The organism is Thermomonospora echinospora (assembly GCF_900108175.1).
Classification (GTDB): domain Bacteria; phylum Actinomycetota; class Actinomycetes; order Streptosporangiales; family Streptosporangiaceae; genus Thermomonospora; species Thermomonospora echinospora.
The window spans coordinates 1-57,671 of the sequence record NZ_FNVO01000030.1; the positions used below are offsets into that span (position 1 = coordinate 1).

Genomic DNA, 57,671 nt, shown 5'->3' on the forward strand with positions numbered 1-57,671 from the left:
CTGGATCTGCACCGGCCCGACCTCGGTCGACACCGTCTTGGCCGAGCTGCCGTTGCGGTGATTGCCGGTCGGCGCGGCCGGGTGTTCACCGCGCTCATAGCCCAGATGCTCGGTCATCTCGGCCTCCAGCGCGGCCTGCAGCACGGTCTTGGTGATCCCGGCCAAGAGCCCGTCCGGGCCGACCAGCGACACCCCCTCGGCCTTGGCCTTGGCGACCAGCTCGGCGGCGAGCTGGACATCCAGCCCGCCCTGCGGCTCGTCCTCGTCGTGGTTGGTCACGTGTGATCCTTCCCGGCCGGGGCATCGGCCCCAGCCTTCCGGATCACCACCCCACCCACACGATCTTTAGGACAGTCCCTTACAGGCTCCGTTCAGGGGCCGGGCCGGGTCCAGGGGGCGAGGCGGGTGCGGAGGTCTGCTTCGTCGAGAGCGAAGTCGGCGGCGGCGTAGTGGTGGGTGCCTTGGGCATTGCGGGGATGGGCGGCGTGGTAGCGGTCGATCATGCTGGTGGAGTCACCGGGGGTGAGGCCTGCGGCGGTGTAGATGCGGTGGAGGACGGCGGGGGTGTCGTGGACGAGGTCGTCGTAGGCGATGTCGAGGATGGTGATGGCGCCGGCTTGGGGGGTGCGGCGGAAGGCGTGGGCGCGGCGAAGCCATAGTTCGGTCTGGTCGGTTTGGAAGCGGCCGACGTCGGCGGGGTCGACGTGGTCGCTGTAGGTGGAGCGGAAGACGCAGAAGAGGCTGGCGCCGGAGGCGATGGTCTGCACGATGTCGCGGTGAAGGAAGATCACGCAGGCGCCGGGGAAGGCGGCGGCGAGGCTGGGGGGCTCGGCGGTGTGGGCGGGGGCTTTGAGGAGCCAGCGGCGGCTGTCGGCGGCGAGGGTGGCCAGGACGTGGCGGTAGCTCAGGTAGGTGCCGGTGAGGTCTTGGTCGGCGAGCCAGTGGCTGTAGCAGTCGAGGCGGACGGTGGCGCTGAATCCCCAGTTACGGAAACCGGAGTTCATCGCGACAACGCACTCCTCGGGCAGGCGCGGGCTGTGGTCGTGGACGGTGGCCAGGGCGGGGTTCAGCAGGTTCAGCAGGTCGTTGGCCGCCGAGCCGACCCGGATGAGTTCTTCGCGCCGCTGTGGGGAGGCTCCGGCGAATTTCCAGGGGACGGCCAGTTCGGCGGGGAGCGGCGCACGCAGGCGGGGGTCGGTCGCCAGGAGTCGGTACAGGAAGGTCGTTCCGGTGCGCCATCCTCCGGTGATGATGATGGGCGGTTGGCCGAGCGGCCGATTGGTGTGCGCGAGGCGGTTCATCGCCAGGCGGGCGCGCAGGGCGGCGACGGCGGAGTCGCGGACCATTCTGGTGCCGACGGCGTTGAGGCGGCCGTCGTCGTGTGCGGAGGCGAGGTAGCGCTCGAGTCCTTCGCGCCAATGCACGGGGTCGCCGAGCTCGGCGGGGTCGGTGTCGCGCAGTGCCCTGGCGATGATGGGGCCGGGGTCGAGGGCGTAGGCGTGGGGGCGGGTGGCGCGGTCGGCTTCGGCTGCGGCGTAGATCGCCTCGGCCTGCGGGGTGCGTTGGGGAGGGCGCCAGAGCGTCATGAGCCAGGTTCACCTCGAGCTTGACGCGGTGCCCAGCGAGCTGGGCGTCGCCGTCCCGGCCGACGGTCCAGTCGATCTCGATCGCCGTCATGGTGGGCAGGTGACTGCGTGGGACCGCCGAGGGCGCGGGCTCGGGGCCGGCGGGCCAGGCCCCGTGCAGCCGGAGCTGGGCCAGCCCCAGCTGATCTCCGAAAGTACGCGACCGATCTCGGAGCGTACAACGAGGAAAGGGTGCCCTTATTCGGGTTGGGCGGTCGGAAACGGGGAACCGGCGCCATGACCTTGCGCGGCGGCTCATTCGATCGAGATCGAGCGGGCCGGTTTCTGTGTACGGAGGAAACCAGCCCGCCTCTGCGGGTGCGGCCGGATTCGGCCAGAGAAAACCCTAGGACGAATTCCCCGGACCGCCTGTCCGTAGATCGAGAGATTCTCGTGTTGAGACGATCGCTGTACGTCAAATTGCGGCCGGGCGCCACGAGTCGATGCCTTCGACGAAGGGTCGCACGGATGAGCGCTCCGCAAGCTTTGACGCCGGTTCCCAGCCGCTACCGATCCGTGGGAAGCGTACCGTCCCATGGATTCGGGTGAAGCGGAGGATCCGATCGGTCCCGGCCCGGCTTCCGCGCGTCGCGCCCCTGACAAAGGCGGGCCGCCACGTTTTCGGTCCAAGCGGACGAACGGCCGTCGCGGTCGGATGATGCCCGCTGAACTGGAAGAACGCCCAGCGTGCGGCGTCTAGTGCCGTGTTACAGGGATATTTCATGGTCCGGCCCTGGGGATCATGATTTTGGTGCGCAAATAATACTCGCCTGAGTTTTGTGCCCTTCGAGTAAGTATCTGGATTCGCCGCCGCTCGGCGAACATGAGGCGCCGTTTCTGGATCGCGAAGTGGGGATGTCGTCGTGGCTGAGAACTCGTTGCCCGAGTACGCCGAGCTGTTCGGGGAGTCGCGGTTCGTGGAGGGGCAGGACGCGAGGGCGGTGACTTCTCCGGCGGCGTACTTCGTTGAGCTGCTGGGCCTGCTGGAAGGCACATTCGACCGTCCGGGCCTGCTGGAACGCAGGCCGGATCTCAAACGGATCGTCCTGGACGAGAAGAACACCTTCGGCGAGACCGCCTACCTGGACATCGTCAATGAAGTGCTCGAACGCCTCGTCGGCCCCGATCCCTACGAGACGCTCCGTACCCGGGTCCACCCGTTCGGGCTGCCGTTCTCGGTCCGGAACGAACGGCTCCGCGCGCATCTCGACGAACTGAAAGTCACCCCGGAGGAGCTCTACCGGCTGTTCGCCGCGCGCGTCGATCACGACCTCGCCGCCCGCGAGTACCTGGGCCTGTCGGCCGAGGACGTCACGGTGCTGACCACCGAGGCGGTCCCCGAGGCCGAGCTGGCCAAACGCTACGGGCTGATCGCCGGCGAGAACTTCGACGCCCTCCTGGACGCCCGCCGCTTCCTCGAGGCGACCGGCCTGGACGAGGCGGCCCTGCGCGAGCTGGTGAAGCTCCGCACCGAGGTCCAGCTGAACCCCGAGGAGACCCGCCTGGCGGCCCCGGCCGGGCCGGTCTCGCTGATCGCGTGGCTCGACCGCACCCACCGGCTGATCCGGCTGACCCGCAAGACCGGCCTGACCCTCACCGACGCCGACACGGTCCTGACCACCTTCGCCGCCGGACGCCTCGACCTCCCCGCCCTGCGGGCCGTCGCCGGTGCGGTCCGCCTGGTCCGGCTGCACGGCATGACCATCCCGGACGTCTGCGGCCTGATCCTGCCGTGGAAACCGGCCGAGGGCGTGGTCGTCGAGACGGCCACCGGCAACATCCTGACACCCGCGAACCGCGACTACCGGTTCCGCCTGGCCGCGCTGGTCGACGTCGCCGAACCCGACATCGTGGAGATCGTCCGCCGCTACCGGCAGCGCTACTCCGCCAACGAACCCGGACCGTTCGACGGCGGCCGGGTGGAGCTCCCCGAGATCACCCTGATCCGGCGGTGCGGCCTGCTGGCGCGGGCCCTGGGCATCTCCGCCGGGGAGCTGTTCGACCTGCTGGTCGCGATCGAGGGCGACCCGTCGCTCCAGCGGTACTCGACCTTCGCGGTGCTGGGCGAGCCGGGCCCGCAGACCCGCGACCTGCACGCGGTGCTGCGCGGCGGCCCGCCGCAGACGGTGCTCTGGCTGGCGCAGGTGCTGTTCGCGATCGCCGGCTGGATGGGGCGCGCCGGGTTCGACGGCGCGGAGCTTGCCAAGATCCTCGGCGGACGTCCCGAGACCGACGATTCCGGACGGATCGCGCTGTTCAAGCGGCTCGGCGAGGAGCTCGACCAGGTGGCGCTGGAGCCGTCCGCGCTGGTGTCGGACCGGTTCGGCGAGCGTGCGGCGCAGGTCGTCCATGACGTGCTGGTCGCCTGCCACCCCGGCGTCGTCCCGTCCGTCGGCAGCCGCGCCCTCGAACTGGACGCCGAAGCCGCACGCGGCGCCGCCTACCGGGCCGTCACCGACCTGGGCGTGATCTTCGCTTCGGACCTCAAGGGGCTGGGCCTCGGCGAGCGCCTCCAGAACAAGATCTTCCGCAATCTCGTGTTCCGCGGGGTTCTGCACGCCGACGGTGCCCTCGCGGCCGAGACCACCGCCCTCAGCCCGGCGGAGCTGGCCGGGGACTTCTCCGCGCACCGCGAGGCCGTCTTCAAGGCGATCGGCGCGACCATCAACGGGGCGGCGGTGTTCCGGCCGTCCGACCTCGCCGCGTTCGGCGAGCTGAGCGACGCCGCCCGCGCCGAGCTGTACGACAACCTGTGGTACATCGGCTACATCGAGGAGCACGGCGCCCTCGTGGAGCCGGACTTCTTCCTGGACGTCGAGAACATCGCCCACTTCGAGGTCAACGCCGATCTCGCCGACGCGGCCGGTCCGCTCGGCGCGCTGTTCGCCGAGCGCTTGGCCGACTTCCGCGACGACGCGCTGCGCCTGGAGCCCGCCGCCCTCGCCGAGCTGTGGCTGACCCCCGCGCAGACGACCCGGCTGCTGGAGAGTCTGAACTTCAACGGCCACCTCGACGCCGAGGGCCGCTTCACCGACCAGGCCGCGCTGCTGACCCTGCCGCTCGCCGACTTCGGGCTGGCGGCCGAGTTCGCGCCGATCCGCGCCGAGCTGCTCGGGATCCTCCAAGCCAAGATCGCCGCGCACCGCGCCAAGCTGACGACCTTCAGCTCGGACGACTTCGCCGACCTCGCCGACGGGCTCGCCGCCCGCCGCGCGTTCACCGCGATGGACGGCGTCCACCTGTCCGGTGGCCGGGTCCTGGACGCCGACGAGTTCGCCGACCCCGAGGGCACCGTCTGGCTCGGCCCGGGCTTCCTCGCCCCCGACCAGGACGCGGTTTTCGCCCGGATCGTCCGGGTGCTGCGCGATGAGGCCCCCTACTGCGTCGCCCCCTCCGCCCTGGACGCCCTGGGCCTGGACGAGGCGGGCCGCGACCAGGTGATCGCGCACCTGATCAAGGAAGGCGACCTCACCCCGCGCCTGGCCGTCACCCGCGACCGCCTCGGCTACTTCGCCAACCCCGACAACTCCCTGGCGTTCACCCTGCCCGGCGCCCCCGACCACGCCCGCAAGGTGTTCTTCCTGCTGCACACGGTCGCCCGCGCGCTGACGGCGGCCGTCACCGAGCTCACCGACCGGCTCACCGCCCTGGCCGGCCGCCAGGACACCACCCTGTACTCCTGCCTCGCCGACGTGCTGGGCGTGCCCGCCGCCGTCGCCGAGGCCATCGCGCAGTGTGTCACCGGCGGCCCCGCGCAGGCCCGCGCGCTGCTGTCCGTCCCGGCCCTGGACCTGGTGGAGCCGCCCGCGGACGCCTGGGTGCGCCTGGCGGTCCGGCGGATCCGCCGGTTCGCGGCGCTGGCCGCCAAGCTCGGCCTGACCCCGGACGAGGTCCGCGCGGTCTTCGCCGACCAGGACCTGACCGGCAAGTTCCCCGAGCCGCTGACCCTGCCGCAGGGCGTGGACCGCTTCGACGCCCTGCTGGAAGGCGGCGACGGCCTGCTGTACCTGTTCGTGGGCAACGGCTACTGGACGTACTCGGCCGCCACCCACGAGCCCACCGGGACCGGACGCCGCCCGCTCACCGACCTGTCGTCCCGGTTCGCCGCGCTGACCTCGATCGACGCGGCGTTCGTCCGTCCCGGCGGCGTCGAATGGCTGGTTGGCCGCGACGCCGCGGGTACCTCCTCCGTCTTCACCCGCGACAAGGCGGGCACCGCGTGGGTGCCGCGCACCCAGACCTTCGGCAAGGTCAAGAGCGCTTTCACCGATCCGGCCCGGATCGACAGTGCCTACACCGACGCCGACGGGCACACCTACTTGTTCGCCGGCGACCAGTACGTCCGCTACTCCAGCGGTCTGGCCACCGCCGACGAGGGCTACCCGCGCCCGGTCGCCGACTGGTGGCAGCACGAGGGCCTGCCCGGCCCGGTGCCGACCACCCCCCTGGACGCCTGCTTCCAGGACCGTGACGGCCTCATTCATGTGTTCACCGGCGGCGTCGAGCACACCACCGCCGGGACGGCGCCCACCGCCCAGGGCTGGGGGACGGCGCCCGCCCCGGCCGGCCTGACCGGCGTCGACGCCGCCTACATCGAGGGCGCCGCGGCCCGGCTCCTGGCGGGCGGCAGGTGGCTCAGCTACTCCGACAGCATCGAGAACCCGGGCGTCCTGGCCGACGAGGGCACCGTCCGTCCCGCCGGGGTCCCGCCGCAGTTCGAGACGGGCGTCGAGGCCGCGTTCACCGCCCCGGACGGCGTCGTGCACCTGTTCAAGGACGGCCGGACCGTCGCGCTGACCGGCCCGGGCGCGACCTCCGTCGCGGTCGCCGACCGCTGGGGCGTGCTGCCCGCGCCGCTGTCCGGCGGGATCGTGGACGCCGCGTTCACTGGCCTCGACGGCAAGACGTACCTGTTCAGCGGCTCCACCTACCTGCGGTACTCCACCGGCGACTACTCGGTCGCCGACCCGGGCCACCCGCGCTCCATCGCCGGCGACTGGGGCGGCCTGACCAAGGTCGAGGCGTCGTTCGTGCTGGACGGCCACACCTACCTGTTCGGTATCGGCGGCCACCTGTTCGACCTGCCCGCCGACAGCCGCGCCGACCTGGACGCGGGCCGCGTCACCCCGCGGCTGCGCAACCTGCTCGCCGAGCACGACCTCACCTTGCGCGAGGTCCGCCGCAACGCCGGCGACTGGGTCCTGGCCACCGAGGAGGGCATCACCCTCACGGTCCGGCTGGAGGGCCTGCGGCTGAAGGCGTCCGGCGACGGTTCGCGCTTCTACGTCCGGTACTCCACCCGCGACTACCGCACCCCCGACGCCGGGTTCCCCAAGCCGCTGTCGGACAACTGGTGGAACATGCCGGCCCACATGGAGCTGGGCCCGGTCGACGCGGTGTTCACCGGCCGCGACGGACGCACCTACCTGTTCTCCGGCGACCGGTTCGTCCGCTTCGATGCCCGGCACCGCTGGTGGTCGGAGCCGATGGCGCTGCGCGAGCGGTGGGACAGCATCCCCTTCGCCCGGATCGACGCGGCGTTCGTCGGCGTCGACGGCCGCACCTACGTCTTCTCCGGCGACCGGTACGTGCGGTACTCCACCGACGACTACACCCAGGTCGACGACGGCTACCCGGAGAAGATCTCCAGCCTGTGGGGGCGGGTGTCCAACACCCTGGCCCGCACCGGGAAGGTCGACGCGGCGTTCGTGCTGGACGCCGTCGAGAGGATCGACGGGATGGACAGGCCCCGGACCAGCGCTTACCTGTTCTCCGGCGACCAGTACGTCCGCTACACCTACACCGGCACCGCGACGCCCGCGACGGTGGACCCCGGCTACCCGCGTTCGCTGTCCGCCCTGCGCACCGAGCCGGGCCTGGCCGGACTGCCCGCCGGGTTCGGGCGGATCGACGCCGCCTACTCCGACCGGCGCACCGCCTACCTGTTCTCCGGCGGACGCTGCCACGCGGTGTCCGGCACCACCTACCGCCGCTACGACGACCTCCCGATCCGCGATCTGACCTGCGCGTTCATCCAGGACGGCACGCTGGTGGCGGCGACCGCGGCGGGCTGGGTGCGGCTGTCGGCGCTGGAAGGCCGCACCGTCACCGCGACCCCGTTCCGGCCCCGCGCGCTGCGCGGCGTCCCGGACCGGTTCCGCACCGGCCTGGACTCGGTCCTGACCGGCGCCGACGGCAACACCTACCTGTTCCAGGGCGCGACCTGCTTCAACACCCAGCTCGGCCGCCCCTACCCGGCCGAGCAGGAATGGGGACGGCTCCGCAACAACCTGTACGAGACCGGCGCGGTCGACGCGGCGTTCGTGGGCCGCGACGGTCGCACCTACCTGTTCTCCGGCGACCAGTACGTGGTGTACGCCGCCGACGGCGGGACGGCCATCGACGGCGACCCGCGGCCGATCGCCGACAGCTGGGCGGGCCTGACCAGCGTCGCCCTCGCCTACGTGCACGGCGACCGCACCTATCTGTTCGAGCGCCCCGACGCGGCCGGACGCCGCCGCTACCTGGTCTACTCCGGCACCACCTACGACGCCCCCGACCCCGGCCACCCCGGGCTCGCGGACGCCGCCTTCCATCAGGCGCCCGAGGGCTTCCCGTTCCCGTCCGCGGTGCTGTCCAGCGGCGACACCCTGACCTTGCTGGCGGGCGAGTCGTGCGTGTCCCGCAGCGGCTCCGGCAGCTGGTCGCGGGTCCGTCCGATCGAGCGGCTGTACCCCGGTTTCGGCCACGACCTGGACGCCCCCGACGGCCTGCGCTCGGCGTTCCGCGCCGCCGACGGCACGATCCACTTCTTCTTCGACGACACCTTCGCCTCCCTGACCGGCGAGGTGTTCGGCGCCCGCACGCCCGTCCGTGACCGGTGGGGCCGCTCGGCCAACCCGTTCCTGCCGCCGGGCGCCGCGGTCGACGCCGCGTTCGTCTGGAAGGGCCAGTACACCTACCTGTTCTCCGGCACCCGGTACGTCCGCTACACCGGCACCACCTACCGGCACATCGACCCCGGCTACCCCAAGACGATCATCGGTGAGCTGCGCAAGGAGCCGCCGTTCACCCACCTGCCGGACACCTTCGACGCGGCGCTGGCCGCCCCGCTCGACGCGGTCGTCGGCAACGACCGCACCATCCACCTGATCAGCGGCGGGGTCTGCCACACCGTGTCGCCCGAGCCGACCGGCACGATCGATCTCGCCGGGCTCGGCCGGACCCGCGACAACCTCGCGACGTCCGGCCGGGTCGACGCGACCCTCGTCGCCGGCGGCCGCACCTACCTGTTCTCCGGCGACCAGTACGTCCGCTACTCCGGCACCGACCGCAGCCGCGCCGACGACGGCTACCCGCGCCCCCTGTCGGCGCTCGCCGCCGAACTCGGCCTGCCGCCGCTGCCGCCGGAGTTCCAGGACGGCCTGGACGCCGCGTTCGCCGCGACCGATGGCACCATCCACCTGTTCAAGGGCCGCGCCCACCTGGCCGGGGGAGTGGTCACGCCGCTCGCGGGCGTGTGGGGCAAGAACGGCAACGCGTTCGAGTCGGGCGCCCTGGACGCCGCGTTCACCGGACCCGGCGGCGAACTGTACGCCTTCCGCGGCGGCCAGTACGTCCGCTACCCCGCGACCGGCGCGCTGGACACCGCCGAACTCGGCTACCCGCGCACCATCACCGACGACTGGGGCGACCTGCCGCCGGACTTCGAGGCCGGGATCGACGGCGCGTTCACCCTGGACGGCCGCGTCTACCTGACCAAGGGCGACCGGTACGTCCGGTACTCGGGGTCCGGCCGGGTCGTGGACCGGACCTTCCCGCAGGCGTTCGCGCACCGCTGGACGGGCGGTGCCGACTACCGGCTCGGCGACGTGCACGTCATCGCGGGCTTCGCCGAGCTGTGCCGCACCCGCCCCGACGGGCTCGCGGCGTTCCTGCTGACCGGCGCCGAGGACCCGTACGCGCACCTCGCCGACCGGTTCGGCTGGCCGCTGGAGGAGGTCCGCTGGGCCCGCCGCAACATCGCGCTGCTGCGGCCCGACACCCGCGAGGAGGACCTGTTCGAGATCGAGTTCCTGCTGTCCCTCGCGAGCCTGTTCAAGGTCACCGGGCGGATCGGCAGCGGCCCGGCCGAGCTCTACGAGAAGGTCTGGGCCAAGCTCTACGGCCCCGTCCGCGACCAGGACGCCGCCGCGACCGCGCTCAACGACATCCTGCGCCGCCGCTCAGCCCCGGCCGAATGGAAGATCGTGTCGGCCCGGCTCCGGGACCGGCTCAACACCCGCCGCCGCGACGCCCTCGTCGCCGCGCTCACCCCGGTCCACGGCAAGTCCCGCGACCTGTACGAGAAGTACCTCATCGACGTCGACATGGGCCCCGCGGGCATCACCTCGCGGGTCCGCGAGGCGATCGCCGCGACCCAGCTGTACGTCCAGCGCTACCTGCTGGACCTGGAACGCGCCGACCTGCCCGCCGGGGTCGACCCCGTCCAGGTCAAGGCGCGGCTGCGCACCTGGTGGAAGTGGATGCGCACCTACCGGGTCTGGGAGGCCAACCGGAAGGTCTTCCTGTACCCGGAGAACTACCTGCGGCCCGAGCTGCGCGACCGCAAGACCCCGGCGTTCCAGGCCCTGCAGGACGACCTGCTCCAGCGCGAGATCACCGCGGTGACCGTCCAGGGCGCCTACAAGCGCTACCTGGACGAGTACACCGAGGTGTCCCGGCTCACCATCGCGGGCGGCTACGTCTACCCGGCCGAGGGCGCCGCGACCGGCGTGCGCCGCCTGGTGCTGTTCGGCCGGACCAGGACCGACCCGCGCCGCTACTACTACCGGACCGCCGAGTTCCGCGAGGGCGACAAACTGTCGGCGACGTGGCGGCCGTGGCTGAAGGTCGACACCCAGATCACCGCGGACCGGGTGGACCCGGTGCACGCCTTCGGCCGGGTCTTCGTGTTCTGGCCGGTCGTGTCCGCGGTGCCCAAGGAGGACCAGAGCAAGACCACCATCACCACCAAGGAGTCCGGCGGCAAGCAGGAGGTCACCGCCGAACCGCCGAGCTACAAGGTCAGCGTCTACTACTCGTACCTGAACCTGAACGGCGACTGGCTCCCGGCGCAGCTCCTGGCCTCCGACGTGGAGCGCGACGGGCCGATCAGCGGGGTGAGCCTGTACGTGCAGGCGTCGCGGACGGTGCCCGGCGGCGACGTGCACGACTCGATCGTGGTGCGCTGCGACTACACCGTCGGCACCGGCACCGCCGCAGTCCCGGTCACCGCCGCGTTCAGCCTGACCCCGGAGCTGACCTCGCGGCCCGCGACCAAGACGATCGCGCCGCCGCGCCCGGTCGACCTGTCGCGCGTGTTCGCCGAGCCGACGCCCATCGACCCGGCCGGGGTGGTCCGCTTCAACGCGCCCGCCGACAGCCAGGACGGCCCGTGGTGCAGCGTCGACCACAAGGGCGGCAGCTTCCTGGTCCGGCCCGTCGACGCGCCGTCCGACGCGCCGCAGGTGCTGCCCTACAAGGGCAACGTCGACCGGCTGCCCACCACCTGGAGCCAGGTCGACGCCGGATTCCAGCTCCCCGACGGCACCCTGTACGTCTTCGACTCCGCCTCGGGCCTGTACGCCCAGGCCGGTCCGGGACGGCCGACGTCCGGGCAGGTCCGGCAGAAGACCTACGACCGGTTCGGGTACGCCGCCAACAACCTGGGGACCTCGGCCGCCGTCGACGCCGTCCTGATCCGCGGCGACAAGGTGTTCCTCTTCTGCGGCGACGAGTACTACCGCTACCAGGACTACCTGTTCGGCGGGAGCCAGCTGGAAGCCGGCTACCCCAAGAAGCTGGCGACCAACACCGAGAACCTGCCCCGCTGGGACAAGGTCGACGTGGCCTTCGTCGCGCCCAACGGCACCGAGGTCTTCTACTCCCGCGCCCTCGACGGGTACGTGACATCCGGGTCGCTGACCAATGTCAAGCCGGTCGACGCCAACTGGCGGCTGCCCGCGCGCACCCCGATCACCCGGGCCGTGATCTCCGGCGGACGCGCCTACGTCGTGGGAGGCGGCCAGTATGTCCGGCTCCTGGCCGACCTGACCGCCGGAGCCGGCTACCCCAAGCCCCTCACCGGCAACAACGACGACGTCCCGGTGCAGGAGCCGACCGGCCCGTCGCTCACCCTCGGCGGCGGCCTGTTCACCTTCGACAACGCGCGCGGCACCTTCTCGGCGCGCGGCGGCGGCCAGGACGAGGCGCCCCGGCAGACCTGGGAGCTGGGCCGCGCCGCCAACGCGTTCACCACCGAGGGCAAGATCGCCGCGGCCTACATCTCCAGCGGGAAGCTGTTCCTGGCGGGCGCGCAGCAGTACGTCCGGTACACGCTGGCGTCCGACGGGTCGGTGCCCCGGTTCATCGACGCCGGATACCCCAAGCCCGTCGCGCAGCCGCTCAACGGCGTCATCACCCGCGGCGACCAGCGCTACCTGATCAGCACCGGCGGGTATGCGCCGGTGGGACGGGACTTCGAACCCGGCACCGCGGTCTCGCTCCTGTCGTACACGGCGAACTGGCGGGGACTGCCCCCCGGGTTCCCCGCCGACCTCACCGGCGCCATGTCGACCGACGGCGCGCTGTTCCTGTTCCTGCGCTCCGGCTATGTCACCTCTCCGACGGCGGACGCCACCGCGCGTCCGTACGAGACCGCGACGCTGCCCATCGAGATCGTCAGGCTGACGTCCAGCACCGCCGCCGAGCTGAACCGGCGGCTGCTCACCGGCGGCGTCGACGCGCTGCTCGCCCAGCCGACCCAGGAGCTCGACGAGCTTCCCTCGTTCAGTTCCACGATGTCCGACGCGACCACCATCCAGGTGAAGCCGAAGGTCGCCACGCACGTCCCGGTCAGCACCCACCTGGACTTCGACAGCGCCAACGGCCTGTACTACTGGGAGATCTTCCACCACGCGCCGATGCTCATCGCGCAGGCGCTGAACGAGGCGCAGCGGTTCGAGGACGCCCGCCACTGGTACGAGTTCGTCTTCGATCCCACCCGGCACGGACGACCGTGGCGGTTCCTGCCGTTCCTCGCGGTCGACCCGGGCGCGCTGGTCGCCGCCTGCCGTCTCGACCTCACCGAGCTGGGCAACGCCACGCTCACCGCCCGGCTCACCCCGGTCCTCGCCTCGCTCGACCCGATGATCCCGGCGTTCCGCCGGGCCCGCGACCTGACCGCCGCCGAACGCGACCGCCTCGCCGACCTCGCCGACACCGGCCTCAACCCGGTCAAGGAGGCCCTCTCCGCGATGCCGCAGGACGCGCGCACCGCCGAGCTGGCCGAGCGGATCGCACTGATCGGGCAGCTGCGCCGCCAGTACGACCTGATGGGCGACCGGCGCGCGCTCCTGCAGACCTACCTGGACGACCCGTTCGACCCGCACGCCATCGCCGAGCTGCGCCCCGACGGCTACCGGCGCGGCGTCGTCATGGCCTACATCGACAACCTGCTCGACTGGGGCGACATGCTGTTCCGGCAGTACACCGCCGAGAGCGTCGATGAGGCGCGGCTGCTGTACATCTTCGCCTACGACCTGCTCGGCCGCCGTCCCGCCACCCTCGGCACCGGGCTGCTCCCGGCCGCCGCGCCGTACGAGCTGACCGACGGCGACGGGCCGGGCGAGACCGCCCACCTCACCGCCGACGGCACCCTGCTCAAGGGCGGCGGCATCGTCCACGCCGGCGTCGCCAACCCCTACTTCCACGTGCCGGGCAACGCGCAGTTCCTGGAGTACTGGACCAGGGTCGAGGACCGGCTGACCAAGATCCGGGCGTCCCTCGACATCCTCGGGATCAGCCGGCCGCTGCCGCTGTTCGACCCGCCGCTGGACGTCATGGCGCTGGTCCGCGGCGCCGCCGCCGGGCTGTCGGCCGACCAGGTCACCGCCGCGCTCGCCGCGCCGATCCCCGCCTACCGGTTCGACATCGTGCTCGCCCGCGCCAAGGAACTGGCCGGACGGGTCCGCGAGCTCGGCTCCGCACTGCTGGACGCCATCGAACGCCGCGACGGCGAGGAACTGGGCCTGCTCCAGAACCGCCAGGACGCCGAGCTGCACGCCCTGACCCGGCAGATCAAGGAGCAGCAGATCAAGATCGCCGAGGAGGGTCTCGCGGAGGCGCGGGCCGCCAAGGCGGGCGCCGAAGCGCGCGTCAAGCACTACACCCAGCTGATCGCCGAAGGCATGTCGCCGCTCCAGATCGCCCAGCTCGTCATGATGGGGCTGGGCGCGACCGGCCAGTTCGTCGCCGGTGGGCTGAAGATCGGCGCGGCCATCGCCAAGTCCGTGCCGCAGATCCACGCCGGACCGTTCATCTTCGGCACGACCACGGGCGGCGAATCGGTCGGCGGGGCGCTCAGCGAGGCCGCGGAGATCTCCGCCTCGCTCGGCGAGGGCTTCAGCATGGTCGGCGAGCTGCTCGGGGTGATCGCCGAATTCGAGGGTCAGAAGCAGGACTGGGACCTCCAGCTGGCCACCGGCCGCGCCGAGGTCGACCAGCTCGGCCACCAGATCGCCGGAGCCGAGCTCCAGGTGGCCGTGGCCCGCCGCGACCTGGAGATCCACCTGCGCGAGGCCGCCCACCTGGACGCGGTGAAGACCTTCCTGACCACCAAGTTCGCCGGAGCCGAGCTGTACGGCTGGATGGTCGGGCAGATCTCCGGCCTGTACTTCCAGACCTACCAGCTGGCGTTCGACATGGCTCGCGCCGCCGAACGCGCCTTCGAAGCCGAACGCGGACGGGCCCCCGGCCTGATCCGGCCCACCTACTGGGACTCGCGCCGCAAGGGCCTGCTCGCCGGCGACCAGCTCAGCCTCGACCTGGAGCGGCTCGACAGCGCCTACTCCGAGGCGGGCGCCCGCGGGATGGAGATCACCAAGAGGGTGTCGCTGCTGCGGCTCGACGCGGCCGCGCTGCTGGCCTTCCAGACCGAGGGCCGGTGCGAGTTCGCGCTGAGCGAGGACCTGTTCGACCGGGACTTCCCCGGCCACTACCGGCGGCAGATCAAGTCGATCAGCGTCGCGTTCGCGACCGCCGAAGGGCCGACGCAGCTCAACGCCACGCTCACCCAGCTCAGCGACAAGACCGTGCTGACGCCCGACCCCAAGGCCGTCGGATACCTGCTCGACCCGCGCGGCGCGCCCCCGGCGTCGCTGCGCTCCGCATGGCGTCCGGGGCAGCGGATCGCCCTGTCGGAGGTGACCGACGGGGAGGACTCCGGGCTGTTCGAGGTCCGGTACGACGACCCGCGGTACCTGCCGTTCGAGGGCTCCGGCGCGGTCTCGCGGTGGCGGCTGGAGACCCGCCGCCCGCCGTCCGGGCTGCGGGACGTCACCATCACCGTCCGGTACTCGGCCGAGGACGGCGGCGAGACGTTCGCGACGGCAGTGCGCGGCCTGCTCAAGCCGTACCCGGCGGCCATCGCCCTCGACGTCGCGGCGGTCTTCCCCGACGAGTGGGAGGACCTGCGCACCGACGAGACCGGTGAACTGCGCCTGCCGGTCACGCCCGACCTGCTGCCCGGCATGTCGGGACGGCAGATCACCGGGATCACCGCGCTGTACGGCGCGGACTCCACGACCCGGCTGCTGCTCGACGGCGACGCCCGCCAGACCCTGGTCGAAGGGCAGCTGCTGCGACCCGCCGGCCTCACCGCCGGGCCCACCCCGTGGCGGCTGACGCTGTCCGGTTCCGCCGAGGACCTGACCGGCCTGACCCTGATCCTGCTGTACCGAGCCACCGCCTAGCGAGGTCGCGATGCCCCCCAAACCGAGCACCAAGAAGATCAAGAAGCGGAAGAAGTCGGCGTCCGACCGGACCATGAGCGCGTCGAGCTCTTCGTTCGACTCCGATTCCGACAGCCGACCGGGCTCGGCGATGAGCATCGACTCCGACGGCCCCGACACCCACTCCACCCCGGTCCGCGGCTCCCGCCCGTCCGCTATGGACCTGGACGACGACGGCCCCTCCTACAACTCCAGCACCAAGATCGGCCCGTCGGACCGCACGTCGTTCCGGGTCGGCGCTACACCCAAGCGGGCCTGGAGCGACGGCTCCGACTCGGACTCCGACTCCGACGGCCCCTCCCGGCCGTCCAGCGCGGTCAAGCGCGTCCGGGTCGCCGTGCCCAGCAGCGACCAGCAGGGCAAACCGGTCAACGGGCCGGTGCGCCCGTCGACCGCCGGTCCGTCGCCGTCCAGCAACCAGTCGCCCGGCATGGCGGCGCTGACTGCCCTGATCGGACCGCTCCCGGGACCCAACCCGGGCCCGCAGATCATGACCGTCGCGATGCAGACGGGCACCATGGCTCCCCAAGCCCCCCAGATCGTGGTGAACCCGCCGCAGCCCGGCGCGCAGCAACAGGCCGCAGCCCAACCAGTCGCGCAGCAACAGGCCGCGGCGCAGGCCGTGGCGCAGCCCGGCGTGCGGAACCTCAACGCGTTCTCGCGGACCGGCGCCATAGGGATCGCAGACGTCAACTACTACCCGGTCTTCTCAGTCGAGAACGGCACGGTCGGGACCGTCGATTTCGGCACGACCCGGACTCCGAGCCCGTTCGGCAAGGAGATGGGCGACCACACCGCGGCCTGGGCGGGCGTCGTCGACTCCCTCCACGCCAGCGTGTTCGGCAAGACCCTCGCCGGAGCCGTCCAGGAGCTGCGCGACCGGCAGGACGCTGCCGACCAGTGGATGGACGGCCCGCTGCCGAACGGCGACGACCCGCCCGTCCTGAAACTGTGGAAGATGCTGGACGAGGACGACCAGCGCGCCCGGCACGCCGCGGTGCAGGGCTACGCCTTCAAGGTCCGTAGCGAACTCGACAGCGCGGACACGATCATCAAGGCGGCCACCGCGGCCAACCGGCCGCTGACCGCGGCGGAGACGGACACGGTCAGCGCTCACTTGAGCGAGGCTCTCGGGCACCACGCGGCCTACCGGAACATGCTGCCGCTCGCCACCGTGCCCGCTGCTTCGGACCGCGGCTCGATCGGCTCGGGCGAAGGGACGCACCGCAACAACGTCCTGGCCATCGACATCGCCATGGACGAACGGCGCAGGAACCCCAACGCTCCCCAGCCCGACGCCAAGGCCATCGACAAGGCCGGCAAGGGACTGCACGCGATGTTCTCGATGTCCGCGGCCACCCGCGCGGCCCGGCTCAGCGAGGCGCTGAACCCGCAGAAACTCCAACAGACCAAGGCGGACATGGAGGCGATCAGCAGGTACACCCGGGAGTTGCGGAACGGGATCGCCGCGGCCATCCCGCCGCTCGCACCGGCCAATGCCGGAACGGGCGCCAGGCGGGTCACCCAGCTGGCCGCACCCAATGCGTTGAAAGACCTGGTGGACCGTCTGGACGACCTGACCAGCCCGAATCCCGCACATCCGCATCCCGCCGGTAAGGTCGTCGCTTTCACCGACAACGACAAGAACCACCCCGAGGACGCGCTGGCGGGGCTCGCCATCGACGGGATTCAGGCGGTGAACGATCTCAAGCGCTTGGCCGCGCTGCCCAAGCCCACGGCCGGGGAACTGAAGACGCTCAGAACGAGTGTCGAGAAACTCGCCAAATGGCACGACGGCCTCGACGGCGTCATCACCAGGCTGTCGAAGCCGGAGGCGGACGTCCGCGCCGATACCGCCCTGATGCTCGCGCACATGATCAACGAGCACCAGAGCAACATGGCCACCGCCTATCCCGAGGCGGTCAAGGCGACCGGTTTCCTCCAGAACGCCGCGGGCGCCCATGATCCGGCCGCCGCCGCCAGGGAGACGCTCAGGAAGTACATCGACGACGGCGAGGCGAACAAGACGCTCGACGTCGAGCGGGGGGAGCGGGACAAACTGCTCGCCGATTTCGACGCCGCTTACGCCTCGCTGAACCACACCCCGAAGATCGCCGCCGACAGCAAGTGGGTGGTCGGCTCCCGCAACACCGGCCTCCTCGTCGGAATCCGCAAAGGCGTTCCGGTGATCCTGGGACGCGCGGCGCCGCCGCCCGGCATCGACGGCATGGGCGCGCACAGCACCGCTTGGAAGACGGAGACCGACGCCGTGAAAGCGATGGTCAAGGGGGTGCGGGAGAACGGTGGCGGGGACGCCGAGATCATCGACCGCTTCAAAACGGAGACGGAGGGCGATCTCAAGAGCAAGCTGATGACGGAGCTCGGCCCGACCCTACCCGCAGGCCAGCTCCGCAAGGGCCAGCTCAGGGATATCGCCGACGCCGCCTATGCGGTCCACGCCGCGGACACCCCCGAGCAAGCGATCCGCGCTTACCTCACTTTCCGTAACGTGCTCCCGTTCGCCACCGTCGACTCCGATGGCCGCGCCGGCCGTGGCGAAAGCAGGGCCACCGCCGCCAAGGGGACCTTCGACGATGTCGCCCTCAGCGACGAGGCCGCCCTGAGGGCCGCCGACTTCGAGGGCGATGCCGCCACCCAGATCGCCGCTGCCAAACAGGCCATCGCCGATCTGAAGACCTACAGCGCCACCACCTACGGCGCCGACCCGGCCTTCGTCAAGATGATCGACGATGTCGCAGACAAGATGGACAAGAAGGCCGACAGCCTCACGAAGAGCCCCCCGGAGGGATACACGGATGCGATCAAGAAATTGATCTACGATACCCGCTGGAAAGAGCACAAACGGGTCTTCAAGATGACCCAGTAAGGGGACGCCCACCTCAGCGGCATAGGCGCCCGAACCGCCGATGGATACGGTGAATGGCCGATGGCCATTCACCGTATCCATCGCTCTTCGAGGCGAGGCGGATGCCCGTGCCCCCGGCGCGAATCACCTTAGAGCGTGTCCTACGTGGTGAGTTTGATGAGCCGCTTGTAGCAGACGAGGGCGGCGGCCAGGCCGAGGAAGGCCAGGTAGTTGCGGAGGTCGCGTTCATAGCGGAGGGTCAGGCGGCGGTAGCCGGTCAGCCAGGCACAGGGTGCGCTCGATGACCCAGCGGTGTCGTCCCAGGCGGTCGTCGGGCTCGATGCCCTTGCGGGCGATCCGGGGCCGAATACGTTGCCTTCCCAGCCATTGGCACAGGTCAGGGATGTCATAGGCCTTGTTCGCATCCAGCACCACTTGCGTGCCAGCCCATGTCACCACCTGCCGCCCGGTGTCGGTGTCCCCGAGCGAACAACGAGCGAACATGGAAAACTCAGGACGTGCCCGTCGGGCCTTGGCCATGTCCACCGAACCCGCAGCTCAAAGCTGGTGACGCAATATTCGACAGAACCAGCGAATGCGGATGGTGCCCCTGATGTCGCGGATGGTGCAGGTCACCGTGGCTCGGCGTCTGGGGCAGGCGACGTTCTCGTAGGTCTTGCTGCTTTGGGGGCGGGAAAGTTTCAACGCGTGCGGGGAGTAGCGGGCGTAGGCGTAGCCGGGGGTGTAGAACCGCCTGTGCATGTGGTTGAGCGTCACGCTGGCCTGGAGCCGAGTTTTGCCATGAGGTGGCCTCCCTCTCGTCCGAGATCATAGGGGACCACGTGTTGGCGTCTGTTCGACCTTGCCGACACCATCATCACCGTCCGTAGCCTGATCCGCAGATCCTGGACAACCTACCGCTGGGACACCCGCCCCGAATGCTGCCGATGATCCCTCGCCTATCTGCGTAAACCCGACCCGGTGCCCATCGACTGTAGCGCCGGGCACGCTGCTGGCCTGGCATCAGCGGCTGATCGCCCGACGGTGGACCCACCCGAGCAAGGAAGGTCATGTCAACGTTCCTTGTCTCCGAAGTAGGCTCGCTGGATCTGATCCCGGTCCTCTCGGAGATCAGCCGCGGGGCCGATGAGCACCACCCGGCCGTGGTGGAGCACGACTGCCTCGTCGGCGACGCTGAGCGCCTGGTCGATGTGCTGCTCGACGAGCACGATCGCCGTGCCGTCCTCATCGGCGAGCCGGCGCAGCTCCGGCAGGATCTGCTTGATGGCGACCGGAGACAGTCCCATGCTCATCTCGTCGATGAGCAGGACCCTCGGTCGGAGCAGCAAGGTCTTCGCGATTGCGAGGAGCTGCTGTTCTCCTCCGGAGAGCAGACCGCAGCGCCGGTTCAGGAGAGGCCGCAGTTGCGGGAACCGGTCGAGTGCCGGGCCGAAGCCGCCCCGTGCCTTGGCCAGCCGGAGATTCTCGGCGACGGTCAGGCGGTGGAAGACTCCCCGGTTGTCCGGGATCAGGCAGAGTCCTGACCGGGTGGCGCGCTCGACGCTCCCGGTGACGGGCGAGCCGGCGGCGGTCACCGTCCCGCCAAGTGCCGGCAGCAGACCGGCGGCCGCGCGCAGCGTGGTGGACTTCCCCGCGCCGTTGGGGCCGAGAAGCGCCAGGATCGAGCCGGCCGCGACCCGCAGGTCGATGTCACGGATGGCGGGAACCCCGCGGTAGCCGGCGCTGAGGCCGCGGATCTCCAGTGCGTCGGTCGTCTCGGTCACGGGGTCACCGGGCTTCCCAGGTAGGCGGCGATCACCTGGGCGTCGCTGCTGACGTCGCTTGGCGCGCCTGAGGCGATGATCTTCCCGAAGTCCATGACGTAGACCCGGTCGCAGACGTCGAGAACCAGCGTCATGTCGTGATCGATCAGCAGGACGCCCGGACCGGAGGCTGCGATCCGGCGCAGTTCGTGCCCGAACTCGGCGCTCTCCTCGGTGTCCAGTCCTGCGGCGGGTTCGTCGAGCAACAGCACGCGGGTGGAGCCGACCAGGGCCCGTGCCACGCCGGCGAGCTTCTGTCGGCCCAGGGAGAGTTCGTCGGGGCGGCGTCCGGCCATCGCCTCCAGGCCCACCAGGCTCAGGGCCTCCTGAATGTCCTCGTCGGCCCGCTTCCGGCGTCTGCCGAGGTCGGCGACCAGGCCCCGCAACCCGGGTGGATCGACCGAGACGGCGAGGTTCTCCGCCACGGTGAGGTCGGTGAACAGTTCCCCCGACTGCCAGGTCCGGGCGAGGCCCAGGCGGCGACGCCGGTGCGCGGGCACCGAGTCGAGCCGGACGCCGTCGAGTTCGATCGTGCCGGTGTGGGGCGCGAAGCCGGTGACGGCGTCGACGAAGGTGGTCTTCCCCGCGCCGTTGGGCCCGATCAGGCCGACGATCTCCGCGGCGCCGACCTCGATGCACACCTCGTCGTTGGCCCGGACGCCTCCGTACTGCACGGAGATGTCGCGGGTGAGCAGCAGCGTGTTCGGGTCACCGGACATCGGCGGGCTCCTTTGCGTGGGCGGCGGCCGGCGGCTGTGCGGGGGACCGCCGGGCCCGCCGGACGAGGAGCCATTCGGGGACGGCACCGCGGTGCGGCGAGAAGACGACAACACGCAGCAGCATCGCGGCCGCCACGATGAGCGTGTAGTAGTGGCCCAGGTCGATCGTCTGGGTGAACACCAGGTACAGCAGCCCCAGCGGTCCGGCGATGCCCGCGAGGATCGCGCCCGAGATACGGGTGATGTCGCCGACGTAGGTGGTCGCCAGGACAGCCAGGCCGACGAGGACGGTGAACGAGGCGGCCGAGAGCTGGCCGCGGCTGTAGCCGATCAGGCATCCGCCGATTCCGGCCAGGAACGACGCCAGCGCGAAGCCGAGCAGTTTGACCGCCGGGACGTTCACGCCCGCCGCGGCCGCGGCGCGTTCGTTGGACCGTACGGCCAGGAACGCCCGCCCGGTGGCCCCGGACAGCAGACGCGTCACGGCGATCAGCAGCACCGCGACGATCACGAGGACCATGAAGGAGAACCGCAGCGTGATGAGGTCGGTGCCCTCGCGGACGGCAAGGGAGAACCCGAACAGGGACGGATCTGCGATCAGATTGCCCGTGTAGGGCGTCATCGCCGGGTTGTTGAAGACGAAGCTTTCGATCGCGAGTGCCGCCGCGATGGTGGCCACCGCGAGCTGGGCGCCTCGGATCCGCAGCGCCGGTACGCCTACCACGATCCCGAGGGCCGTCGCGGTCAAGGCCGCCAGCAGCATCGACAAGGGGAAGGGGACGCCCACGTTCGTCGTCAGCTTCGAGAGCGCGAATCCAGCCGCGCCGGCGAAGGCCATCGTGGTCAGCGAGATCTGGCCCAGGTAGCCGGTCAGCAGCACGACCGACGCCGCGATCAGCGTCAGGATGATCGACATCACCAGGCTGAAGCGCCACTGGCCCGTGGTGAGGACGATGGCGACCGCCGTTCCGGCGACCGGCGCGGCGGTCCACAGCGGCCGGAGCCGCGGCACCTGCACCGGCGCCTGTGCGCCGGCGTCACGGGCGCCGCGTTCCGGGATGCCGCGGCCGAGCAGGAACAGCGCCACCACGACGATGACGAACGGGACCGCGTCGCCGACGCCGGCCTGTGCCCACGACGGCCACCAGCTCTTGGTCGTCAGGAAAAGCAGGATCTGCTGGACCGAGCCGAGGGCCAGACCGGCGCCGCAGGCGACCCCGATCGACGTCAGGCGGCCCACGAGCGCGACGGCGAGGGCCGGCACGACGTACAGCATGTAGCTGGTCGGGTCCAGTCCGCCGATCGCCGGCGCCGCCAGGATCACGATCAGCCCCGAGACGAAGCCCGTCGTGCCCCACATGAACGCGGCGAGCCGGTCCGGCGAGTATCCCATCAGTCGCAGCGCCTGCTCGTCCTCGGCGCCCGCCCTGGTGGCGACGCCCATCCTGGTGAACCGGAAGTAGCCGGCCAGGGCGAGCGCGATCCCGATGGCGGCCGCGGCCAGGATCAGGTTGCTGACCGCGATCGTGGCGCCGCCGAGCGTGAAGACCTTGGATGTCAGCGTCGGGAGCGGGATGAGGCTGCTGGGTTCCGTGCCGAGGGCCTTGGCATTGAACCGGAGCGGGATCAGGGCCTGGATGAACAGCATCACCCCGACCGACGCGACGACCTGCCCGAGCTCGGGGGCCCGGCGCAGCGGACGGAACACCAGGAGGTGGGCCAGCAGGCTCCACACCAGTCCGCTGGCCGCGCCGATGAGCACCGCCGGCCACACGTCCATCGGTCCGGAGCCCAGTTGGACGCTGCCGACCGGCAGGACCAGCACGCCGTTCGTGCGAAGCCCGGCCACCTGCCACACCGCCCACAGCGCCACCGACCCCTGCGCGAAGTTGATGACGCCGGTGGCGACGTAGATGCTGACGAGCGACGCCCCGAGCACCGCGTAGACGGCTCCGGTGGAGAAGCCGATGACGGCGAATTGCAGAAGATCGTTCATGGGAGGTTCGCGTGCTCAGCTGGCGCCGGGGATGTTCGCCATGATCGCTGGAGCCGGGGTGATCCAGTTGCCGGTGACGGGCTTGAGCGAGAGGTCCTTCTGCACCGAGAACAGGAGCATCTGGGTGGTGCAGTTCGGCGTCGTCTTCTTGCCGCAGGTGATCGGGGATCCGAGGAAGGTGGGGAAGTTCTTCAGGGCCTTGAGCGTGGACAGCACGGTCTTTCCGGTCAGGTCGTCGGGCGACGGCGCCAGAGCCTTGGCGAAGTCCACGACGGTGGCGAACTGGGCGTAGGCGTAGAAGTCGGCGGGACCGCTGGTCTTCGAGATGTACTCGGTGGCCGCCTTGAGGTTGTCGACCGCCGCCTTGGGCGCGTACCGCTCCGTACCGGGCAGCCACACGGACGAGTACAGCGTTGCCCCGGGGGCGGACGCCGGGTCGGACTTGATGAAGCCCGTGCACGCGGCGACGAAGATGTCGCCCGAGTAGCCGACCGACCTCAGGTTCTTGATCAGCTGGGTGCAGACCGAGGCGTTCGGCGAGGCGATCAGGCCGGCGACGTCGGGCTTGGTCGAGGCGATCGTGGCCGCCAGGGCGCTGAAGTTCGGGTTCGTGGGCGAGAAGTAAAGGCCGTTCGCCTTGATCCCGATGGCTCCGGCCAGCGGCTTCAGCTGGGTATCGACGGTCTTGTGCGAGGCGGGGGTGTCCACCAGCGTCAGTGTCGCCGACGTCTTGCCCTCGGCCTTGAACCCCTGTAGGGCGCCGACGAGGAACGAGGCCTGGGGCGCACCGAAGTAGACGCGTCCGGACGCCGCGCTACCGGTGGTCTGGTCGAACGGGATCTGGCCGATCAGGGGGATCTCGGCCGCCTCGAGGATGGCGATGCCGGCGCTCGAGCTGAGGTTGAAACCGTCGAAGGCCGCGACGACGCCGTTCTGGACGAACTTGTTGGCACAGCCGATGGTGGACTCGGGGGTGCCGTCGACCGAGCAGGCCTCGACCACGACCGGCCTGCCTCCTATGCCCTTCAGTTCCTTGGCGATGTAGTTCACGCCCGCGTCCATCCCGGACTTCACCGCGGGGACCGCCACCGCCCCCTTGTCCGGATTGAACAGGCCGACCTTGATCGGCGCGCCCGTGAGGGCTGGATCGTCGGAGGGCTGGTCGGAGCCTCCGGAGCAGGCGGCGGCGGCCGTGAGCAGCAGGCCCATTCCACCGCTCAGCAGGACTCGCAACAGAGTCGTGCCCTTGTGCATACCCAGGTTCATCGCTGGCCTCGCTTCTCTGGTTCGCATGCGCCCGGACCACGAGAACCGGCAGGCCCGCAGCTCAGGGGAGTGTTAACCGCGTCACACAAAGCCTGAAAGTACCTATAAACTGAGACTGAGGTCAACCTCTGTTTAAATGCGGAGCCACGAGATTTCGGTCCTGTTCACGGTGGCTGGTAAGATCGTGACTCTCAGCGATCATCGAAAGAGGTGCAGCGTGCCCGAGCCCGCCGCCGGGACCGGCGGAGCGAGCGGGGGCCGCACCCGTGTCGACCGGCGCCGCGAGACCACGCCACGGCGTCTTCGTGAGGCGGCGCGCGTCGTCTTCGAACGGGACGGCTTCCACAACGCCCGGCTCTCCGACATCAGCACTGAGGCGCAGGTCGGGTCGGGGACGCTTTACAACTACTACCGGTCCAAGCACGATCTGCTCTACGAGCTGATGAAGGGCATCTCCGCTGAGTTGACCGGGATCGCGGCCGACCACATCAGCGCGCAACAAGACCCCGTCCATCGCGTTCGAGAAGTCAATCGGGTCTACATCAAGGCGTTCCGGCGCAACGCCCGCGTTCTGCAGGCCGTCTATCAGGCGCGCGACGAGGATGAGCGGCTGAAGGCCCAGTGGGACGAGGTCGCCGATCACTTCCAGAGCAGGGTCACGCGCGCCATCGCCGACTGGCAGAAAGCCGGCATGGCGTACAGCGATCTGGACCCGCGTCACACCGCGCATGCCCTGACGCTGATGGTCGAGCGCGTGGTCATGGCATGGTCGTACGAAGGCGTCGAATACGACGCGGAGGTCCTGATCGACACACTCGACAAGATTTGGATCCGGTCGCTGGGACTGACGAGCCCCGCCAAGTTCCACGCCGGCACTACTGCGCGGCCCGCCGCCGAATAGCCCCGAGGCGCCTCACACGGTCCGGACGCGGGCCTTCAGTACTCGTCACACGGTCGCTGAGCTGGCCGGCGGCGGTCGATCAGTCTGGGGATGACATGCTGAGGCGATCTCAACCCATGTTCGGTCGCGCGCTCATCGGCTGGTGACGCCGGGCACGCTGCTGGCCTGGCATCGACGTCTCGTCGCCAAGCGTTGGACCTATCCGGCCAAGGCCGGTCGCCCAGCGATCCCTGAGGAGGTTCGCGACGTGGTGATTCGGCTCGGCATCGAGAACCCGCGGTGGGGCCACCGCCGAATCCAAGGCGAGTTGCCGGCCTTGGGATGTCAGATTGGTGCGGGCACCGTCCGTGGATCCTGTCGGAGGCTGGGCTGGTTCCGGCGCCGCGACGGGCGTCACCGACCTGGCGGCAGTTTCTGACCGCCCAGGCCTCCGGCATCCTGGCCGACTTCCCCGCGCTGTCCGTCCAGGATGCATCGATCGACCTGGTGGCGGCGGTCATGCCTCAGCTGGCCCACCGGCCGGCCGAGGACGCCGCCGCGATCGTCCTCGGCACGGGAACGGGCACCGGCACCGGCGTTCGTCCGCGCGGCCGTGTTCCGGCCACGTCGCACCGGCCGGAACACGGGCTGACCAGGGATGATCTGTGGCTGTGATCGTGTCGCCGAGCGAACGTCGAGCGGGCACAGGAACGAACCGCCCCATAACGACCGCAGGGCAAACGCTACATCTTCGCGTTTGCCCTGATCAAACGGGGTGCGCCGTCAGGGACTTGAACCCCGAACCCGCGGATTAAGAGTCACCGCCGTACGTATCGCCCCGTGTCAGGTGGTGCCAACAGGTGCCGTTCTGTTTGCATGGCTTCCATTTGGCGTACCGTCCTTTGCCGGGTAGTGACATCGGGTGCCGTGGCGATCGAGCGAACAACGAGCGAACCCACCGCCCAATGGCTCACAGGGGCGCTTGCGCAGGTAGTGGCCCCAGTTATTGGGTCGCCGCAACTCATCGTTGGGTGCCAGACTAAAGGCTGTCACGTAACTCGGTTCTTGTGAGAGCGGCGCCGGGCCGGGTGGCAGTGCTGGTCAGGCGGCGAGTGCGAGGTTGTGCAGGTAGGCGATCCCGGCCACGGTGTCGTGCAGGGTGGACGCTTTGCGGCGGTGGTCGCGGAGGATCTTCCAGCACTTCATGCGGGCCAGAGCGTGCTCGATGCGGGCGCGGACGCTGCGGTGCACGCGATTGAGGTCTTCCTGCCAGGCCGGCAGTGGGCCGCCGTCGCGGGGCTTGCGGTAGGGGATGATCACGTCGGGGTTGCCCTGGTAGGCGCCGTCGGCCATCACGTGCCGCCCGGCCAGGGCCCGGTCGATGCCCGAGTCGCGGTAGGCCTGGCAGTCGCCCGCGGTTGCCGGGCAGTGGCTTGCCGACGGCGACGGCCAGGCGGGTGTCGGCGTCGATGGCGATCTGCACGTTGACCGAATACCGGTAGTTCTTGCTGCGCGCGGCCAGGCTCCGATCCCGCAAGGGCACCAGCGTGCCGTCCATCGGCGATCGAGGTGCCGCCGCGCTCGGCCACGATCCGCACCAGCTTGCGGAACTGCCGGGGCGTCAGCCCGGTGAACGGGCCGATCCACTCCTGTCGAGCAGCCGTGATGACCTGACCCACACAAGATCATCTACCACAACCGGCAGCGTTACGTGACAGCCTTTAGACAGGTCCAGGACGTCCGGTTCTCAGCCGGAAGGACGTCGGTTCGAATCCGACACGGGCTACTTCAGCAAGTTCAGCGAGCAAGACCAGCAAGGCCCCGTTGACCATGGGTTAGGTTGCGAGGTTTTCACCCGCGCAGAAGCGGGTTCGAGTCCCGCCGGGCTGCTCGAAGCGCAGTAGGGGAGCCGGGTCGCCCCCCCCGGGCCTCATAAGCCCGAGATCGCCGGTTCGAATCCGGCCTGCGCCACCACTTCCCTCCCACGATCCGGTGTCGCCCAGCGGTAGGGCAGCGGGCTGTTAATACTCCAGCCGCACTTGGAGATCTCGGTCTGATCGAGGCTGGGACGTATGCAATAAGAATGTCGTCACTTCGGCACCTCCTTACCCCTTCAGGTCAGCGTTTCTGAGATGAGGGAAGGGCAACCGAGCACGGCCTGACAGGCCTTGCGCGCGCTTGGCGCAGGGGGTGAAGTAGGTTCGACCGTCCCGGGGTGTTTGGGCTTGGAGGCCGCGTGGCGACGATGTCGGGTAAGACCTGCCTGGTGACCGGTGCGACCAGTGGCATCGGGAAGGAGACCGCTGTCCGACTGGCGGGGGAGGGCGCCACCTTGATCGTCCCCGCCCGGACGGTGGACCGCGGTGAGGCGGCCGCCGATGAGATCCGTCGCCGGGTGCCGGGGGCGCGGGTGGAGACCCTGGCCGCCGACCTGTCGAGCATGGCCCAGGTGCGGCTGCTGGCCGAGCAGGTCCAGGCCCGGTATGACCGGCTCGACGTCCTGGTCAACAACGCGGGCGTGATCATGATGCGGCGGCAGCCGACCGTCGACGGCTGGGAGAGCACCCTCGCGATCAACCATCTGGCACCGTTCCTGCTGACCAACCTGCTGCGCGGGCTGCTGGAGCGCAGCGCTCCCGCGCGGGCTCACCGTCCGCCCGGGGCACCGGCTCGTGTAGCTCAACGGACAGAGCACCGCCTTGTCAGGGCGGAGGATGCGGGTTCGACTCCCGTCGCGGGCGCCGGGGAAGAGGCGCTGGCTCAAGGTGGGCGCCGGTCAGCACGACCGAAGATTCAGGGCTCGAGTCCCTGTGCGCCGGTGTGGCAGATGGCGGGAGCGGTCGAGGCTGCGGCCGCACCCGGCGTCGTTCACCTCGCTGCGGTCTGGGCAGCCCCCGACCGCAGCGGAGTTTCCTGCACCTGCTCGTGTAGCTCAGAGGGAGAGCGGCTCCCTTACAAGCAGCGGGCCGCTGGTTCGAATCCAGCCGCGAGCACCAGGCCCTCGTAGCTCAGAAGCCGTCCACGGCCGTCTCGTGAACGGAGCCCTCCTCCGGAGAGAAGTCCTCCGGTCCCATCCGGAACCGCCCGCCGGCACCCAGTGCATCCCCTCCGACCGGCCGGAGCCGGTGTTCTCGCCGCTCATGCTCGGTAACCGCGCTTCCTGCCGAGGTGGTCGAAGGAAGCACATATTACCTACCCATTTGGTTGACTATGTCGGGAGTGTCCTGCAAGGATCGCTCCCGCTGATCTTCAACGGCCCTGCCGGGCCGCTCTTGTGAAGGAACACCGCCATGCCCAGCCGCCGTCATTTCCTCACCGGTTCCGCCATGGCGCTCGGGGCGGCCGCGCTGCCTTCTCTCCCCGCCGCGGCGGCCACGCGCCCAGGCGACGGCGAGGAACGAGGACGGCCCAACTTCGTGGTCGTTCTCGCCGACGACCTCGGCTACGGCGAACTCGGCGCGTACGGGCAGCAGCTGATCAGGACCCCCAACATCGACCGGCTGGCCGCCGAGGGCCTGCGCTTCACCGACGCCTACTCGGCCGGTCCCGTCTGCGCCCCGTCCCGGTGCTCGCTGCTGACCGGCCTGCACTCCGGGCACGCGCGGGTGCGGCGCAACCCCGGCGGAGATCCCGCCTCCATCTCACTGCGGGACGGTGACACCACCTTCGCCGAGGTGCTGCGCGCACGCGGCTACCGCACCGCCTGCATCGGCAAGTGGGGCTTCGGGCCCGAGCAGGGCGGGCAGGCCAGCCACCCGAACTCCCGCGGCTTCGAGGAGTTTTACGGCTACATCACCCACGGGCACGCCCACGACTACTACCCCGCCTACCTGTGGCACAACGGTGACAAGGTCCAACTGCCCGAGAATGGCGACGGCAAGAAGGGGACCTTCGCACCCGACCTGTTCCGGGACCGCGCCCTCGACTTCATCAAGACCCACCGGAACGAGCCGTTCCTGCTCTTCCTCACCCCCAACGTGCCGCACGCGCCCAGCGACGTGCCCAGCACCGCCCCCTACGACGACCAGCCCTGGCCGGCGGCCGACAAGGGACACGCCGCCCAGGTCACCCGTCTGGACGAATACGTCGGGACGCTCATCGGCGCGCTGCGCGAGCACGGCCTGGCCGACTCCACGGTGGTCCTGGTCACCAGCGACAACGGGCCACACGAGGAAGGCGGGTTCAACCCCGACCGATTCGATGCCAACGGGCCGCTGCGCGGCTACAAGCGGAACCTGTACGAGGGCGGTGTCCGGGTACCGCTGATCGCCTGGTCGCCCCGCCGGATCCGCCCCGGCACCAGTGACCGGCCGACCCAGCAGACCGACCTGCTGCCCACGCTCGCCGAACTGGCCGGCGCGCCGGCACCGCGCGACATCGACGGCCTGTCGATCGCGTCCCTGCTGAACGGCAGGTCGGGCGGCGCCGCGGCGGCCGGCCACCTGTACTGGTACCGGCTCGACGGCGGCGTCACCGCCCGCGCCAACAAGACCGACGGCGGCCGCATCTCCCGGCTGGCCGAGGCCGTACGACAGGGCGATTGGAAGGCGGTGCGCTTCGCCCCGGGCAAGGACCGCACCGTTCCCGACGACCAGTGGCAGGTCGAACTTTACGACCTGCGTTCGGACCCGGGGGAGACCACCGATGTCGCCGTCGCCCACCCGGCGGTCGTCACCCGGCTGGTCGGGCTGATGCGCGACTCCTGGGTCGATTCCTACGAGCGGGAGCCCTTCGGGTTGTCGCTGGACGTCCCGGACATCCTGCTCCCGGGAGTGACGTACACGATCACCGGGACGTTCGGCAACGGCTCGGAGCAGACGTGGGCAGGCGCCCGGCTCCGGCTCCACGCGCCCGGCGACTGGTCGGTGCGGCCGATTCGGCGCGGCTTCGGCCGCCTGGCGCCCGGTGGGCGGGTGCAGGCCGAATGGCGGGTCACCGTGCCAGAGAAAACGACCGCCACCCAATGGCGGCTGGCCGTGACGGCGCATTGCACGGCGGGCGGGACCCCGCTGCGCTTCAGCACCGAACGGACCTTCGTCCCACCACCGCCCCCACCGTCCGACGACGCCTACCTCAGCGACCTGACATGGCTCAGCGCCGTCAACGGCTGGGGTCCGGTCGAGATCGACACCAGCAACGGCAAGGCCGCGGCCGGAGATGGCACACCGATCAGCTTCGGCGGCACCGTCCACGCCAAGGGGCTCGGCGTGCACTCTCCCTCGGAGGTGGTCTACCACCTGGGCGGGCGGTGCACCCGGTTCACCTCGGTCGTCGGCATCGACGACTTCTCCGCCCAGCAGAGTGCCCGCGGCAACGTGATCGCCGAGGTCTGGGCGGACGACACCAAGATCTTCGACAGCGGTGTGCTGCGGGCCGCCACCGGACCGCGCCAGGTGGACGTCGACGTGACCGGAGCGCGGCTGCTGCGCCTGGTGGTCCGCCAGGCCGACGACGGCAACGGCTTCAACCACACCTCATGGGCCGACGCCTTCGTCCGGCACGTCGACTCCAGCACCCAGCGATGACCCGGCAGGGAGGATCGGGCAGGAACGGCGGCGTCAGCCGACGGCACTTCGTGGCGGCGGGCTCGGCGGCGGTGGCCGGCGCCACCATCGGCGCACCCGCCGAACCGGCCGCCGCAAGCAGGCGAGCCGGCCGGCCGAACATCCTGCTGGTGTACCTGGACGACCTGGGCTACGGCGACCTCGGCTGCTACGGATCCCAGGTGGTGCGCACCCCCAACCTCGACCGGCTGGCCGCCGAAGGCACCCGGTTCACCCAGGGCTACTCGGGCGCACCGGTGTGCAGCCCGTCACGAGCGGCGCTGCTGACCGGACGGGTGCCGCCCAGGACGGGTGTGACGGACGTGCTGGATGCGTCCGAGTCCCGGGGGCTGCCGCCCACCGAGCGCACCATCGCCGAGTACCTGCGAGGCGCGGGCTACTACACCGCGTGCATAGGCAAGTGGCACGTGGGACGCCCCTCGGAGCACAACCCGCTCCAGCACGGCTTCACCAGCTTCTTCGGCCTGAACGCGGTCTACACCGCCAACACGTACCCGATCGACCTGTGGCGGGACGAGCAGGTGGTCGGGTCCGTGACCGACGACGCGGACCTGGCCACCCTGACCCGGCGCTTCACCGACGAGGCGATCGCCGCGATCGACCGGGCCGGGGACCGGCCGTTCTTCGTCTACCTGGCCGAGGTGATGCCGCACCTTCCGCTGGCGGTCGAGCCGCAGTTCGCCGACCGCTCCAGGGCCGGTACGTACGGGGACGTGATCGAGGCTACCGACCACCATCTCGGCCGGCTGTTCGACACCTTGCGCGCACGCGGCTTGGACCGCGACACGCTGGTCGTCGTCGCCAGCGACAACGGCCCATGGTTCCAGGGCTCGGTGGGCGGCCTGCGCGGACGCAAGTACGACGTGTTCGAGGGCGGCACCCGGGTGCCGTTCATCGCCCGCCGCCCGGGGACGGTACCCGCCCGCACGGTCTCCTCCGACATCGTGTCGGTGCTGGACCTGCTGCCCACCTTCTGTTCCCTCGCCGGCGTCCGGCCCGACCCGTCGATCACCCTGGACGGGACCGACCTCGGACCGGCTCTGCGGGGCGCGCGCCACAAACCTCGCCCGCCGATCTACTACTACCTCGGCGACCAGCTCGCAGCCGTCCGTGAAGGCAAATGGAAGCTGCACGTCCGGCGGCGCGGCTCGGACCAGCGTTACCTGCCGGAGCTGTACGACCTGCACCACGACCCCCGGGAGAGCTACGACCTGGCCGGACGCAACCCCGGCACGGTGGAACGACTCCAGCGGCTCATCGCCGAATTCGAGGCGAGCGTCCGGGACGAGCCCCCGCTACCGGGCGTCGTGCTGGATGCGGGGCCGCTGTTCGCGGGCCGGGAGGGCGCTGTGAAGGTGACCCTGACCGGCGCGGCACGTCCGGACGGCTCGCCGGCGGCGCAGGTGACCGCCGCCGTCGAGGCGCCCCAGGGATGGGCCACGCGCCCGGTGACGCAGACCGTTGACCTGTCGTCCAATCCGTCCTTCGAGGTGCCCGTCACCCCGCCCGCCGGGACGACCCCGTCCCCCGGCAAGCTCGCGACCTTCGTGCTCACCGCCAAGGCCACGATCGACGGCGTTCCCTTCTCCGATACGGCCAGGGCCGTCGCGTACGTCGTCCCGCACGGAGACGACGTCGCGCTGGCGCTCGACGCGGGCACTCCGGAGGGGCCGTTGCTCCCGTCCTACCGCCGGCTCGTCCCCGGCAGCGTCTGGGACTCCGCCGTGGGCTATGGCTGGGTGGGTGCCGCCCCCCAGGCCCGCGACCGGAACGCTCCGGACGCGCTGCGCCGGGACATGGTCACCTCGCAGGCGCCGGCGGTGCTGCGCCTGCGGATCCCGGCGGGACGGCGGACCGTCTCGATCCTGCGCGGCGACCATGGCTTTGCCACCACGGGCATCCAGGTGGAGACCGCCGGTGAGGTCGTGGTGCCCACTGGGGCGGACATCGCCGCGGGCGAGTACTGGTGGGAGCAGTTCACACTCGACGGCGGCGCCGACGGGCGCACCGTGGACCTGCGCTTGTCCAACACCGAGAACGTCTACTGGAAAGTGCTCGCCCTGCTGGTGAGATAGCCCGGCATGACCACGCATCAACAGGCCAAGACGCACGGAGAACGCACATGACCGGGCAATCGGATCGGAATCTGACACGACGCACCTTCCTTGCGGCCACTGGAGCGGCCGCAGGCTCGTTGGCCCTCACCTCGGGACCGGAACGCACGGCGGCCGCGGCCGCACAGGCGGCGACCGATGCGGTCGTGCCACTGGCGAGGAGTGTGCAACGCTCGTGGCTCGGACCGGACTTTTGGGCCAACAGGCTGCAGGACTGGCACCTTGCGGACGGACGTATCGAGGGCATCGCAAAGCCCGGCCCGCACAGGTTGCGGACGATCGGGATCCTCACCAGGGAGCTGACCGGTGATGGAGCGGCGCGTCTGCGGGTGCGTACGGGGACGCTCGCGCCCGGGCCGGGATTCTCCGGCTTCCTCGTGGGGGCGGGCGCCGGCGCGCTGGATCCGCGTGCCGCCGCGCTGGTCCAGGGACCCTCCGGTGAGGGCGGCGGACTGCTGGCCGTTTACGGATCAGACGGGCAGGTGGCCTTCCGCGACCACGCCGAGGAGTCCCGGCCGTTCGCCTTCACGGCGTTCCCCGCCAAGGTCGACACGCCTGCCGCCGGACCGCGGACCTTGGACGAGGACGTCGAGCTGGTGCTGGAGCTGAAGCCCTCGGGCGGCGGTGACCTGCGGCTGCGGCTTTATGCCCGCGACCGGCGCACCGACAGGATCCTCTCCTCCGCGACGCTGGAGGGGGTGGCGCCGGAACGGGTGCGAGGTGGTTTCTCGCTCGTCGAGTCCGACGACCGGCCGGTCCAGGGGGCGCGGTTCTGGTTCAGCGACCTGCATGCGACGGGTCCGGGCGTGACCATCCATCGCGATCGTGCGTTCGGCCCGATCGTCGGCACCCTCTTCTCCGTCTCCGGTTCGGTCCTCAAGCTCACGGCACAGCTGGTCCCGCTGGGTCCTGACGATCCGCGTGAGCTCTACCGGCTGAACAGGGACCTCGGCGAACTCACCGATGTCGCCGCCGAGCACCCCGCCCTGGTCCGCAAGGCCGAGCGGCTGCTGGCCGGCGCCGTCTCGGGAGCTTGACCCATGTCCGGCTGCACTCCGTCCGACGAGGGCAACACCTCGTGCTGCGCTCCGTCCGCAGGTGGGGGCCATATGATCGAGGCCATCACGCTCGGCCCTCCAGGGCCGTTCCGTCCAGTCGCCGCAGACCGCAACCCCCGCGGGCAGGTCCGCCTTTCGGGCGGTACGTTCACGATGGGCGACACTTTCGGAGAGGGATACGCCGCCGACGGCGAGGGGCCCGTGCATGATGTGCGCCTCGACCCGTTCTTGATCGACGCCACCACGGTCACCAACGCCGCCTTCGCCGCGTTCGTCAAGGACACCGGCTACGTGACCGACGCCGAACGGCTCGGCATGTCCGCGGTGTTCCACCTCACGGTGCAGGCCGACTCGGCCGACGTCCTCGGAAGGGCCACGGGCACACCATGGTGGCTGGTCGTGCGGGGAGCTTCCTGGCGTCACCCGCACGGGCCGCTGTCCTCCATCGGCGCACTGCAAAACCACCCGGTGGTCCAGGTGAGCTGGAACGATGCGCAGGCATACTGCGCGTGGGCGGGCAAGCGCCTTCCTACGGAAGCCGAGTGGGAGTACGCCGCCCGCGGCGGACGGGAGGGCAACAGGTTCCCGTGGGGTGACGAGCTCACCCCACGCGGCCAGTGGATGTGCAACATCTGGCAGGGAACCTTCCCCACCCACAACACCGCCGAGGACGGCCATGTCGCCACCGCTCCCGTGAAGTCCTTCCGGCCCAACGGCTTCGGGCTGTGGAACATGGTGGGCAACGTCTGGGAATGGTGCGCCGACACCTTCGCGGCCGACACCTATGCCGTCCGTGCAGGCCAGATCCCCGTACACGATCCCCGTGGCCCCCTGCACGATCCGAGCCGCTCCGCTCCGCGCGTCATGCGCGGCGGCTCGTTCCTGTGTCACGACTCGTACTGCTACCGGTACCGGGTGGCGGCACGGTCGAGCAACACCGCCGAATCCGCGGCGGCGAACATCGGCTTCCGTTGCGCCAATGACGCCGGCTGACGAGCACGCCGCGCTTTCCCCACCACGTCCGCGTCCATGAGGAACAGCGGTCTCACTCCACACGCGCATCGGAGGCGCCCATGACCAGGCCGAATCTGACCGGAGTCTCCCGCCGCCGCTTTCTCGGCGGCGTCGCGGGCGTGGCGGCACTGACCGGGCTGGCCCCGGCTCCGGCGGCCGCGGCACGGTCGCCGGAGCCGGGGCACGGCCGCCGGCCGCCGAACGTCGTCTTCATCTCCATCGACGACCTCGGCTGGGACGAGCTCGGCTGCTACGGCAACACCTTCAACGAGACACCGCGCATCGACCGGCTGGCCCGGGAGGGCATGCGCTTCACCAACGCGTACGCCGCCGCACCGCTGTGCTCACCGACCCGTGCCGCGCTGGTGACCGGCCTTTACCCGGCACGCACCGGGATCACCGACTACCTCCGGGCCGAAACCGCGGCGAGCAACAAATATCTTTCCCCCGACATCCCGACTGTGCCCGGCATCCTGCGCCCCTACGGCTACACCACCGGCCTGATCGGCAAGTGGCACCTCACCGAGACCTACAGCGGGCCGTACACCGACCGGCTGGGCAACCCCTATGCCCACGGGTTCAACGAGGTGATCGCCTCCGAGCGGAAGTACATCGCCGACGGCGACTACTTCCACCCGTACTCCTTCATGCCGGACCTGCCTGCGCGCGAACCGGGCGAGTACCTTACCGACCGCCTCGCGGCCGAGGCCGTGGACTTCATCACCCGCCACCGCGACGAGCCGTTCTTCCTTCACGTCTCCAACTACGCAGTGCACACCGCCCTGGACGCCAAGCCGGATCTGGTCGCCAAGTACCGGGCCAAGCCCGGCGCCGGCGAATCCCCGAACCGTCCGGTGCTGGCCGCCATGCTGGAGAGCATCGACGCGCAGGTGGGCCGCATCGCCGACACGCTGGCCGAACTCGGCCTGGCCGACGACACACTGCTGCTGGTGACCTCCGACAACGGCGGCCCCTACCGCGACGCCAACCACCCGCTGCGCGGCGGCAAGGGCGAGCTCTACGAGGGCGGCATCCGGGTGCCGCTGGTCGCGCACTGGCCCGGCCAGGTCGCCCCCGGGCGGAAGGACGCCACCCTGACCAGCACCATCGACGTACTCCCCACCGTCCTGGACCTCGCCGGCGGACGCTCCGACGAGAAGTTCGACGGCACAAGCATCGCGCCCGTGCTCACCGGCACCGGCGCCGTCGACCGCGACACCCTGTTCTGGGTCTATCCCCACTTCATCGGCCGAACCCATCCACACGCCGCCGTCCGGTCCGGGCAGTTCAAGCTCGTGCAGTACCTCCGTGACGGGCGCAGCGAGCTCTACCACCTGGTCCGCGATCCCGAGGAGACCACCGACGTCTCCGGCCGCTACCCCCAAAAGACCCGTCAACTGCGCGCGCTGCTGAAGGCGCACATCGCCGACGTCGGCATCCTTCCCGCGCCGCCGACCTTTGAGGCCTACCCCAGCCCGGAGCTTGAGGAGTCCTTCGACACCGACCTGGAGCGCTGGAGCGTACTGCCCGTGACCGCATACACCGGCCAGGTCACCGTCACCGGCGGGCGGCTCGCGGTGACGGCGGACAAGATGACCCACCTGGTGTTCCGCTCCGATGTCGCCCCGGGCTCCGACAAGGTGGCGATCGTGCTCGACCCGGGCGCATTCGCACAGGCCGGCACCCAGGACACGGTTTTCGTCGGCCTCGCCAAGGACGCAGGCAATTACCTGCTGTTCCGCTACCACAACGGGCTGCACCGGGCCGGCTGGGACCTGCGCGTCAACGGCAGGCTGATCACCGCCGGCGCCGAGCCGCTGGACAACCTGGACGGCACCGTGGACCTGACCGGGCCGGACGCCCGCTACGCGTTCGTGCTCCGCGGCCACTCGGCCACGGCGTACGCCGACCAGGGCAACGGATGGGAGTTCCTGTTCACCGCCGACACCGGCGGTGCGATCGACTTCAGCGACCCGGGGGTGCGCGCGCAGTACCGCTACGCCGCGAGCGTCCGACTTGACGACGGCACCATCACCCTCGACGGCCTCACCGCACGCCGAGCCTGACGTTCCGTCCGCCGCGCGCCTTCCCACCACGTCCGAGTTGTGGAAGAAATCCATGAGGAAGACACGTCCCGAGTGGACGTTTCATCTCGTGGTTTCTGTTTGGTTCCGGGTCGGGTTCCGCGCCAGGTGGGGGTGGCTTCGCCGGTGAGGCGGCGGCTCATGAGATCGATCATGGCGATGTGGATCATGGCTTGAGAGCTGGCGGGCAGGGTCTCGTAGTCGCGGACCGGGCGGCGGTGCAGCATGAGCCACCCGAGGGTGCGTTCGGCGACCCAGCGGGGTGGCAGCGGGGTGAAGCCGCGGGTGCCGGGCGGGCGTTGCACGATCTGCATGTCGATGCCGAGGGTGGCGGCGTGCTCGACCAGATGCCGGCGGTAGCCGCCGTCCACCCACGTGGTGCGGAGGCTGGGGTGGTCGGTGGCGATCTGGTCGATCAGGGCGGTGCCGGCTATCGAGTCCTGGACGGAGGCGGCGGTGACTTCCGCCGCCGGCAGCAGCCCGAGGGGGTCGACCACGATGCTGCGTTCGATCCTTTGTGGCGGCGTCGATGCCCTGGTCGGCAGCCGGAACGTTGGCGGAGGTCTTGACGCTCTGGGCATCGATCACGCCGGCCGATGGTTCGGCTCGTCGGCCCTCGGCGACGCGCACCAGGCGGTGCAGCAGGCCGACAGCTCGGTGAACAGGCCCTCCTCGCGCCAAAGACGAAAGTAGCCGTAGACGGTCTGCCAGGGCGGGTGGTCGTGCGGCAGCTGCCGCCAGGAACACCCGGTGCGGTTGACGTAGGCGATCGCGTCCACGATCTCGCGACGCGGCCACTTCTCCTTACGCCCGTCCCAGTGCTCGGCGGGTAACAGCGGTTCGATCAACGCCCACTGCTCATCGGTCAGATCCGAGGGATAGAACCGTTCACGCATCCCCGGCCCCTACCCAGCAGGCGAAGGCCCTGGCGATCACCTGTCAAACACCCACTAATCCTCCAATGGGAAATCGTGTCCGGGTCTGTACGGTCAACGGTGTAACTCCTGATCAGGGAGTGACTGATGATGATGACCGATGTGAAGGCAGGCGCCCAGGTGGCCAAGCCCGACAAGCCGGCCGACCAGCCGGGTGGAGTGGACCCCGAGCTGATCGGCCGGCTGGTGGCCCAGGCCCGCGAGCAGGGCATGGAGCTGACCGGTGAGGGCGGTCTGCTGGCCGAGCTGACGAAGCGGGTGCTGGAGTCGGCGCTGGAGGGCGAGCTCACCGATCACCTCGGCTATGACAGGCACGACGCCGCCGGTGACGGCAGCGGGAACTCCCGCAATGGCAAGCGGGCCAAGACGGTGATCACCGACGTCGGGCCGGTGACGATCGAGGTGCCGCGGGATCGGGACGCCTCGTTCGAGCCGAAGATCGTCCGCAAACGGCAGCGGCGTCTGTCGGGGGTGGATGAGATGGTGCTGTCGCTGTCGGCCAAGGGCCTGACGCATGGGGAGATCTCCGCGCACCTGGCCGAGGTCTACGGCGCGCAGGTGTCCAAGCAGACCATCTCCACCATCACCGACAAGGTCATCGACGGCATGACCGAGTGGCAGAACCGGCCGCTCGATGCCGTCTACCCGGTGATCTTCCTGGACGCCGTGCACGTGAAGATCAGAGACGGCCAGGTCGTCAACCGCCCCATCTACGTGGCTCTGGCGGTCACCGGCGAGGGCACCCGCGACATCCTGGGGTTGTGGGCCGGGGACGGCGCCGAGGGCGCCAAGTTCTGGCTGCACGTGCTCACCGAACTACGCAACCGCGGCGTCGGCGACGTGTGCATGGTCGTCTGCGACGGCCTGGCCGGTCTCGGGGATGCGGTCACCGCGACCTGGCCGCGCACGATCGTGCAGACGTGCATCGTGCACCTGTTGCGCGGCAGCTTCCGGTATGCCTCCCGCGCCGACTGGGCCGCCATCGCCAAGGCCCTCAAGCCCGTCTACACCGCCCCCACCGAAGAAGCCGCGATGGAACGCTTCATGGAGTTCACCGAGGCCTGGGGCGCTAAGTACCCGGCGATCGTGCGGTTGTGGGAGAACGCCTGGGCCGAGTTCGTCCCCTTCCTGAACTTCGACGTCGAGATCCGCAAGGTCGTCTGCTCCACCAACGCCATCGAGTCCGTCAACGCCCGCATCCGCCGGGCGGTCAAGGCCCGTGGGCACTTCCCCAACGAGCAGGCGGCGCTCAAGTGCGTCTACCTGGCGATCATGGCTCTGGACCCCACCGGGAAGGCCCGCAAACGCTGGATCACCCGCTGGAAGGCCGCCCTGAACGCCTTCGACATCACCTTCGACGGACGCCTGTCCGCCGCCCGCAACTGACCCGAACAAGATCCAGTTACACCTTTAGCTGGACAGACCCTCCTGAGCTGGTCGGGTTCGTTGTTCTGGTCGTGGTGGGGATGGCGGAGGCCGATGAGTGGACGGGTCTTCCCGCTTGATCGTGGACACCTTCAGGCCTGGATCATGAGTGGTCCAGAGGAAGGAGTCTTGGTTGGGGACCTGCAGGTATCCGGCGGAGTTTCGGGCTGACGCGGTGGCGTTGGCCCGGTCGTCGGGCCGGCCGATCGCGCAGGTGGCCATGGAGCTGGGCGTCAATCACGAAACGTTGCGGACCTGGGTGCGCAAGGCCGAGGAGGGCGAGCGGCCCGGCGTCGCTGCGGAGACGGCCAAGGACGCCGGGCTGGCCCGGCTGCGCAAGGAGGTGGCCGAGCTGAAGCTGGAGCGCGAGATCTTGCGCAAGGCGGTCGCCTGTTTCGCGAAAGAGACGGGCTGGTGAGCCGCTTCGGCTTCGTCGGGGATCATCGCGGCGCTTTCGGCGTCAAGCGGCTGTGCCGGGTGCTGGGTCTGTCACGTCCAGGCTTCTACCGCTGGCGCGCCTCGGCTCCGGCGCGGGCTGCTCGGTGCTGCCTGCCACCGCCCGGCGCACCGCCCCCGCCCACCGCGTCCCCTCTAGGGCCGAGGTGTTGCGACGACCACTAGAAGGTGAGGAGCCTGGGGCAGGGGCCGTCCCGCTGGGCCCGTGCTCAGACTGCGCTGACCCAGTGCGCTGCGATGGTGATGCGTCCGTCGGTGTTGCTGAGGATGGAGGCGTTGTTGCCCTGCGAGCCGATGCCTCTGGCGTACAGGCTGACGACGTCGTTGGCGTCGAAGGCGGCCAGGACGGTCTGCCCGGCGGTGGCCTGGAGGATCAGGTTGGCAGGGCCGCCGCCGGCGAGGGCCTGGCTGCCGTCGGTGGGGCTCTGCCCCTTGTACAGGATGGTGCTGGCCCAGTAGTTGGTGTTCGCGGCGCCCGAATTGACCACCGAGCGGGCCTGGTAGGAAACCTCCCACACCCCGGCGAAAGGAATCGTGATCGTCAGGCCCGACGGGTAGACCTGCGCATAGGCGGTGGTGAGGACCTGGTCGATGATGAGCGGGCCGGTCTGGACCCACATCTTGGAAGGTCCCTGCAGGGAAGACGCACTGGCCGGTGTCGTCGTGCGGGAACGCTAGCCCGGCATGACCCGGCGTGACAGGAGCCTTGACAGCGCTACTCGTATCGCTGTTGTGGTGATGGACACTACCGGCGCGGTCGGGCGGTCCTCCCACCTCGCCGATCGACGGGACGAGGACTTCTTCTACGTTTTCAAGGATGCCGCTTCGCGGTGCTGAGACGGCGAAGACCTCGCCGGGCGTGCGGCCTTTTCCGGCCGGTGCCGGCGCGGATCTCCGCCGTCTGTGAACCGTCGTTATGAACTCAGCCGCCGCGGCGAGCGCCGTTCAGCTTGTTCGGCGTGCGAGGACCTGCTTGGGCGAGGGAGGGGCGGATGGGGTGTCAGTCGACGGTGATGTTGAAGGGGACGTCGAAGAAGCCCCCTGCTGCCTTGGTGGTGAAGACCAAGACGTTTCGGGCGGGGTCTCCGCACGGGGTGGAGGAGGTGCCGACGTAGGCGTCGGTGCCGGCGCCGGTCCAGAGCTTGGAGATGACGGGTACGGCCTTGGCGGCGTTGATGTCGGGGTCGAGTTCGATGTAGTACGCCCCGGTGCTGATTTTGCTGACCTTGGTGACGCCGGTGGAGCGCACGACGGTTCCGTCAGCGTTGATCATGGCGGAGGCACGCGCTCCGGGGGTGTGCCTCCGCCGATGGCGGCCAGGGCAGTGGGTACGCCGACCATGAGCGCGGCACCCTCCAAGCGTTCTCCACGCTGGTCAGTCGGATGTTCAGGTAGGGGCCACGGCGAAGGCGGCGCGGTCGGGGGCCGGCAGCCATTGGCGTGCCGGGTCGAACGGCCGGAAGTTGCTCTCGATGAAGCGGGTGAGCAGGGCCAGCACCGGGTGGTGGTTCTGCCGGTGATGCAGCAGCGAACACGGATAGACGGGCGCGGGATCGACGAGCGGGATCTGCACGGTGCGGGGATGCCACGGCAACCGCAGCCCTTCACCGCCGAAACCGATGTGCTCACCGGCGCCTATCCGCTCCACGAAGTGCTCCCAGCCGAAGTCGGGCCCCGAGGTGTCGATCCGGATGTCGAACGTGCTGCCAAGAAGGCTGTAGAAGTCGGCCCACTCGCTGCCGGGGGCGTTGCCAGGCATCCACACGGTCGATCCGGACAGGCGTTCCATCTCGATGTGCTGCCGACTGGCGAGGGGGTGGTCGCGGCTGACGAGAAGATGCACCGGTTCCAGGTACGCGGGGATGTGCCGGAGTTCCTCGTTCTGCGTCCCCCTGACGCGGCAGAAGAACGCGTCGACGGATCCGCGGGTGAGGGTGCCGTGCGCCGATCTGAGCCCGTTCGATGTGAGGATCTCGATGTCCACGTCCTCGACGGTCTGGTGGAACGCCTGGAGCAGATCGACGGTCCGTAGCCGGGTGTCCAAGACGTCGACCCGGAGTGCACGGCGCCGGGAGCGCAACAGGTCGACCGCCTGGTCGGCGAGGCCGACGAGGGAGCGCGCGTGGTGGAGGAACGCCCTGCCCTCCTCGGTGAGATCGGCCCCGGCACGGGTGCGGAAGAACAGCCGGGCGCCGAGGTCGGACTCCAGCTTCGCGATGCGCTTGGAGATGGCCTGCTGGCTGACTCCCAGCCGGGTCGCAGCCTCGCTGAAGTACCGGTCCTCGGTGAGGGCCACGAAGGCTCGAACCGCGCCGAGATCTAGGTCCAGCGGGGCCTGCATGACAACTTCTGGTTGTGAGTTGTCGGTGTGTCGATTGTTGGACAACCACGCCTGCTCTCGGGTCGAATGCCTGGGTTCGCGGCCGACTCTACAACCAAAGGGTGTGGTTTCTGGTGGGATCCTTCGTGCACCTCCATGTGCACACCGAATACAGCATGCTCGACGGCGCCGCCAAGGTCGGCCTGCTGATGGAGGAGGCGGCACGACTTGGCATGCCGGCCGTGGCGATGAGCGACCACGGCAACGTGCACGGGGCGTACGAGTTCTACCAGACGGCGCGCAAGACGGGGATCAAGCCGATCATCGGCATTGAGGCGTATGTCGCCCCCGCCTCCAGGCACCACCGCAAGCCGGTGTACTACAGCGACGACCTCTCGTTGCGCCGCTCCGACGACGACACCGGCGAGGGCGGGGACGTCTCCGGGCGTGGTCTGTACACGCATATGACGATGTGGGCGGCCGGTGATCAGGGCCTGCGTAATCTCTTCCGGCTGCAGTCCCGGGCCTGGCTTGAAGGGCATGTCCAGAAATATCCACGTATGGATGATGAATTGCTCGCCGAGCACGGCCAGGGCATCATCGCCACGACCGGCTGCCCGTCCGGCGAGGTGCAGACCCGGCTCCGGCTCAGCCAGTACGACCGGGCCGTCGAGGCCGCCGCCCGGTACCGCGACATCTTCGGCCCGGACAACTACTTCCTGGAGCTGATGGACCACGGCCTCGCCATCGAGCGCCGGGTCCGTGACGACCTGCTCAGACTCGGCAAGGAGCTTGACCTGCCGCCGCTGGCCACCAACGACTCCCACTACGTCACGGAGAGCCAGGCCCAGGCCCACGACGCGTTGCTGTGCGTCGGCACCGGTAAACGGCTTGCCGACACCGACCGCTTCCGGTTCAGCGGCAGCGGCTACTACGTCAAGTCCGCCGCGGAGATGCGCGCGTTGTGGGACGCCGAGGTGCCGGGCGCCTGCGACAACACGCTGCTGGTCGCCGAGCGGGTAGGCGACTACGGGGAAGTGTTCGCGCATCGGGATCTGACGCCGCGGTTCCCCGTACCGGAAGGGGAGAGCGAGTCGAGCTGGTTGCGCAAGGAGACCCTGGAGGGGGCGCGCCGCCGCTACGGCGGCCGGCCGTCGCAGGAGGTGCTGGACCGCATCGACTACGAGCTGTCGGTCATCGACACAATGGGCTTCCCCGGCTACTTCCTGGTGGTCGCCGACATCTGCCGGTACGCCCGCGAGCACGGCATCGGCCTGGGCCCCGGCCGCGGCTCGGCCACCGGATCGATGGTCGCCTACTGCACGGGCATCACCCAGCTGGACCCGATCGAACACAAACTGATCTTCGAACGCTTCCTCAACCCCGAGCGCATCTCCATGCCGGACGTAGACCTCGACTTCGACGACCGCCGACGGGACGAAATGATCGACTACGTCACCCGCAAATACGGCGACGACCGGGTCTGTCAGATCGTCACGTTCGGCACCATCAAGGCCAAAGCCGCCATCAAGGACTCCTGCCGGGTGCTGGGCCTGCCGTACGCCCTGGGCGACCGCATCACCAAGGCCTTCCCCGCGGCGGACGGAGGCAAGGAGATCCCGCTGGCCGCCATCCACGACACCGGCCATCCCCGCTACGGCGAGGCGACCGAGCTGCGCCAGATGTATGAGCAGGACCCCGACGTCAAACGGGTGATCGACACCGCCACCGGCATCGAGGGCCTCACCCGTGGAACCGGCATCCACGCCGCCGGCGTGATCCTCTCCAGCGAGCCGCTCATCGACGTGATCCCCCTGGTCAAGCCCAAGACGGACGGACCTGTCATCACCGGCTTCCCCTTCACCCAGGCCGAGGACATGGGCCTGCTGAAGATGGATTTCCTCGGCCTGCGCAACCTCACCGTCATCGGCGACGCCGTCGCGAACGTCCGCGCCAACAAGGGCATCGACATCGACGTCCTGGAGATCCCGCTCGACGACGCCGCGACGTACGAGCTGCTGGCGCGCGGCGACACGCTCGGCGTCTTCCAACTGGACAGCGGCGGCATGCGAGTGCTGCTGAAGCTGATGCAGCCGACCACGTTCACCGACATCGCCGCGGTGAACGCGCTGTACCGGCCTGGCCCGATGGAAATGAACGCCCACACCAACTACGCCCTGCGCAAGACCGGCAGGCAACCGGTCGAGCCGATCCACCCCGAGCTGGAAGAGGCGCTGGAACCTATCCTCGGCGATACCTATCACCTGGTGGTCTTCCAGGAGCAGGTGATGGCCATCGCCCAGCAGCTTGCCGGCTACTCCCTCGGCGCCGCCGACATGCTGCGCCGGGCCATGGGCAAGAAGAAGAAAGAGGTCCTGGACGCCGAATGGGACCGCTTCTCGGCGGGCATGCGCAGGCGCGGCTTCTCCTCGGAGGCCGTCAAGGCCGTCTGGGACGTCCTGGTCCCCTTCAGCGGCTATGGCTTCAACAAGTCCCACACCGCCGGCTACGGCCTGGTCTCCTACTGGACCGCCTACCTCAAGGCCAACCACCCATGCGAGTACCTGGCCGCGCTGCTCACCTCCGTCGGCGACGACAAGGACAAGATGGCCGTCTACCTGTCGGACTGCCGACGCCTGGGCATCAAGGTGCTGCCTCCCGACGTCAACGCCAGCCGGCTGGACTTCACCGCCGTCGGGTCCGAGATCCGCTTCGGTCTGGGCGCGGTGCGGAACATAGGAGCGGGCGTCGTCGAGGCGATTGTCGCCACCCGCGAGGCCCGCGGCGCATACACCGACTTCAATGACTTCCTCGCCAAGGTCCCGGCGGTCGTCTGCAACAAGCGCGTCGTCGAGTCGCTGGCCAAGGCCGGCGCCTTCGACAGCCTGGGCCACCATAGAAAAGCCCTGGTCACAGTGCACGAAACCGCGGTGGACGCGGTCGTTGACGTCAAGAGGAACGAGGCGCACGGCCAGGACTCGTTGTTCGGCGAGCCCGGCCAGAGCGGCGCCTTCTCGGTCGCGATCCCCGAAGGCGAGTGGGACAAGGCCACGCTGCTCGCCTTCGAACGCGAGATGCTGGGCCTCTACGTCTCCAGCCACCCGCTCGACGGCGCAGAAAGCGTTCTGTCCGCCAACCGCGACACCACCATCGCCGACCTGCTCACCTCGGGACGCCAGGACGGCGTGACCCGGATCAGCGGCATTATCTCCGGCCTGCAACGCAAGGTCACCAGACAGGGCAGCCCATGGGCGATCGTCACCCTCGAAGACCACGACGCCTCCGTGGAGTGCTTCATTTTCCCCAAGACCTACACCCTGTACGGCGAGACGCTGGCCGAGGACCGTGTCATCTCCGTTCGCGGCCGGATCAACGTCCGCGATGAAACCATGAGCGTCTACGGCGAGGAAATCGCGATCCTAGACGTCTCCCAGGCGGACACCCATCCACCCGTGGTGATCTCAGTCCAGGAGGCACAGCTGAACCTGCGGGTCGTGCAGGAGCTGAAGCAGATCCTGATCACCTATCCCGGCCGGGCGCCCGTCCACGTGTGTCTGCACCGCCGGGGCGCCAGGAGCGTGCTGCTGAACCTCGTGCCCTTCCAGGTCACTCCGGGGCCCGCGTTCTACGGCGACCTCAAAGCGCTGCTCGGCGCCAGCGTGATTGGCGGCACATGACCGGCGGGTGCAGCGTGTGCGCGTTGCTATACCGCAAGAGCCATCGAGTCTCTCGTCGGGACACTGCGGTCGTGCCACCGAGCAGATCACTCTGGTTCCCGTTGGCCCATTGAGCAGCATCGCTACCGTGCTCGACATCGACCCCTCCTGGCAGCGCATGCGATTCCAGATCCTCGGCTTACCTTGGCTGTCCCCTCATCGAGACTCCGTTTCGTGACGTGTTCTACTGAGCTTTTCGTTAGTTCTGTGGGTATGGGGAGGTGGGTTGTGTGAGCATCGCGGCATGCCCCCCAAGGTCGAGTCCGGCAACCACGAAGAGGCCGTCCCGCCGTTGACCCGGCCGCAGTTGGCCGAGGCGCGGCGGATGCGGGCGGCCGAACTGCTCAGGCAGGGCCGTTCCCAGGCCGAGGTCGCCCGGATGGTGGGCGTGTCGGCCGAGAGCGTGCGGCGCTGGAAGCGGCGCATGGAGGCGGGCGGGGTGGCGGCGCTGCGGCGCCGTCCGGCCACCGGCCGGCCCGCCAAGCTTGATGACGTCCAGGTCGAGAAGGTCCGCGTCGCGTTGGAACAGGGCGCCCAGGCCCACGGCTTCGACGCCGACCTGTGGACGCTGGAGCGGGTGGGGCAGGTGGTCGAGCGCGTGTGCGGCGTTCGACTGTCGCGGGCCTCGGTGTGGCGGCTGCTGACCGCTCGTTTGGGGTGGAGCCTGCAGCGCCCCCAGCGCAAAGCCGTCGAGCGTGATGAGGCCGAGATCGCCCGGTGGGTGGCGCACGAGTGGCCGCGGATCACAAGGGGGCGGTGAAGAACCGGGCATGGATCGTGTTCGTCGACGAATCGGGGGTTTCGCTGCTGCCTCAGGTGCGGCGCACCTACGCTCCCCGCGGCCGCACCCCGACCCTGCGGCACCGGCTGAACCGCAAACGCGCCTGTATGGCCGCCGCGCTGGGCTACCACGCCGCCGATGCCGGGCGTGGTGCGCGGTTGTGCTTCGATCTGCGTCCCGGCACCTATGACACCGCCGCGTTGATCGAGGTGCTCACCCAGCTCAAAGCGTTTTACCAGGGCGAACGCGTGGTGCTGATCTGGGATGGGCTGTCGGCGCACTGGAGCCGGGACATGCGCGCCTGGGCGGCCGGGCAAGACTGGCTCACCCTGGAGCGGCTGCCCGCCTACGCGCCCGAACTCAACCCGGTGGAGATGCTGTGGTCGGCCATCAAGACACGCGAGCTGGCCAACCTGGCCGGTGACCATCTTGCCGACGTCGCCGATGCCGCCGAGGCCGGCATCGGCCGCATCTGCCAGGACGACCGGCTCGCATGGTCCTTCCTGGCCCACACAGGGCTGAAAATCCACCCACCAACACCACAGAACTAACGAAAAACTCAGTAAGGGCTGACCTGGGGTTCATCGTCAACCACAGCGACTGCAGCCGGGGCCAAGGCGCGCATGGGGTGCTGCATCTGACCACGGTCCGGTACCTGCGGGGAGAACAGCGACGACATCCACGAAGCCTTCCTTACCCCGGGATGCGCGCTGATCTGCTGGCGGCGCCTGTCAAAACTCCTCAGAAGAGGACCTCGCCCTCACGCAGCAGCCAATCCCTGATGCTGGGTGCACTGTCCAGGAAACGACTGACTTCCGTCCCCTCGGTGCGCGAGGTCACCTTGGGCAGCGAGGCGAAGTCACCGGGGAGCACGTCCAACAGACCCCTGACGCGTTCTCCTGTGCGCAGAGCGATCAACAGCTCGCACCGCAGGTGAGGAGGGACGTCCGGGCGATGGGGCAAATCGCGCCACAGGGCTGGCCACAGGTAGTGGGTTCCTGCAGGAGCAGCGTTCGCCGCGACCCACGATGGCGGCAGGCGCTGGCTGAGACCAAGGTCGAGCGCCCGCTCTTCCAGCTCCAGCAGCGAGGCCGTGGCAACGGCCTTCAACTCCCGAGGCAGCGGCTTGTCCGAGTCCACTCACCCATGCTTCCTGACAGCGCCCCGGCGCCGCCGCCTCCGCGGCCGTCGCGAAGGCGATCTGACCCGCGCTGCGCGCCTGTGCCCACGGGCGGGGACGAGGGAAAGGCCCATAGCGTGCAGAGCACGAAGGCCCCTGGCTTTCCTGGGGCCTTCCCGTTGCCATCCAACCAACCGGCGCCTGCACCTCCGAAGGTACGAGACAGCACGAGTGTTAGGAAGACTAGGCGGACGACACCACCAGCACCCAGCCGCCGCCGCTGCGGAGACGATGGATGAGGCCCCGACCGTGCCCGCCGTACTTTAACCCTGACGACCGGAACCGGCTGACCATCCGGGACCAGGAGGTCGACAAGGCGTTCCGCGGTCGGCCACTGGGGCTCGACTGCGCGGCCGGGAGACGGTGCACGGCTTGCCCGGCGGGCCCAGCAGACCGGGCAGGTATTGCCACGTCCCTCGGCGTCCTGGTTGAGGGATGTCCGAGGCTTGGGCTTGCGGACGTGGACGATCGTCATGGGGAATCTCACCAACGTGCCGGGGGAACCGCGCCTCCAGCTCGAAGAACTTCAGCAACAGGCAGAAGCCCAGCCGCGTCGCACCGGTCTTGTTGGCCACCAACTGCCAGTCGTCATCCAGCAGCGTCCACGCCTCTACCAGCTCTTCCGGCTCCCATTCGCGCCGCACCACACATCCCCATTCGCCCGATCGGCCCCCCGGGTCGGAGACGCCCTCGAATGTCAGGGATGCGCTACCGCGCGGCACACCCGACTCGTGACGATCACGAACCGCAACCGTGACTGATCACAGAGCTACTTTGGCCCTGGGGTCACGTTCGGGAGAACACCGCCGGCTGGGGTCAGTACGTGGCAGGCGGCTGGAAGCTGCGGAGCCGGTTGCAGCAGCTTTCTCGGCAACACTTCGCGATCAGTTGGCCCGTGGGGAGTAGTCGACCACCGAGGTCAGTCCGCGTCCGGCCAGCTCCAGCACGCCATTGTCGATGACTCGTGGATTTGCTGCCGTCCAAGGCTCTTGTGCCCGCTTGTGGACAGCACTCTTGATCAAGGGGCGAACTTCGCAAATAGTGTTGATCATTGCCGGATGTCGGCGGTCGCCACAGGCTGCCTGGTTTTCGCCGTACGACCCGAGGGGATTAATGAAACACACACGAAAGCTCACGGCGGTGATGTTCTTCGCTGCAGCCGGATCCCTCGCACTTCCGGTCGTAGCCGGGAACAGCGACCCGCAGCCTCCCCCCAACGTGGAGGGCGCAGCGATACCCGCGCCGCCGCCGACTCCAGGCACGGAGACTACGCAGGCGAGGCGCGCGCGCCCTATGAACGGCCAACTCGAAGCCACTGTCCGTGCACAGGCCGACCGTCACATGGCGGCAAGCGCACCGCTCAACGCAATGCTCGCAGGAGCCGACTACGAGATCGTGCGCGAGGGCCCCTGGAACCGGAAACGCAGCAGGGCCGCAATCGGCGTGGTGCGGGAACTCAAACTGTCCCGGCCAGTCGATACGGCGATGAGGAAGTGGCCGGCGCTCATCTGGGACGACAGCGGCGACACCTATCTCAGCCGGGGCTTCAACGCCTCCTACAGCGACATGAGCACGCTCGTCGTCTACATCGACGCCAGCCGCGGTGTGGTGGCCCTCACGCCGGGGCCGGAGGCCAAGGTCGTTGTCGGACCGGGCAATGAATGGACCAAGTCCCTCAAGAAAGGCTCCCACTGATGGGACATGAGAACCAGGAAGACGCCACCGATAAGAGCTCTATCGTCATGATGATCATGGCGGTCCTGCGACGTCGAGCGCGGCGAACAGATTCGTCGTGCCATGGCGCACGTAGTTATGTGTACGTTGCTCGGTGCTGCCGAACGAGATCGGCAGCACCGGCTGTATCCGATCCAGAGCCTGGATCTGGGTCTTCTCGTCCACCGACAGCACCACCGCGCCCACCGGAGGGGCCAGGTAGAGCCCGACGACATCGATCACCTTCTCGGCGAAGTCCGGATCCGTGGACAGCTTGAAGGTGCCCTGCCGGTGCGGCTTCAGGTCATGTTCCCGCCATATCTGCGCGATGAAGTTATGGAAGACATAGATCCCCTCACGTTTCAGGCGTCTGGCCATCTCGCGGCTCGACCAGTGACTTAAACCGGTCTCCGCGGGCGGCGAAATGCGAGTCAGCGCCATGATTCTGGAACGCACCGAGCTCGGCACCTCACGCGGACGGCCCGTCGGTTTACGGTCTGCCAGGCCATCGATTCCCAAGCCCTGATAACGGCTCAGCTATCGATACACCTTCTGCTTCGTCGTCCTCAGCGCGCCGGCGATCTCGGCGACCGGCCGCCCCTCATCACGCCACAGCACCATCCGTGCCCGATCGCATACGGCCGCAGCGACGTTCCGGTCACCGGCAAGTGCCAGCAACTCTCGGCGTTGATCCTTCGATAACTTCACGGCAGCCATGCTGGCAGACGGCCGCCAGAAAATCTCAGGCTTTCAATTGCGAGACACTAGTCAGCGCCCGTCATTCGGTCTTTTCGCTACCGTCCATCGAAATAGTGAATTCCAGGGTCTCTTTCTCGCCTTGGCGAACCTCTGGCAAATGTGTTTGCATCTCGGTGATTCGCAACGCTACGGTGATCATGAACTGCTGGCAGTACCTGAAGTCGTTAACGGTCGGTGTGTAGTCCTTCGGACGCTGAACGAACAGATCCGGGTCCATGCGCATGATCCATGGGCACAGGGACCGGAAACGTACGTACTCGTCGTAGGCGATACCCAGGCTCATCACTCGCAGGGCCTGTTGAGCCGGATCTGCGAACATCGCCACCTGATCGAGCAGCTCTGCGATCAGGTCGATCTCCTTCCTTGCCGCGCGGGAAGGTCGAGCCTCGAGGAGCGTCGCGATCCGCGCAGACAACAGCGGTACGCCTATCTGTGGGCCGAAGGCGAACGCCTGTCTGGCGCCCTTGGCGGACACATACTCGTCGAAGAGGTCGTCAAAGGCGTTCACCAGGAGGGCCATCGCCTTGACGTGTTCGCCTGCATCCCACGCCGCTGCCGCCCGCTTGAGGGCGCTCCGGGTGTCTTCATGCGTGACGAGGTCGGCCATGTCGATCTCGTTGAAGGCCGCCCCGAACACCCTCGGGGTGTTGTCCTCGAAGAACGCGGTCACATCACCGCGGGCCTGCTCGACGGTCGGCGTGCCGGGGAGCGCACCGACGTGCTTGAAGTTGTTCCGCGCTCGGTTAAGCCTGTCCATGGCGACCTTGCCGGACAGCACGATCCCGTTCGCCAGCTTGTTAGGGTGCAGTTCGTCCCAGTACCTCATGAACTGGATGTGGTTGGGCAGCGTCGCGCCGAGATGCTCGCCAGTGAGCACGAGGAAGTGCTCGACGGCGTCGTGGAACGATAGGACGCTGGTGAAGTTGAGCGGTTCCGGCAGCCGGGACTGATCGACGCCCTGCTGGTACAGGAGGCGGATGAACGCCAGGCGCTTCATGGTGAGCGGGTCAAGGATCGTCGAGCCGGTCATAGCGCCATCTTCCCGTCAACCCCGATCGGGTTGGGCAACCGCATGCTCGGCGGCCTGGACGACCTCAAAGCCACCATCACCGCCCGGCTGCAGCACCAGCCCGACCTGCTCGCCGGCTTCCTGGCCCACACCGGCCTTCCCCTCCACCTAGCCTGACCTTGAAAATTCAACCTCAGTATCAGCCGGTTCTTCGCGGCGGCGTTGATCCTCCAGCAACATGTATCCATAGACCCGCAAAGGCAGAAGCCTCTGCTGACGCCGGAGTGGCTCGTCGGTCGCTTATGACTGCTGGGAACTCGTGTGAAGCCGTGGCTCGTAGCAGCCACGCGTGCCAGCCTGGGGGAGTGCCCCGTTGCTATCCGCCCTTATCGCAGCGTCAGCTGAGCGTTCTGCAGTGGGTGGCCGAAGGCTGCCCTGCCGGTCGATGGGACGGCTTCACCTACAAGCAGAGCGCGTACGCGCTGGCTGACCGTGGACTGGTCACGATCAAGCGGCGCCGCAACTCCTGGAACGCGACGATCACCGACCACGGCCGCTACTACCTCGAACACGGCCGCTACCAGCCCGCAGAGCAGGCCGTGCCGCCTCCACGGCAGCATCCCCGCCGGGCAACACGAGAGCAGACGAAAGCCTCACCGCCCTCCCCGGCCATCGAGGAGGTCTCGGCGCAGGCACTCTTGGCCAAACTGACGCACGGCGGTGTGCTCACCGTTCCTGACCCACCGGCTCCCGTGCGGGGGCGTATCGGCGGGCGATCAGCAGAGCGATCACCGAGAGGCTGGTTCCCGAAGGGCATGTGCTCAGGCACACAGGCCGCGACAGAGGCGACCTGGTGATCCAGCTGATCAGCGTGGATGAGGTTCCACCGCAGCCAGAACCGCTACCCTCCATCCCCGTACCACAGTCGCTGCATGGCAGCCATGAAGCGGTCCGTGCGCTGCGCGACACCCCGGGACTGCTGCATGTGTCAGCCAAGACGAAGGACCGCGCCCTGCTGATCGCGCAAGCTATCGCCGACGAATGCGGCCGCCGCGGCTATGCTTTCGGGCTTCGTCACGAGGGCGAACCGGGCTTTCAGATCACCAACGATGACATATGCTTCGAGTTCACACTGGCGGAGGAGCTCGAGCGCGGCGAGGTCATGGACAGCGAGAAGCTGGCGGCGGCCAAGTACGACTGGCAGCGCGTCCCCTCCTCCCTCGGCCAAGTCTTCTCCGGCAGGCTGATCCTGCGGCTCGAGGCAGGATACGGATCGACGTTTTGGGCCGACCGTAAGCGGTGGAACCTCGACCAAAAGCTCCCAGCGGTGTTCAAGGAGATCGCTGATCGCACCGCGGCCCAGCTCGAGGCACGCGACCGCGCGCAAGCGGAACGGCTGCGGCGCCGGCAGGCATGGGAAGAGGCGATACCGCGCGCCAAGCGCGCATACCTCGACGCGCTGAATCGCGATCGTCTTCACCGGCAGGCAGCCAGATCAGCCGAGGCCGAAGCACTTCGAAGCTACTGCGCACGCCTGAAAGATGCCATTGACGCCTGCGACGACCCGCGCCAGGCGCAGCGCATCATGGAGTGGACGCAGTGGGCGCAAAGCGAAGCCGACCGCATCGACCCTCTCCACGATCTGGACTCCTTGACCTATGTCACGCCTGCAACCATTGAACCTTCTGACTTTGATGAGTTCATGCCGCCTGGCATGAGCGCCTATCGACCGCCGGACTAGTCGTCGGTCTCCTCAAAACGGAGCGTCTCCACCGGCGTTCCGAGCTCACGTTGCAACCGTGATGCCTCGGAAGCATGACCGGCAGCCTTCAACGCGTCGATCGCGGACTGGGCCAGCTCACCGACCCTGCGAACCTCCTTGCGCAGCTCCACAAGCTCATCGAAGCGCTCCACCGCATCGACGCCGCACCAAGAAAGCAGGATCTCTCTGCGAGGCCTGTAGTAGTCGTTGTCGAACTTGGCGCAGAACTCAGGTTCAAAATAATGGTCGTTGCTGCGGCGCCCGCCACGTGACCACCTGCCATGAATCGCCTCGTAACGGGCCTTGCGTTCCTCATTGCGCACTTGCAGCAGGAACGGCTCAGGGTTCCGCCGCACCGCAGTCGTAGCAATCAGTTCAGTGACTTCCCATGGCGCGACCAGCACTCCATCCTCGACGAATGCATCCGGATGCCCGGTCAGCTGCTGCTCATCCAGCCCCAGCTCCAACGCCAGACGAGCCGGGTCGGTGATACAGACCACTCCTGAGGAGCGATGATCGAGCCATACCTTCTCCTCATCGAACAACTCCTCAATGACACCCTCGGCGACGCTCTCCCGCGGGTCGTCAAGAGACAGGCCGGACGCGTTGACCCGTTCCCACCGCGCTTCCCGGGCCCGATACTCCTCCACCTGCTCCCACGGCACCTTCAACCGGGCGGGCGGCACCCATTCCTCACGCCCTTCGAATGAGACATCGACGAACCGGACCAGCACACGCGGCGGTCGACGAGTCCCGAACCGGACAATCGAGACCTCTACAAGGTCATCGGCTCGGCGAGCCCGATACGCCCACGCCTCTCCTGCTTCCACTCTTCCATAATCGCACCCTGCACACCCACCAGCGGGCCTGACGAATCATCCCGACCAGTGATCAAAGAGGAAATGATCTCTGCAAAGGGCGTGCATCGACGGGCTCCGCTTCTCAGCTGCGGCCAAGGACGGGTTCGCACCGACAGCAGGAGCAGCTCTCCTCCAGGCCCCATACCTGCGGCAAACGCTGAGACACCCTCGAGCAGACGCCAGACGGCAGTCAACCCTGGCACTAGGGCGACTGCCTCAAAGGGGACGTCGTCGCGGCCAGGCCGCTGCCGATTCTTTTCTCTGGCGCGGCGGTGTCGCCGCGCCAGACGAGCAGTGGCTACTCCAAGACGATCATCGTTCGTTCGAGGTACTTGTCCAGATGATGCGTCTTGTAGGGAAAGGCGTCCCACAACTGTTGGACGGTCTGGGTGTGAAGGTTGCCGAAAGGCACGATGCAGTCGGGCTCTTGCCACACGGGCGAGGCCACGGCCCGTCCATCGGGTTCGATCAAGATGGCGTGGCCGGCGCCGATACGCATCCAGTCGGCGATGGTGATCCGCGGCTTCCAGCCGTTGCGCTCGCGTTCGGCCTGCAAATGCTCATACAGGCGGTCGAGTTCCTCACCAGTAGTGAAGTCTTCAAACAGGTTCTTGCTGAGCCCCTTGGGGATGGTGGTGAGGATCTTGACTTTCTTGGCACCGAAGATGTCGCCGGTCTGCGCAATGTAGTTGATCACATGCTTGTTGCGGCCCATGTACACGCAGATGACCGACAGGGGGATCTCCTCCTCGGCCAAGCGCCGCAGGCCACGGATGACCTTGTCATACTGGCCGCGGATGGCGTTGTGCTGGCGACGAGGCCCGTCCACGGTGACGTCGACGTAGTGGACCAGGTCGCGCAGACGGGCTGCGGCGTCGCGGGTGATGAGGCTGGCGTTGGTGGACAGCACGATGCGCTCGAACTTGCCCTGGGCGTGTTCCAGGACGCGCCAAAAGTGCTTGTAGGCCATGGGCTCACCGCCAGAGAAGATGATGCGCCGCATCCCTGCCAGCTTGTCGATCATAGCGAGGACTTCGTCGGGGGCGCGGGTGCGGATGCCGGGCGGCTCAGAGCAGTACACACAGCGGAAGTTGCAGTTGCGGGTGAGCTGGAACGTCAGGCTCAGCGGCCGGTCCATGGCCGCGACCAGTTGTTCGGTCTTGACGTTGTCAGTGCTGGTGAAGCACTGGGCCTCGTCGTCGAACTGGACGGTCGGCAGCAACATCGGTGCCTCCTTGAGGGTGCAAGAGGACTTCTTCGAGCCGGGGACAGCGCGCCAAGGCTTGGCCAACGAGGCCGTCGCCGCCACAGATGGCAATGCCGTACTCGCCGGCCAGCAGCGCGATGGCCACACTCGCCTTGTGGTGACCGATGCCACGCAGCGCCGTCAACCGTCGCAGCAGTACAGGAGCCGACGGCTCATCGCTCCACAGGCGGCGAGGCTGGCCGCCGTAGTCGCGCACCAGCACCTGGCAGGTGCCGATGACGTTACGGGCCATGGTGGTGGCGAACGGGTGCACGGCGGGTTTGCGGCGTAGCACGTCAGCCAGATCCCCGGCGTCCAAGACGGCCAGGTCTGCGGCGTCCAGGCCGCCGAGCCGGTCGCCGAGCCGGGCCGGGGCACACCAGGCCGTCTCCGCGCGGATCCGCTGGTTGAAGATCACACCAAGCAGGAATTCGAGGTCACCGCCGGGAGCGTCCAAGTCGGGCAACCGCAGGGTCATGGGAGTCCTCCTGTGCAGCAGTTCACCAGCCAGCCGGTGAGCGCTTCTTGATCGCCGATGTCGGCATTATTGGCGATCTTGTAGGGGACGTCCAGCCTCCGCATCCGTTCCGCATACCGGATGTACAGGGAGAACTCGTTCGTAGACCCTTTTTGCAGCCGGGTCGCCGAAGAACGTGCGTTCAAGCGTTCACGAAGCGCATCGGCAGGAACGTACAGCACTACGTTGAGCGTCGGTAGCGGAAAGGATTCATTCAGCCGGTCGATGACGTCTTCTGCGACACCGTCACCAGTATGGAAGATGTAGCTGGACAGGATGTAACGGTCGCAGATGACCGTGCGCCCGGCAGCCAGAGCCGGTTCGAGTTCGGCGTCCACGTGCCAGCGCCGGTCAGCAGCGATGGCTTTGGCCAAGGCCAGACCGGTCAACCGCTGCTCATTGCCGAGGTCGAATCGCGGTGTGGGCTCCTTGGTGATCAGCACCTTGGAGGCCCCCGGCGTACCGGTGATCCGTTCGGCCAGCGCGGCGCACAAGGTCGTCTTCCCGACGCCCTTCGGACCCTCAAGCGCGATGAACCGACCTCGCACCATGGCGGCCTACCGCAGTGCAAGATTGCAGGGATGACACCAGCAAACGGCCAGCCGCAATGCAAGGAGCACATGCACCCGAAATCACCCCTGTGTCCGTTATCGGCCAGGATCTATCGACCGATTCACCCCGGACAGTAACAGAGGCAGCAATTCTTCTAAAGAAAGAAAACTGATGCCATCCGGACAGGGGCGGATGCGCCTCTTTGTGTCCAATGCCCTGGACACAACACTGCGGCTGCGTTAACGCCGGGCGTTGAGCTGCGCGATCTTTCCCGTCACAGCCGCGTTGAGATCGGTACCGGTCAACGCCGCCAGCAGCGCAACGCACACGATCACGTCAGCCATCTCAGCACCAAGGGAGTCCTGGCTGTACTGGCCAGCCTTGTCCCGCCGGTGGATTCCGGCATGCCCGAGAACCTCCGCATGAAGTTCACCGGCCTCCTCACCGAACTTGGCCGCCTGCGCCAGCAAGAACACCCGTGGATCCTCGTGGTCCAGGTCGAGATAGGAAGCCAGCCAGCGAGCCTGGCCTTCGGCCCACTTGGCCACCTGCCGCAGCGTGAGCCCCTGTAGGTCTGTGGAATCTGGCCGCGGCCGCGGACCGGGAAGGTGCTGCTCGTGCGGTGCTAGCCTCATCATGCCTCCGCATCCAAGTGATGAACCGCCCAGTTCGGGCATGACGTTAAGCCCTACCCCGCGCGGTCCCATTCAGGGGGTCACGCTAGCGGCCTGCCCGTGCTGGCATGGCCTGTCCGCGCGGAAATCTTCCAATCAACGCCGCGCCCGCTCTAGGCCAACGGTCACCGGTCGCAGCAGGGGCCACGTAGCAGACCTCACCAGGCCGCCATGGGCCCGTCGACGGACGGCGGCCCTCACCCAACTGGGCTTCCCCTCTCAAGAGCCGGTCTGGCGTGCGTGCAGCCGCAGGTGGCTTTGCGATGCGACCAGTGCTGTGGGGCAGCAGCGCAGTTTGCACAAGATGGTCCGAGTCTTCAGCCGGGTGATGGTGAGCTCGCCATAGCCACGGAGGCGGGTGGGGGCGTGGTTCGGATCTTTCTGTGGCTCGTGCTTGTCGCGACCGCAGTAGTGTCTGCGACACAGGTCAAGCCGTGCGGGGATGCGCTGTGAAGCAAACCGTTCCCGTACCGCCGCCTGAGCGACACCAAAAAAATATACAATGTAAAGGTAGCGGATTGAAGCCATACCAGAGGCCGCCATGCTGCAGCTGAACCTGTATCTGGCCAGCGGCCTGGGCACGCACCGTGCTGGGCCTCTGGGTGCACATTGTCGGCACACCCCCACACCGGCGCGGATTCCAGGTCCACCCCAAGCGGTGGGTGGCCGAACGGCCCCTGGCCTGGCCGACCGCCCACTGTAGGTCGGCCCGCGACTATGAACGCCACACGCAGACTGGGACACTCCAGCATCACCACGATGGAAAAGTACCTGCCCATACTTCTCGGGAGGACGATGCAGCCCTCAGCTGCGGAACCGCGCCTACGCAGCAGATCAAGTTCGGTGAACCGGCCCGTGGGCCTGACCAGGAGGCCTCACTACCGTTCGCATCCAACAGGATCGGGTCGGAGGGATGCTGTAAGTA

Annotated in this window: 38 protein-coding genes, 4 tRNA genes and 4 pseudogenes; 24 read left to right on the top strand and 22 right to left on the bottom strand. The window is 68.7% G+C overall.

Going from position 1 to position 57,671, the window contains the following annotated elements; genetic code table 11:
• Both C4U03_RS35770 and C4U03_RS35775 read right to left on the bottom strand, forming a co-directional pair.
• Window positions 1-243 (bottom strand): transposase (locus C4U03_RS35770; protein WP_456119811.1); only part of this gene is annotated, 243 nt, incomplete at its 3' end.
• Window positions 244-371: 128 nt separating this feature from the next.
• On the bottom strand, window positions 372-1,586 hold the full coding sequence (locus tag C4U03_RS35775; protein WP_103944250.1) for a sulfotransferase family protein: 1,215 nt from the start codon (window positions 1,584-1,586) through the stop codon (window positions 372-374).
• Between the two features lie 902 nt (window positions 1,587-2,488).
• Between C4U03_RS35775 and C4U03_RS35780 the strand changes: the two genes are divergently transcribed.
• Both C4U03_RS35780 and C4U03_RS35790 read left to right on the top strand, forming a co-directional pair.
• Entirely contained in the window at window positions 2,489-15,418 is a 12,930-nt protein-coding gene (locus C4U03_RS35780; protein WP_103944251.1) for a hemopexin repeat-containing protein, read from the top strand.
• Between the two features lie 73 nt (window positions 15,419-15,491).
• Window positions 15,492-18,344: a hypothetical protein gene (locus C4U03_RS35790; protein WP_146087642.1), complete on the top strand. Its 2,853-nt coding sequence runs from the start codon at window positions 15,492-15,494 to the stop codon at window positions 18,342-18,344.
• A gap of 140 nt (window positions 18,345-18,484) precedes the next feature.
• On the opposite strand, the gene C4U03_RS35795 is transcribed toward C4U03_RS35790, so the two are convergent.
• Both C4U03_RS35795 and C4U03_RS40165 read right to left on the bottom strand, forming a co-directional pair.
• Window positions 18,485-18,733: a hypothetical protein gene (locus C4U03_RS35795; protein WP_200827703.1), complete on the bottom strand. Its 249-nt coding sequence runs from the start codon at window positions 18,731-18,733 to the stop codon at window positions 18,485-18,487.
• Between the two features lie 148 nt (window positions 18,734-18,881).
• Window positions 18,882-19,085, bottom strand: a complete 204-nt coding sequence (locus tag C4U03_RS40165) for a hypothetical protein (protein WP_146087643.1) — start codon at window positions 19,083-19,085, stop codon at window positions 18,882-18,884.
• Window positions 19,086-19,178: 93 nt separating this feature from the next.
• On the opposite strand from C4U03_RS40165, the pseudogene C4U03_RS35800 reads away from it, so the two are divergent.
• Window positions 19,179-19,274: pseudogene (locus C4U03_RS35800) on the top strand (IS5/IS1182 family transposase); the annotation flags it as partial.
• Between the two features lie 122 nt (window positions 19,275-19,396).
• On the opposite strand, the gene C4U03_RS35805 reads toward C4U03_RS35800, so the two are convergent.
• The 4 genes from C4U03_RS35805 to C4U03_RS35820 are packed head-to-tail and all read right to left on the bottom strand — an operon-like array spanning window position 19,397 to window position 24,127.
• Window positions 19,397-20,107, bottom strand: a complete 711-nt coding sequence (locus C4U03_RS35805; RefSeq protein ID WP_103944253.1) for an ABC transporter ATP-binding protein — start codon at window positions 20,105-20,107, stop codon at window positions 19,397-19,399.
• A complete protein-coding gene (locus tag C4U03_RS35810) occupies window positions 20,104-20,865 on the bottom strand; it encodes an ABC transporter ATP-binding protein (RefSeq protein ID WP_103944254.1) in 762 nt (253 codons plus the stop codon). The genes C4U03_RS35805 and C4U03_RS35810 overlap by 4 nt, the downstream gene beginning before the upstream one ends.
• Window positions 20,855-22,861: an ABC transporter permease gene (locus C4U03_RS35815; protein ID WP_103944255.1), complete on the bottom strand. Its 2,007-nt coding sequence runs from the start codon at window positions 22,859-22,861 to the stop codon at window positions 20,855-20,857. Before C4U03_RS35815 ends, C4U03_RS35810 begins: the two co-directional genes overlap by 11 nt.
• A 15-nt stretch (window positions 22,862-22,876) precedes the next feature.
• Window positions 22,877-24,127: an ABC transporter substrate-binding protein gene (locus C4U03_RS35820; RefSeq protein WP_200827698.1), complete on the bottom strand. Its 1,251-nt coding sequence runs from the start codon at window positions 24,125-24,127 to the stop codon at window positions 22,877-22,879.
• A 217-nt stretch (window positions 24,128-24,344) separates the two neighbouring features.
• On the opposite strand from C4U03_RS35820, the gene C4U03_RS35825 reads away from it, so the two are divergent.
• Window positions 24,345-25,028, top strand: coding sequence for a TetR/AcrR family transcriptional regulator (locus C4U03_RS35825; RefSeq protein ID WP_200827699.1), 684 nt, complete (start codon window positions 24,345-24,347; stop codon window positions 25,026-25,028).
• Window positions 25,029-25,349: 321 nt separating this feature from the next.
• Entirely contained in the window at window positions 25,350-25,682 is a 333-nt protein-coding gene (locus C4U03_RS35830; RefSeq protein ID WP_103944258.1) for a hypothetical protein, read from the top strand.
• Between the two features lie 426 nt (window positions 25,683-26,108).
• Here C4U03_RS35830 and C4U03_RS35835 read toward each other — a convergent pair.
• Window positions 26,109-26,686: pseudogene (locus C4U03_RS35835) on the bottom strand (transposase family protein).
• Window positions 26,687-26,820: 134 nt separating this feature from the next.
• On the opposite strand from C4U03_RS35835, the gene C4U03_RS40815 reads away from it, so the two are divergent.
• From C4U03_RS40815 to C4U03_RS35880, 10 genes and pseudogenes are all read left to right on the top strand, one after another.
• Window positions 26,821-26,898: transfer RNA gene (locus C4U03_RS40815), tRNA-Glu, on the top strand.
• A 3-nt stretch (window positions 26,899-26,901) separates the two neighbouring features.
• Window positions 26,902-26,981: transfer RNA gene (locus C4U03_RS35840), tRNA-Met, on the top strand.
• Window positions 26,982-27,252: 271 nt separating this feature from the next.
• Window positions 27,253-27,621 (top strand): annotated as a pseudogene (locus tag C4U03_RS43085) (SDR family NAD(P)-dependent oxidoreductase); the annotation flags it as partial.
• A 54-nt stretch (window positions 27,622-27,675) separates the two neighbouring features.
• Window positions 27,676-27,748, top strand: a tRNA-Asp gene (locus C4U03_RS35850).
• Window positions 27,749-27,928: 180 nt separating this feature from the next.
• Window positions 27,929-28,003, top strand: a tRNA-Val gene (locus C4U03_RS35855).
• 294 nt (window positions 28,004-28,297) lie between these two features.
• Window positions 28,298-30,532: a sulfatase-like hydrolase/transferase gene (locus tag C4U03_RS35860; protein WP_103944259.1), complete on the top strand. Its 2,235-nt coding sequence runs from the start codon at window positions 28,298-28,300 to the stop codon at window positions 30,530-30,532.
• Entirely contained in the window at window positions 30,529-32,646 is a 2,118-nt protein-coding gene (locus C4U03_RS35865) for a sulfatase family protein (RefSeq protein WP_103944260.1), read from the top strand. The genes C4U03_RS35860 and C4U03_RS35865 overlap by 4 nt, the downstream gene beginning before the upstream one ends.
• Window positions 32,647-32,849: 203 nt before the next feature.
• Complete coding sequence (locus tag C4U03_RS35870) at window positions 32,850-33,722, top strand: hypothetical protein (RefSeq protein ID WP_146087644.1); 873 nt, start codon at window positions 32,850-32,852, stop codon at window positions 33,720-33,722.
• Between the two features lie 72 nt (window positions 33,723-33,794).
• Entirely contained in the window at window positions 33,795-34,736 is a 942-nt protein-coding gene (locus C4U03_RS35875) for a formylglycine-generating enzyme family protein (RefSeq protein ID WP_103944262.1), read from the top strand.
• Between the two features lie 80 nt (window positions 34,737-34,816).
• Window positions 34,817-36,823 (top strand): sulfatase, encoded by a 2,007-nt coding sequence (locus C4U03_RS35880; protein WP_103944263.1) that lies wholly within the window; start codon window positions 34,817-34,819, stop codon window positions 36,821-36,823.
• Between the two features lie 113 nt (window positions 36,824-36,936).
• Here C4U03_RS35880 and C4U03_RS35885 read toward each other — a convergent pair.
• Window positions 36,937-37,737, bottom strand: a pseudogene (locus C4U03_RS35885) (IS5 family transposase); the annotation flags it as partial.
• Window positions 37,738-37,869: 132 nt separating this feature from the next.
• On the opposite strand from C4U03_RS35885, the gene C4U03_RS35890 reads away from it, so the two are divergent.
• Both C4U03_RS35890 and C4U03_RS35895 read left to right on the top strand, forming a co-directional pair.
• A complete protein-coding gene (locus C4U03_RS35890; RefSeq protein WP_407701468.1) occupies window positions 37,870-39,162 on the top strand; it encodes an IS256 family transposase in 1,293 nt (430 codons plus the stop codon).
• 172 nt (window positions 39,163-39,334) lie between these two features.
• On the top strand, window positions 39,335-39,619 hold the full coding sequence (locus C4U03_RS35895) for a transposase (protein WP_160147210.1): 285 nt from the start codon (window positions 39,335-39,337) through the stop codon (window positions 39,617-39,619).
• 247 nt (window positions 39,620-39,866) lie between these two features.
• Here C4U03_RS35895 and C4U03_RS35900 read toward each other — a convergent pair whose 3' ends face one another.
• From C4U03_RS35900 to C4U03_RS35910, 3 genes are all read right to left on the bottom strand, one after another.
• The gene (locus C4U03_RS35900) at window positions 39,867-40,277 is read right to left on the bottom strand and encodes a hypothetical protein (RefSeq protein ID WP_103944265.1); all 411 of its coding nucleotides are present in this window, start codon (window positions 40,275-40,277) and stop codon (window positions 39,867-39,869) included.
• Between the two features lie 380 nt (window positions 40,278-40,657).
• Window positions 40,658-40,930, bottom strand: coding sequence for a hypothetical protein (locus C4U03_RS35905; RefSeq protein WP_103944266.1), 273 nt, complete (start codon window positions 40,928-40,930; stop codon window positions 40,658-40,660).
• Window positions 40,931-41,044: 114 nt separating this feature from the next.
• Window positions 41,045-41,998: a LysR family transcriptional regulator gene (locus tag C4U03_RS35910; protein WP_103944267.1), complete on the bottom strand. Its 954-nt coding sequence runs from the start codon at window positions 41,996-41,998 to the stop codon at window positions 41,045-41,047.
• 110 nt (window positions 41,999-42,108) lie between these two features.
• On the opposite strand from C4U03_RS35910, the gene dnaE reads away from it, so the two are divergent.
• The 3 genes from dnaE (at window position 42,109) to C4U03_RS35930 (ending at window position 47,025) form a co-directional block, all read left to right on the top strand.
• Complete coding sequence (gene dnaE / locus C4U03_RS35915) at window positions 42,109-45,654, top strand: DNA polymerase III subunit alpha (protein ID WP_200827701.1); 3,546 nt, start codon at window positions 42,109-42,111, stop codon at window positions 45,652-45,654.
• Window positions 45,655-45,937: 283 nt separating this feature from the next.
• A complete protein-coding gene (locus C4U03_RS35925) occupies window positions 45,938-46,453 on the top strand; it encodes an IS630 family transposase (protein ID WP_103944269.1) in 516 nt (171 codons plus the stop codon).
• Complete coding sequence (locus tag C4U03_RS35930) at window positions 46,426-47,025, top strand: transposase (RefSeq protein WP_235018344.1); 600 nt, start codon at window positions 46,426-46,428, stop codon at window positions 47,023-47,025. The genes C4U03_RS35925 and C4U03_RS35930 overlap by 28 nt, the downstream gene beginning before the upstream one ends.
• A 190-nt stretch (window positions 47,026-47,215) precedes the next feature.
• On the opposite strand, the gene C4U03_RS35935 is transcribed toward C4U03_RS35930, so the two are convergent.
• Both C4U03_RS35935 and C4U03_RS40820 read right to left on the bottom strand, forming a co-directional pair.
• Window positions 47,216-47,614 (bottom strand): hypothetical protein, encoded by a 399-nt coding sequence (locus tag C4U03_RS35935; protein WP_103944270.1) that lies wholly within the window; start codon window positions 47,612-47,614, stop codon window positions 47,216-47,218.
• Between the two features lie 924 nt (window positions 47,615-48,538).
• A complete protein-coding gene (locus tag C4U03_RS40820) occupies window positions 48,539-48,676 on the bottom strand; it encodes a hypothetical protein (RefSeq protein ID WP_160147211.1) in 138 nt (45 codons plus the stop codon).
• Between the two features lie 271 nt (window positions 48,677-48,947).
• On the opposite strand from C4U03_RS40820, the gene C4U03_RS35940 reads away from it, so the two are divergent.
• Window positions 48,948-49,349: a hypothetical protein gene (locus tag C4U03_RS35940; RefSeq protein ID WP_146087645.1), complete on the top strand. Its 402-nt coding sequence runs from the start codon at window positions 48,948-48,950 to the stop codon at window positions 49,347-49,349.
• A gap of 54 nt (window positions 49,350-49,403) precedes the next feature.
• Here C4U03_RS35940 and C4U03_RS35945 read toward each other — a convergent pair whose 3' ends face one another.
• Both C4U03_RS35945 and C4U03_RS35950 read right to left on the bottom strand, forming a co-directional pair.
• Window positions 49,404-49,904: a helix-turn-helix domain-containing protein gene (locus tag C4U03_RS35945; protein ID WP_407701469.1), complete on the bottom strand. Its 501-nt coding sequence runs from the start codon at window positions 49,902-49,904 to the stop codon at window positions 49,404-49,406.
• Window positions 49,905-50,145: 241 nt separating this feature from the next.
• The gene (locus tag C4U03_RS35950; protein ID WP_103944273.1) at window positions 50,146-51,156 is read right to left on the bottom strand and encodes a hypothetical protein; all 1,011 of its coding nucleotides are present in this window, start codon (window positions 51,154-51,156) and stop codon (window positions 50,146-50,148) included.
• A gap of 30 nt (window positions 51,157-51,186) precedes the next feature.
• On the opposite strand from C4U03_RS35950, the gene C4U03_RS42725 reads away from it, so the two are divergent.
• The 3 genes from C4U03_RS42725 (at window position 51,187) to C4U03_RS35955 (ending at window position 52,876) form a co-directional block, all read left to right on the top strand.
• Window positions 51,187-51,312 carry a hypothetical protein gene (locus C4U03_RS42725; protein WP_268817576.1) on the top strand — a complete coding sequence of 42 codons (126 nt, stop codon included), beginning with the start codon at window positions 51,187-51,189 and terminating at the stop codon, window positions 51,310-51,312.
• 242 nt (window positions 51,313-51,554) lie between these two features.
• On the top strand, window positions 51,555-51,992 hold the full coding sequence (locus C4U03_RS40170) for a hypothetical protein (RefSeq protein WP_146087647.1): 438 nt from the start codon (window positions 51,555-51,557) through the stop codon (window positions 51,990-51,992).
• Window positions 51,989-52,876: a hypothetical protein gene (locus tag C4U03_RS35955; protein WP_146087648.1), complete on the top strand. Its 888-nt coding sequence runs from the start codon at window positions 51,989-51,991 to the stop codon at window positions 52,874-52,876. The genes C4U03_RS40170 and C4U03_RS35955 overlap by 4 nt, the downstream gene beginning before the upstream one ends.
• Here the strand turns inward: C4U03_RS35955 and C4U03_RS35960 are convergent.
• The 5 genes from C4U03_RS35960 to C4U03_RS35980 form a co-directional block, all read right to left on the bottom strand.
• Complete coding sequence (locus C4U03_RS35960) at window positions 52,873-53,631, bottom strand: hypothetical protein (protein ID WP_146087649.1); 759 nt, start codon at window positions 53,629-53,631, stop codon at window positions 52,873-52,875. The two genes, C4U03_RS35955 and C4U03_RS35960, sit on opposite strands and share 4 nt — an antisense overlap.
• Window positions 53,632-54,055: 424 nt before the next feature.
• On the bottom strand, window positions 54,056-54,982 hold the full coding sequence (locus C4U03_RS35965) for a radical SAM protein (RefSeq protein ID WP_103944276.1): 927 nt from the start codon (window positions 54,980-54,982) through the stop codon (window positions 54,056-54,058).
• Window positions 54,927-55,481: a hypothetical protein gene (locus tag C4U03_RS35970; RefSeq protein WP_103944277.1), complete on the bottom strand. Its 555-nt coding sequence runs from the start codon at window positions 55,479-55,481 to the stop codon at window positions 54,927-54,929. The genes C4U03_RS35965 and C4U03_RS35970 overlap by 56 nt, the downstream gene beginning before the upstream one ends.
• Window positions 55,478-56,071 (bottom strand): dTMP kinase, encoded by a 594-nt coding sequence (locus C4U03_RS35975; RefSeq protein ID WP_103944278.1) that lies wholly within the window; start codon window positions 56,069-56,071, stop codon window positions 55,478-55,480. Before C4U03_RS35975 ends, C4U03_RS35970 begins: the two co-directional genes overlap by 4 nt.
• Before the next feature lie 240 nt (window positions 56,072-56,311).
• A complete protein-coding gene (locus C4U03_RS35980; protein WP_146087650.1) occupies window positions 56,312-56,620 on the bottom strand; it encodes a hypothetical protein in 309 nt (102 codons plus the stop codon).
• Window positions 56,621-57,671: the final 1,051 nt, after the last annotated feature.

Coding starts and splice junctions, on each gene's coding strand:
- C4U03_RS35775 (WP_103944250.1), bottom strand. CDS start 1,586: ATGACGCTCTGGCGCCCTCCCCAACGCACCCCGCAGGCCGAGGCGATC.
- C4U03_RS35790 (WP_146087642.1), top strand. CDS start 15,492: ATGAGCGCGTCGAGCTCTTCGTTCGACTCCGATTCCGACAGCCGACCG.
- C4U03_RS35795 (WP_200827703.1), bottom strand. CDS start 18,733: ATGACATCCCTGACCTGTGCCAATGGCTGGGAAGGCAACGTATTCGGC.
- C4U03_RS40165 (WP_146087643.1), bottom strand. CDS start 19,085: ATGCACAGGCGGTTCTACACCCCCGGCTACGCCTACGCCCGCTACTCC.
- C4U03_RS35810 (WP_103944254.1), bottom strand. CDS start 20,865: ATGTCCGGTGACCCGAACACGCTGCTGCTCACCCGCGACATCTCCGTG.
- C4U03_RS35815 (WP_103944255.1), bottom strand. CDS start 22,861: ATGAACGATCTTCTGCAATTCGCCGTCATCGGCTTCTCCACCGGAGCC.
- C4U03_RS35820 (WP_200827698.1), bottom strand. CDS start 24,127: ATGAACCTGGGTATGCACAAGGGCACGACTCTGTTGCGAGTCCTGCTG.
- C4U03_RS35830 (WP_103944258.1), top strand. CDS start 25,350: ATGTCAGATTGGTGCGGGCACCGTCCGTGGATCCTGTCGGAGGCTGGG.
- C4U03_RS35860 (WP_103944259.1), top strand. CDS start 28,298: ATGCCCAGCCGCCGTCATTTCCTCACCGGTTCCGCCATGGCGCTCGGG.
- C4U03_RS35865 (WP_103944260.1), top strand. CDS start 30,529: ATGACCCGGCAGGGAGGATCGGGCAGGAACGGCGGCGTCAGCCGACGG.
- C4U03_RS35875 (WP_103944262.1), top strand. CDS start 33,795: ATGATCGAGGCCATCACGCTCGGCCCTCCAGGGCCGTTCCGTCCAGTC.
- C4U03_RS35880 (WP_103944263.1), top strand. CDS start 34,817: ATGACCAGGCCGAATCTGACCGGAGTCTCCCGCCGCCGCTTTCTCGGC.
- C4U03_RS35890 (WP_407701468.1), top strand. CDS start 37,870: ATGACCGATGTGAAGGCAGGCGCCCAGGTGGCCAAGCCCGACAAGCCG.
- C4U03_RS35900 (WP_103944265.1), bottom strand. CDS start 40,277: ATGTGGGTCCAGACCGGCCCGCTCATCATCGACCAGGTCCTCACCACC.
- C4U03_RS35905 (WP_103944266.1), bottom strand. CDS start 40,930: ATGATCAACGCTGACGGAACCGTCGTGCGCTCCACCGGCGTCACCAAG.
- C4U03_RS35910 (WP_103944267.1), bottom strand. CDS start 41,998: ATGCAGGCCCCGCTGGACCTAGATCTCGGCGCGGTTCGAGCCTTCGTG.
- C4U03_RS35925 (WP_103944269.1), top strand. CDS start 45,938: ATGCCCCCCAAGGTCGAGTCCGGCAACCACGAAGAGGCCGTCCCGCCG.
- C4U03_RS35940 (WP_146087645.1), top strand. CDS start 48,948: ATGAACGGCCAACTCGAAGCCACTGTCCGTGCACAGGCCGACCGTCAC.
- C4U03_RS35950 (WP_103944273.1), bottom strand. CDS start 51,156: ATGACCGGCTCGACGATCCTTGACCCGCTCACCATGAAGCGCCTGGCG.
- C4U03_RS35965 (WP_103944276.1), bottom strand. CDS start 54,982: ATGTTGCTGCCGACCGTCCAGTTCGACGACGAGGCCCAGTGCTTCACC.
- C4U03_RS35970 (WP_103944277.1), bottom strand. CDS start 55,481: ATGACCCTGCGGTTGCCCGACTTGGACGCTCCCGGCGGTGACCTCGAA.
- C4U03_RS35975 (WP_103944278.1), bottom strand. CDS start 56,071: ATGGTGCGAGGTCGGTTCATCGCGCTTGAGGGTCCGAAGGGCGTCGGG.